The following is a 57,326-nucleotide window of genomic DNA, read 5'->3' on the forward strand; positions in this document are numbered from 1 at the left end:
TGGTGAACGCGTGATCGACACCGTCAAGAACGCCGAGGCGACGCCTGAGCAGGAGCAGCCCTACAAGGAGCTGGGCCTGAAGGACGACGAGTACGCGCGCATCAAGGAGATCCTCCAGAGGCGTCCGACCGACGCCGAACTGGCGATGTACTCGGTCATGTGGAGCGAGCACTGCTCGTACAAGTCGTCCAAGGTGCACCTCAAGTACTTCGGCGACACCACGACCGACGAGATGCGCAGCAAGATGCTCGCGGGCATCGGCGAGAACGCCGGCGTCGTCGACGTCGGGGACGGCTGGGCCGTCACGTTCAAGGTCGAGAGCCACAACCACCCGTCGTACGTCGAGCCCTACCAGGGCGCCGCGACCGGCGTGGGCGGGATCGTCAGGGACATCCTCGCGATGGGCGCACGGCCGCTCGCGGTCATGGACCCGCTGCGGTTCGGCAGGCCCGACGCCGAGGACACGAAACGGGTCCTCCCCGGCATCGTCGCGGGCGTCGGCGGCTACGGGAACTGCCTCGGCCTGCCGAACATCGGCGGCGAGGTCGTGTTCGACGAGTCCTACCAGGGAAACCCGCTGGTCAACGCTCTGTGCGTCGGTGCGATGCGCGTGGAGGACCTGCATCTCGCGCACGCGAGTGGTACCGGCAACAAGGTCATCCTCTACGGCGCGCGCACCGGACTCGACGGCATCGGCGGCGTTTCAGTGCTCGCGAGCGAGACGTTCGACGACTCCGCCGGCAAGCGCAAGAAGCTGCCGAGCGTGCAGGTCGGCGACCCGTTCACGGAGAAGGTGCTGATCGAGTGCTCGCTGGAGCTCTTCGAGAAGGGTCTCGTCGCGGGCATCCAGGACCTCGGCGGCGCGGGCCTGTCCTGCGCGACGAGCGAGCTGGCGTCCGCTGGTGACGGCGGCATGCACGTCTACCTGGACCGGGTCCCGCTCCGGGCGAAGAACATGTCCCCGGCGGAGATCCTCTCCAGCGAGTCCCAGGAACGCATGTGCGCGGTGGTCGAGCCGGCCAACGTCGAGGCGTTCCTGGCCGTCTGCGCGAAGTGGGACGTCATCGCCACCGAGATCGGCGAGGTGACCGAAGGCGACCGCCTGGTCATCACCTACCACGACGAGGTCGTCGTGGACGTGCCTCCGCGCACCGTCGCCCACGAGGGCCCGGTCTACGACAGGCCGATCCAGCGCCCCGCCGACCAGGACGAACTCCAGGCGAACACGCCGGACAGCCTGCCGAGGCCCGAGAACCTGCTGGAACTGATCAAGATCATGGCGGCCAGCCCCAACCTGGCCTCCAGGAAGTGGGTCACCCAGCAGTACGACCGGTACGTCCGCGGCGGCACGGTCCTCGCGCAGCCCAGCGACGGCGGCATGATCCGGATCGACGAGGAGACCGGCCGCGGTGTCGCTCTCTCGACGGACTGCAACGGCCGCTACACCAAGCTCGACCCGTACGAGGGCGCGAAGCTCGCGCTGGCCGAGGCGTACCGGAACGTGTCAGCGACCGGTGCGACGCCGGTGGCCGTCACGAACTGCCTCAACTTCGGCTCGCCGGAGGACCCGGCGGTCATGTGGCAGTTCGAGCAGGCCGTGAAGGGTCTCGCGGACGGCTGCGCGGAGCTGGGCATCCCGGTGACCGGCGGCAACGTCAGCTTCTACAACCAGACCGGCTCCACGGCGATCCTGCCGACGCCGGTCGTGGGCGTGCTGGGCGTGATCGACGACGTGCGGCGCCGCATCCCCACCGGGATCGGGGCCGAGGCCGGCGAGACGCTGCTGCTGCTCGGCGAGACGCGCGACGAGTTCGGCGGGTCGGAGTGGGCGCACCACGTCCACGGTCACCTGGGCGGACTGCCGCCGAAGGCCGACCTGAAGCGCGAGAAGCTGCTGAGCGAGATCCTCGTCGCGGGGTCCCGTGACGGCATGGTCTCCGCCGCGCACGACCTCTCCGAGGGCGGCCTGGCCCAGGCGCTGGTCGAGACGTGCCTGATCGGCGAGGTGGGTGCGCGGGTCTTCCTCGAAGGCGACCTGTTCACCGCGCTGTTCAGCGAGTCCGCGGGCCGCGTGCTGGTCGCCGTGCCGCGCACCGAGGAGCAGCGCTTCGTCGACATGTGCACCGCGCGCAGGCTGCCGTGGCGCAAGGTCGGTGTCGTCGACCCGGAGTCGAACGCCCTGGAGATCCAGGGCCTGGGCGAACTCCCGCTGGACGAGCTCCGCGAGGCCTGGGAGGGCACCCTCCCGGCCCTGTTCGGCTAGAGCACCGAGAAGTGGCCCCGTCGCCGACGGGGCCACTTCTCAGCTCGTGGCGATGCGCTGGAGCTGCTCGAACTGGCCGTTGAACAGGTTCTGGTCGCCGGGGAAGAGCCCGGCCGCCTGCCACTGCCAGATCGTGTGGAAGTCGAAGCCGACAGGCAGTGCGCCGAGCTTCGAGGTGTAGTGCGCGATCCACAGCGGGTTGGTGTCGCCGAACTTCACCGAGCCGCCGACGCACTTGTTCCACCAGCTCGTGGACGTGTAGATCGCCGGATAACGCTTGGTGCGCGCGAAGACCGTGTCGCTGAACTCCTTGACCCACGCCGTCATCGCGGTCTGGTTCATGTTGTAGCAAGTCTCGCCGTACGGGTTGTACTCCATGTCGAGCGCGGGCGGCAGCGTCCTGCCGTCGGGTGACCACCCGCCGCCGTTGTCGACGAAGAAGTTCGCCTGCTGCACGCCGTTCGCGCGGTCCGGCAGCGCGAAGTGGTAGGCGCCGCGGATCATGCCGATGTCGTAGGAACCGTTGTACTGCTGGGTGAACTTCGGGTTCCGGTAGTGGACGCCCTCGGTCGCCTTGACGTAGGAGAACCGGGCGCCTTTGTCCCAGGAGGACCTCCAGTCGACGTCGCCCTGGTGGCTGCTCACGTCCATGCCGGGCACTTTGCCGTCGGTGGGCGGGGACTCGTCCGCGCGAAGGATGCCCGCGCCTTCGTGTTTGAGGATCTGGGATCCCGCGGTGTGGTCCGCGGAGCCCTCGGGCAAGGGCGCCGCGGACGCGGGTGCCGGCGTCAGGCCGGCGACGATCGCCACGATGCTGATCAAGGTCCGCATGGAGTAGATCGTGCGACCATTTGTCGCAATTTGCTACCGGGGTCACCCGTCCAGGCGGGACAGCTCCTCGGCGGACAACTCCAGGTGGGTGGCCGCGGCCGAATCCGAGATGCTCGCCGGTCGAGAAGCACCCGGAATGGGGACTACCACTTCGGACTTCGCGAGCATCCACGCGAGACAGACCTGGTGGGCGCTCACGCCGTGCGCCTCGCCGACCTCCTTGAACGGACCGGCCAGCGCGCCCGCCTTGCCGATGCCGCCGAACGGGCTCCACGGCAGGAAGGCGATGCCGAGCTTGTCGCACAGCTCCAGCTCGGGCTCACTCGATCGGAACGACGGCGAGAACTGGTTCTGCACGGCCGCGAGCCGTCCGCCGAGGATCTCGTTGGCGAGCACGATCTCCTCGGGGTTGAAGTTCGAGACGCCCGCGTAGCGGATCTTGCCGTTGTCCAGCAGTTCCTTCAACGCACCGACCGACTCGGCGATCGGCGTCTTCGGGTCCGGCCGGTGGAACTGGTAGAGGAAGATCTGGTCCACCCCGAGCCGCTGCAACGACCCGTCGACGGCCTTGCGCAGGTACTCCGGGCGTCCGTCGAGCGCCCAGCCACCGCCCGGCACGCGCGTGTGCCCGCCCTTGGTCGCCACGAACACCTCTTCGGAACGGCCGCGCAGCCCTTCGGCGATGAGCGACTCGTTGTGGCCGAAGTCGGTGTCGTCGAGCGAGTAGGCGTCGGCGGTGTCGATGAACGTCACGCCCGCGTCCAGCGCGGCGTGAATGGTCTCGATCGCCTGCGCGCGCTCCGGCCTCCCCTCGATGGAGATGGGCATGCCGCCCAGGCCGATGGCGCTGACTTCCACTTCTCCGATGCGACGCGTCTGCATGTCCTCCACTCTGGACCCTGACGATTAAGCTGTCCAACGCAGAGAAGTGATCTCATTAAGTACCGCAGGTGATGAATTGTGGAACTCAGACAGCTTCAGTACTTCGTCGCGGTCGCCGAGGACTGCCACTTCACCAGGGCCGCGGGCCGGATGCACGTCACCCAGTCCGCGCTGTCGGCGTCGATCAGGGCGCTGGAGGTGGAGCTCGGCGCGCCGCTGTTCCTGCGCACCACCCGCCAGGTCGAGCTGACCCAGGCCGGACGCGCCCTGCTGCCCGAGGCCCGGCGGGCGCTGGGCTGTGTCGAGTCGGCCAGGGACGCCGTCGCCGCCGTCCAGGGGCTGCTGCGCGGCACGCTGGCCGTCGGCAGCCTCCAGTGCCTGCACGTGGTGCACCTGCCCGCGGTGCTGTCGCGGTTCCACGAGCTGCACCCCGGCGTGGAGATCAGGATGCGCCAGTCCGGTAACGCCGAACTGGTCGAGGACGTTCGCGCCGGCCGTCTCGACCTCGCGTTCGTCACGCGTCAGCCGAAGATCGCCGACGACCTGCGAGTGTCCACTTTGGCCAGTGAGCCGCTCGTGCTCGCGTGCGCGCCGGAAAGCCCGTTCGCCACCAGGGAGTCGGTAGGGCTGGAGGAGCTGGCAGGTCAGTCGTTCGTCGACTTCAACGCCGACTGGGGCACGCGCGACGAGGTCGACCGCGCGCTGGCCGCGGCCGGGGTCGAGCGGCACGTCGCCGTCGAGGTCAACGACGTGCACTCACTTCTTGACTTCGTCGGGTTCGGTCTCGGGGTCGCGCTCGTCCCCCAGTCCTTCGCCGGGAAGTCGGAACAGGTTCGCTTTCGCGGGATCCGCGGCGACGTAGCCGTCCCCTTCGCGGAAACGGTCGTCGTCACCGGACACACCGTCGGTGCTGCCGCCGGGGTGCTGCTGGACATGGTCTTCGAGGCGCGGAGTGGCCGGCTTCGGACTGCCGGATAGCTTCCAGCCCTTGTACTCGGTGCGCATCGCCGTGTCGGGCAACACGGTCAGCTCGCCCGTCTGCTTCCGCGGTGGCGGATCGGTGAGCGCGAGGAACGTGTCGACCGTCGTGGCGCGGAAGTCGACCTCGCCCTTGAACGTGGCCTCGGTGAACGCGACCCCGCCGTCGAACTTCGTCTCCGTGAGGTTGAGCCGCCCGTGGAAGGTGGCTCCGGAGAAGAGCGTCGGCTTGCGGATGTGCATGCGGGGCAACGTCGTGATGCCGTAGAACTGCGCCCGGCGCGCGGTGAACCTGTTGACCCGCCTGCCGTCGAGCTGGAAGTACTCCAGTGCGGCACCGGTCAGGTCGAGGTCGTAGAAGTCCTTCTTCTTGTTGCCCCACGAGAGCAGGTCGCGGATCAGGCGCTGCGCGGTCCGCCGCACCTGCTGCTCCTGCTGCTCCTCCCGCGTGAGGTCGTCGGGGAAGGTCGTGTCCGGATCAGCGGCGTTCAGGTCCCACGACGAGTGGGAGAACGGCCTGCGCAGGTAGGCGCACAGGACGTCGATGACGGTCTGCTTGTAGCGCGGGGTGGAGTTCGCCAGCCACACCAGCGAGTGCATCGCGCCCACCCGCACCTGGTCGGCCTCGTTGCCGAGCATCTCGACCGAGCGCGCGAACCGTTCGTCGGCGACCTTCTCGCTCTCCAGGTTGTGCTTGCGGTCGTTGAGCCACAACGCGTAGAGCGCGACGACGGCACCGCCCGCGACCCCCGCGGTCTTCACGATCTCGACCGGCGGCGCCTTCACCAGCCACAGCGCCACCCCTGTCGCCGCGGTCGTGAGGAGCGCGGCGAGCACCGCCACCAGCCATGCGACACGCACGTCAGTTCCTCCACGCTTCGGGAAGATCGGGTTGCACGGCGAACGTACAGCCGTCCGACTTCACGTCCGCCCACTCCGAGTTCGCGAACTTGGTCTCGCCGCCGAACTTCGTGTCCGTGAAGATGGCGAGCCCCTGCGCCTTGAACCTGCTGAACCAGGCCCTGCCCACGATCTCCGTGTGGTGCACGTGGAAGCGGCCGTTCATCGTGGCCTCGGTGACGTAGAAGTGGCCGTGGATCTTCATGTGGTGGAACGAGTTGGAGTCCTCGAAGTGGGCGACCCGCATGTAGAGATCGCCCAGCTGCCGGTAGGACAGGTCCATGAACTCGAGGTGCGCCTTGGTCAGGTTGAGGTCGTAGATCGGCGGGTTCTTCTCCTCCAGGCGCGGCAGCAGGTCCTCGATCAGCCGCTGCGAGGTGAGCCGGACCTCCAGCTCGATCTCCTCCGGGTCGTTGCGCGTCTTCTTGTACGGCTGACGCAGGTACGCGCAGAGGATGTCGAGCACGGTCTGCGTGTACTCGACCCTGGACTTCGCGAGGCCGGCGAGCGCGTGCATCGCGCCCACGCGCACCTGGGCCGTCTCGTGGCCGAGCAGCTCCACGGCGCGCGCGAACCGTTCGTCGGCCACTCGGGACCTGTCGTGCTCGATGCGCTGGCTCTCGAGCTCCTGGCGCGCCTCCTCGACCTTGCGGCGCCGGTCGTTCAGCCACAACGCGTAGAGGGCGACGATCGCGCCGCCGGCGAGACCACCGGTCTTGATCGCCTCGTGCTTGGGCGCGCCGGGGTCCAAGAGCAGGAGCACGCCCCCGACCAGCACAAACGCGCCGATGGACGCGAAAATGGTCGACAGCAGCAAACTTTTCCTCACGAGGTCGGCATTCTGCCAAGCGGCGGGTGCATGATGGGCGCGAACGGTACGAACGCGGGTGGGGTGAGCGGGTGGAGCGGCCGAACTGGGCCCCAGGGGACATCGACCTGGAGCGGCCTAGCGTCGCGCGCGTGTACGACTACTGGCTCGGCGGCGCCCACAACTTCGCCGCGGACAGGGCCGTCGCCCAGAAGACCCTGGAGACGATGCCCGAGATCCGTGACGTCGTCCTCAACCACCGCGCGTTCCTGCGCAGGGCCGTCCGCCACCTGCTCGGCCAGGGCGTCCGCCAGTTCCTCGACCTCGGTTCCGGCATCCCGACCGTCGGCAACGTGCACGAGATCGCGCAGGCCGCCGACCCCGAGGCCCGGATCGTCTACGTCGACCTCGACCCGGTCGCCGTCGCGCACAGCCGCTCGATTCTCGACAGCAACGGGCACGTGAGCGTGCTTCAGGCCGATGTCCGCGACTGGGCGGGCGTGCTGGCCTCGCCCGAGGTCGACAAGCAGCTCGACTTCGACGAGCCGGTCGCCGTGCTGATGATCGCGTTACTGCACTTCATGTCGGACGACGAGGACCCCTGGGGCATGATCGGCGGCTATCGCGACCGCCTGGCCCCCGGCAGCTTCCTCGCGCTCTCCCACGCCGGTTATGAGGCGAACGAGGAGACGGACTCCTCACGGGAGGCCCGCAAGATCTACAACCGCGACGTCACGCGCACGACGTTCCGGAACAAGGCCGAGCTCAGCCGCCTGTTCGACGGGTTCGCCCTGGTCGAGCCCGGCGTGGTCAGGGTGCCCGCCTGGCACCCGGAGTCACCGGCCGACATCGGGGAGTCCGGCAAGCGCTTCCCGGGCTTCGCCGCGCTGGGCCGGAAGGAGCAGAGATGACTCCGGACGGCGACCGGCCGTATGCTGCGCGTTCGTGGGGTTAGGGCCGAGAAGATGACCGATCGGGTTGACCACCGGGTGCGTGAGGACCGCTCTCCTTTGGACCCGGCCGTACTGGCCGGTGCCGAGTCGTTCGCGCGCAGCTGGGCCACGGCCGTGATCGGGTCGAGCTACGTCCCCATGACCAGGGCCGAGGTGGCGCAGCACCTCCAGGACCTCACCGAGCTGCTCGTCGAGGCGCTGTTCGCGAGCCCGTTCCGCACGGCACCCGGCTACGAGATCGGCTCACGGCTGGTCGACGCGCACTTCACCGGCACCGACACGCTGGGCCGCACCGTCCAGCTGCTCGGCGACGACCTGCTGGGCGAGCTGGGCTTCCCCGGCGACGAGCGGTTGCACTCCCGGCTGGCGGCCCTGCAGGGCGCGCTGGCCGCCGGATACGCCCGCGCGTTGCGGGAACGCACCCTCGCCGAGCAGGAGGCGATCAGGGCGGCCGTCCTGGACGCCCGCGACCAGGCGGAGGCGGCGCTGCGGGCCTCGGAGGCCCGGTTCCGCGCCATGTTCACCGAGGCCGCGATCGGCATCGGCATCGCGGCCATCGACGGCCGGATACTGGACGTCAACCAGGCCCTTCAGGACATGCTCGGGTTCAGCGTCGAGGAGATGCGCCAGTACAACGTGCGCGACCTCATGCACCCCGAGGACGCGGGCAGCGTGTGGCGGCTCTACGACCAGCTCATCGCGGGCGAGTGCGACCACTACCGGGCCGAGAAGCGCTTCCACCGGGCCGACGGCGAGCAGGTGTGGACGCACCTGACGTTGTCGCTGGTCCGCGACGACCACGGCGAGCCGCAGTACCAGGTCGCGATGATCGAGGACGTCACCGACCGCCACCTGCTGCAGAACCGGCTGCGCTACCAGGCGCTGCACGACCCGCTGACCGGCCTGCCGAACCGGGCGCTGTTCCTCGAACGCCTCGGGCGCGTGTTCAACAACCGCGCCAAGCACGTGCGCGCCGGCCTCTGCTACCTCGACCTGGACGGTTTCAAGGTCATCAACGACTCGCTGGGCCACGACATAGGGGATCAGCTGCTGGTCGAGGTCGGCCGCCGGCTCGACCACTCGGTGTCCGGCGAGGGCAAGCTGGTCGCGCGCATGGGCGGCGACGAGTTCGTGATCCTGGTCGAGGGCTCCTCCGGCGAGCAGGACATCGTCGACGTGGCGGGCCGCGTGCTGACCGAGCTGGAGGTGCCGATCCGCATCGCGGGCCACGAGCTCTCGGTGTCGGCGTCGATCGGCATCGTCGAACGGCAGCTGTCCGGCACGACGTCCGCGGACATGATGCGCGACGCGGACATCACGCTGTACTGGGCGAAAGCCGACGGCAAGGCGCGCTGGGCGCTGTACGACCCGGAGCGCAACGCCCGCGAGGTCGCCCGGTTCACGTTGTCCGCCACGATGCCGCGTGCCTTGGAACGCGGCGAGTTCTACGTCGAGTACCAGCCGCTGGTGCGCCTGGAGGACTCCACCGTCACCGGTGTCGAGGCCCTGGTCCGCTGGCAGCACCCGGAGTTCGGGCGGCTCGCGCCGGACCGGTTCATCGAGCTCGCCGAGGAGACCGGCCTGATCGTCCCCTTGGGACGGTGGGTGCTGCGCAGGGCGTGCGAGGAAGCTCGGCGCTGGCTGGAGGAGTTCGGCGACGCGGCCCCGTTCGTGTCGGTGAACCTGGCCGTGCGGCAGTCCCGCGACCCCGAGCTGGTGCGCGACGTCAAGCAGATCCTCGACGAGTGCGCGCTACCGCCGCACCACCTCCAGCTGGAGCTCACCGAGTCGGCGATCATGGGCACCGCCGACGAGCCGCTGGAGGCGCTGCGGGCGTTGTGCGACATGGGTGTGCGCATCGCGATCGACGACTTCGGCACCGGCTACTCGAACCTGGCCTACCTCAAGCACCTGCCCGTGCACGAGCTGAAGATCGCGGGCTCGTTCATGGAGGGGCTGCGGGCCGAGAACGAGGAAGACCCGGTCGACTCGCAGATCGTGGCGACGCTGGTGCAGCTCGCGCACGCACTCTCGTTGGGCGTCACGGCCGAGGGCGTGGAGACGCCCGCGCAGGCCGCTCGCCTGTTGCGCCTGGGATGTGACACGGGCCAGGGCTGGTTCTTCGCCCGCCCTGGCCCGCCGGAGAACATCGACAGTCTCCTGCGCGGAGACCTCTAGTTCGTCATCGCTTGCTCACGTTGTGCCCGGACACCTCGACCACCGGCTGCGCGCCGCCGAGGTCGGACGTCCGGTACTCGGCCCGGATCGTCTGCGTCTCACCGGGGAACAGCGTGATGTAGTTGTCGGACCAGTCGGCCGGCAGCACCTCGGGACCACCCTGGCCCTTGCGCAGTGACGCGCGCAGGAAGAACGCCACGGACGTGCCGGTGTTCTTGATGGTCACGCTGGTGGCCTGCTTGCCGTTCGTGCCCGGCGTCGTGGTGGTGGACACCGACACCTGGCCCGCCTTCAGGCTGCTCAACGACTTCAGGTCCGTGTACTGGGCCTGCGGCGTGTAGTACCAGTCGCCGCCGTTGTAGTTCAGCGTGTCCGCCTTGGTGGACAGCCAGTAGACGTTGCGGTCGACCTCGTTGCCGTTCGCGTCCTTCAGCAGCAACCGCACGAAGTACGCCGACGAGAGCCCGGAAGGCTGCGGGAGGTTGCCGACCCGTACGGAACCGTTGGCCTTGGCCGGAACCGGACGCGTCTCGTTCGCCTTCTGCGTGCCGTCGGAGTTGAAGACCGTCACCTGGAGACTGAGGCCCTGCTTGGCTTCCAGGCCCATGTTCACCACGGCGAGCGACTTGTCGTCGTAGGAGTACTGGGCGTGCAACGCCTTGTTCGCCGTCTTGGCACCGAAGTACGACCCCGCGGTCGCGAGGTTGTAGTTGTAGAGGTGCCAGAAGAGCTTGGGCCACGGGTCGTTCTGCATCCAGTAGATGACGCCCTGCGCCTGGTTCGCGCCGGTGTCGGAGAAGTCGCGGCCGAACGCCTCGAACTGCGCGCGGTTCGTCTCGTACTGCTGGAGCTGCGACTTCTTGACGAAGTCGTCCACGTTGGACGGCTTGCCGTAGCGGTTGTCGAGCGCGGTGCCCCAGAAGCCGATCTTGCTGAAGTTGCCGGACGGCGACAGGTGGTACTGCGACGCGTTGTAGTCCGTCAGTTTGTTGATCTCGGCTTGGCTCAGGAACTTCTTGAGCTCGTCCATCTCCGGGATCGCGAGGCCGGGGCCGATCTCGGACGCGAAGCCCGCCGAGCCGCCCTTCTGGTTGTTGTACCAGTAGACCGGCGGCTCCCACCAGTACGGGCCGTCCATCTTCATGCCCGAGTCACCGAGCTTCGGCGAGCTGCGCCGGGCGGCCGCCGTGATGATCGGCGTCTGCCAGTCGGCGCGCTTCAGCGCGTCCAGGTAGATCGTCTCGACGGCGGCCACCGGGGCCTCGTCCGAGCCGATCAGGAACGTGAACACGCTGGGGTGGTTGCGGATCCGCTTGGCCTCGCCCTCGGCGGACGCGCCCGCGACCCTCTTGTCCTCCGCCGAGAACCCGCCGGTGTTCTGCCACTTCGAGCAGCACTCCCAGCCGGTCATCAGCAGGATGCCGGCGCGGTCGGCCAGGTCGTAGATCTCGTCGTTCTCGGGCTTGCCCTCGAGCCGGATCGTGTTGAGACCCATGGACTTCGTCAGCTGGATCTCGTCGGCGATCTTCCGCACGTCGGTGCGCAGGAAGAGGTCCGACGCCCAGCCGCCGCCGCGGATCAGGATCGGCTTGCCGTTGATCTGGTACTGGACGTTGCCACTGATCATCTTCGAGGTGACCTCGCGGATGCCGAACGTCGTCTTCTGCTCGTCGGACTTCGCGCCGGACACCGTCGCCACAGCAGTCGCGTCGTACAGCGGCTGCGCGCCCATCTGGTACGGCCACCAGATCTGCGGGTTGGCGACGGTGAGCGGGAACGTGACGGTCTTGGTCTCGTTCGCGGCCAGGCTCACGTTCTGGCTGTAGTTCTGGCCCGCCGCGCTGCCGGCGACGGTCGTGGTGACCGCGCCGCCGGTGTTGTTGCGCGCGTCCACCTTCACGGTGACCGTGGCGCTGTTCAGGTTCGGCAACGGCAGGTCGGAGAGCACGTGCAGGCCGCGCAACGAGACCGCGCCGCTCTGCACGATGTCGACGTCGCGGAAGAGGCCCTGGTTGCGGTCCGGCGGGAGCTGGGCCCAGTCGATGAAGTGGATCACCAGGTCCTTGGCCGGGTCGGACGGCGACGCCTTGATGGCGAGCGCGTTGTCCCCCTTGCGCAGCAGGCTGGTGACGTTGAACTCGAACGTCGGGTACGCGCCGATGACGGTGTCGGTGCCGGCGACCTTCGTGCCGTTCAGCCACACCTCACCGCGGGAGATCACGCCGCCGTTGAGCTTGAGGAACGTGTTCACGCCCGGCTGCGGGTCGGCCTGGAAGACCTTGCGGTACCACCACGGCACCTTGAAGTCGTTGGCGTTGGCCTTCTTCAGGTTCTCCGAGTAGTTGACGTCCCCGTACCTGTTGTTCGCGATCAGGCCGGCCATCACGGTCGACCGCGCGGGCACGGTCAGCCAGCCGGCGTCCGAGTACGCCGGGCCGGAGATCACGCTGCCGGCCTGCGTCGCGGTGGCGCTGGTCTGCATGCGCCAGTCCGGGATGGTGGAGGTCTGTCCTGGGACGGCGGCCACCTTGAGCGCCGCTCCGGTGCCGGGCACGGGACCCGCGTTGGCTGAGGTACCTGGCACCAGCAGGGCCAGACCCACCGCCGCCACGACCAGAGTCGGTAGTGGTCGGTTGCGCAGCATATCGCTCCTCGACGCATCGGGGCGGCGGCGCTTCGGGGTATCGTAAAGAAGGTTTCCTTTTTGTGGGGTCGGCGGCAATGGACCTTATGGGTGACGCGGGACACGTCGTTCGCCACCCTCCGTGCCCGGTGATCCGATATTTTGGCCCGCATGCGTCGACTTGCCGTCCCGTTCCTGCTGGCAGCGGTCCTGACCGGGTGTTCTTCGACAGAACCGGGGAAGCCCTCCGCAGGGGATCAGACGGGCTCCGCGCCGACGACCGGAACTTCTGCCGGTTCCGCTCCGGTGAACAGGCCCAAGGCCGTCGACCTGAAGACCGTCGACCCGTGCTCCCTGATCACGCCGGAGCAGAAGACCGCTCTGGGTTTGAGCACCGTCAAAGCGGGTACCCCGCTGCCCGTGTACGGGGAGGGGAGCAAGCGGTGCAACCAGAGCTATGTGGACCGCAAGTACATCGGCGACATCCACACGCTCCTCAACGGCGGCGTGGACAGGCTGAAGAAGACGACGGGTGAGTCGAAGCTCACCGCGCTTCAGATCGCGGGATATCCCGCCTACCTGACGCAGCGGGAGTCACCGGGATCAGCCGGCGCCTGTGAGATCTACATCGACGCGAACGACGGCCAGTTGTTGCTGGTGGACGCGGTTGCGGGGTTCGCTGAGGACAGTGCGACGCTGGACGGCGCGTGCGAGCGGGCGAAGGCGCTGGCGGGGGCCGCGGGTGCCGTTCTCGCCACCAAGTGACAGTTGAGTAGAAGTACGCACCTTGTACCGGGAACCGGCCACTCGCGTAATGCATCAGAGCTAAAGTCGTCCCAAAAGCACACACGGCCCGATTTTCTGGGGGGCCGTTACTGAGGAGGGTGTGCCGTGTTTCTCGCGGATGGTGGTGGAGGCGCGTCGTCGCCGCCCGAGTTCGGGCAGCGCAAGCTGAAGGTGGACCCGTCAGCCATTCCACAGGCGAGGAAGGCCTTCGAGCAGGCGCTGGCGGAGTTCGAGGAGAAGATCGAGCGATCGGTCGAAAGTCTGCCCACCAAGCCGTGGGCCGGCGACCCGATCAGCAGCGAGACCTCGAAGGCGTTCAACGACCAGACCTCCGACAAAGCGCTCGCCGCGCTGACCTTCTACAAGAAGCAGCTCGTCGGCGTGATCGACCAGCTCAGGATGATCGAGGAGCAGTACCGCCAGGTCGAGGGCGACAACGCGGCCATGTGGGGCAAGCACCTGCGAGACCAGGACTGAGAGGGGGACTGACCGATGACTGACCACCGCTTCCAGGGGTACGGACACCCCGAGCTGTACAAGATGATCAACTCCGGTCCCGGCGTCTCCGCCTCCATCCCGGTGGAGCAGGGCTGGAAGACCATCGCCGCGACGCTCGCGCAGATCGACGCCGACCTGCACACCGGCCTGTCGAAGATGGGCGCGGACTGGGAGTCCGACGCCGCCGACGCCGCCCAGGGCGCGCTTTCGCCGCTGGCCGAGTGGGCGGGCTTCGCCGAGACCGGCGCCACGACCATGGAGAGCTCCGCGCGCCTGCAGGGCGAGTACATCGCCGACGCGCGCAAGAAGATGCCCGAGGTCGTCCCGATCACGACCGAGAAGCCGGGCTTCCTCGACATCGCGGCCGGCGCGCTGACCGGTCCCGCCGGCATGGCCCACGTGGTCGGCCAGCAGGTGGACCACGAGCGGCAGGAAGCCGCCGCGGACAACGCCGCCGCCAAGGCCGTCCAGGTCATGGAGGACTACCAGTCGGACAGCCGCTGGAACTCCTCGACGCTCGGTGACTTCCCGACGCCGCCGCAGGTCGTGATCGACACGCCGCCTCCCGGCGACACGGGCACCGGCAGCACGCGCGTCGGCTACTCCTCGACCGGCACGGGCGGGCCGTCCGGCACGAACACCGGCACGACCAACCCCTCGTGGACGCAGCCTCCGACGACGACGCAGCAGCAGGTCTCGACCGGCTGGACGCCGCCGCCCACCGACACCACGCACACGTCGTGGACGCAGCCTCCGGCGACGCCGCCTCCCACGCACACCCCGCCGCCCACGAACCTGCCGACCCCGACGCCGACCCCCACGCCGACGCCGGCCCCTGGCGGTCCGGTGTTCACGCGGCCTGGCACGAGCGGTCCTGGTGGCCCTGGCGGCTCCGGTGGCGTTCGCGGTGGTCAGCTCGGTGGCGGCAAGGCGTTCGGGCCGATGTCCGGCTCGCTCGGCGCGTCCGGCCAGCAGGGCGCGATGAAGCCCGGTGGAATGCCCGGCGGCATGTCCGGTCTGGGCTCCGGCCCTGACGGCGTGCGCGGCGGTGCCATGGGCTCCGGTGCGGGCGCGGGCAAGGCCGGTGCGGCCGGTGCCGGTGCCGGCGGTGGCGCGCACGGCCAGAAGGGCGAGGGCGAGGACGACATCGAGCACAAGGTCGCCGACTACCTGGTCGAGACCGACGACGTGTTCGGCGACGAGCGCATGGTCGCGCCGCCGGTCATCGGCGGCCTGTCAGAGTGAGCCTGTTCGGCGCTCCGGCGGAGAGAGAGCCGATCACTCTCTCCGCCGAGGAGTTCGACGTGCTGTGGGAACGCATGAACGTCGGCCCCATGCCGCTCGTGCTCAAAGTTCCCACCCCGGGTAAGACGCGGGACGAGCGCATCCAGCTCGAGAACCGCGTCTACCAGCAGTTGGACCACCGGCGCCTGGGCAACTCGCGCGGCCTCTCGTCCCAGTTGGACGGGTTGCTGCGGATGTTCGTGAAGCCCGAGCGGGAGGCGGACGGCCGCCTCTGGCTCGGCCACAGCCTGCGCGTCCTCGCCGTGGCGAACGGCGACTGGGGCGCCGTGGCGACGTTGCGGGACGACCAGCTGACGTTCCAGCCGTGGGAGGGCTCCGGGCTCGCCTCGGCGGTGCTGTCCGTGCTGCCGGCGCACCCGGCCGGGACCGGTCTGTCGGTGACGCTGCCGAGCGCCGACATCGAGAAGGCGATCGGGCAGACCGACGGCTCGCCGAAGTCGACGGAGGCCGCGTTCCGGGGCATCGGCCTGCGCGAGGACGACGCGAAGGCGCTGGTGAAGATGTTCACCGGGATCGTGCACACCGGGAACTTCGGCGCGTCGGCTCGCGACAAGTACGGCAAGCGCTGGCGGCCTGAACGCGTGATCGGGTTCTTCGACACCGAAGAGGGTCGCTACCTGCAACAACGCCGTGCCTCGCCCGGCCAGCCGCCGTGGAGCACGTTCACGCCGACCGACGCGCGCCGGATGCTGCACCAGGTGGACGAGCTGATCTCCGAGGCGGTTCGTTCCGCAGGGGCCTGATGTCTGGTTTGATCTGACCACCGCCGCCGTGGCCAAGACCCCTTGGAGACGGCGAAATGAGCATCGACAGACGGCAATTCCTGCTGGCTACAGGGGTTGCGGTAGTCGGGACGTCAGCGTTGACGGGGACTGCTTCCGCGCAGTCCTCAGCTTCGCTGTGGCAGGAGTTCGTTGCCAACCCGTACAACCACCCGCAGATCCCGAACATCTCGTTCGCCGGCTATCGCGCCGGTGAGAAGCCCGCCCGTCGCCCCGTTCTCGCGAACGTCCTGTTCTTCGGCGCGCGCCGAGACGGTTCGGCCGACGCGTCCGCGGCGATCAACAAGGCGATCGAGTTCGTCGGCAGGCTGGGCGGTGGCACCGTCCACGTGCCACCGGGCCGCTACCGGATCGACGACATCATCCGCATCGGCTACGACAACGTGGTGCTGCGTGGCGCGGGCAGCGCGAAGACGACGTTCTACGCGACCCGGTCGCTGGAGGAGATCGTCGGCATCAACCGCAGCCGCTACGGCTCGGAGAACTCGGCGTGGAGCTGGTCGGGCGGCCTGGTGTGGGTCTGCCACCGCGACCGCCACCAGCCGCTGGTGGACGCGATCAAGGCGAAGAAGTGGCCGTTCGAGGGCTGGACGGGCAACGAGCTGGAGCAGGGTTCGACGCTGACGGCCGTGACCGGTTCTGCGGCAAGGGGTTCGTTCGTCGTGACCGTCGAGAATGGACGTTCGTTGCGGCCCGGCCAGCGGGTGTTGTTGCGGCTGGACGACTCCGGGTACTCGCTGCCCAAGCACATGTGCGGCGACGTCCCCGGCACTCAGACCTACCGGTGGGACGACAAGGACAAGCTCCTGTCGTACTTCCCGTTCCTGTGGCCGGTGCGCGTGGAGTGGGTGCGCGGCAACAGGGTGAAGCTCGCGCAGCCGTTGCCGCTGGAGATCCGCCCGGAGTGGAAGGCACGCCTGACCACGATGGCGCCGGTCGTCACGGGTGCGGGCGTCGAGGGCATCAAGATCGAGATGTTCAAGGTGCCGACGCCGAAGCACCTGCAGGACAAGGGGTACAACGGTCTCGCGTTCCAGTGCGCGTGGGACTGCTGGGCCGACGACGTGCACGTCCAGGACGTCGACAACGGCTTCCTCCTGGTGTCCTCCAAGGGAATCTCACTGCTGAACACGCACGTGTCCGGCCGCGGCCACCACCACGCATACGCGGTGCGCGAGCAGTCCCACGACAATCTGACCGACGGGTTCGTGATCGAGGCGCCGTCCGAGCCCTCGCAGGCGGGCGCCGGCAACCACGGGCTGAACGTCGAAGGCCTGTCCTGCGGCAACGTCTGGACCCGCGGCCGCATGGACCACGACGTCTTCGACACCCACCGCGGCCTGCCGTTCGCCAACGTCCGCACCGAGATCACCATCAACAACGTCGGCGCGCACGGCGGCAGCGCGAACGCGGGCCCGTTGTACGGCGCCCGTTTCGCGCACTGGAACGTCACCGTCACCAACCAGCGCGCCGGCAACGTCCGCATCGACCAGGTGGCGCCGTGCAGTGCCACCGTCGCGATCTCCGAGGTCCGCGACTTCGGCCAGATCGACAAGCCGGACTTCACCGGCGAGCTGAACTCCCGCCTGGAGCTCTACGGGACGACCACTGTGACACCGCGCAACCTCTATGACGCACAACGAAAGTTGCGCCGTTCATGAGCTAGCCATCGCCACGGGCAGCGACCACACCACGTCGTGCAGGTCGGTGGGGAGCACGACACTCTCCACCGACCTCCCGATCCGCCGCGTCCAGCCCTCGTCGGTGAGTTCCAGCCGGTACGACGTGTGGACGTCCGGCAGGTCAGCGGGTGTCGTGTCGGACAGCAGCAGGTGCTGGCCGTAGGTGCGCCCGTCCCTGCTCAGGGTCTGAAGCACCTTCAGGAACTCCGGGCGTTCCCGCACGAGGCCGTGCACGCCGTCGACGCAGACCAGAAGTTCCGGCAACGGGCCGAGACCTGCCGCGCGGTAGTCCCAGATGTTCCGGTAGTTGCCGCTGTCGACCAGCTTCCGGAGGCGCTGTTCGTGGTCCTCCAACAGGTCCACGAGCCCGTGCCGCACGTGCGGTGCGCCGTCCAGGCCCGCGAACATCCCGTTGCCGTGGAAGTCGATGAAGACGACCTGAAGCTCGTCCGGTGAGTGGCGCAGCATCTGCCCGAGAACCAGTGCGCGGATGCCTTCCGCCCGTCGGTTCTCCGGCGCGGTCACCTCGCCGTGCGGGCCCATCCCGTCCTGGAGGTGCTTCGACTTCAGGTCGATCTCGACCCGCTGCCCGTACTCGTCCACACCCACCGAGACCCGGTACTGAAGCTTGACCGGCCGTGGCCGCCACACGTGTTTGTTCGGCACGTCGTGCAGCGCGAAGAAGTCCGGCGCGGGTTCCTCCTGGAGCATCGACCGCGGCAACGACTCCGCCACCTCGCCGAGGTTCGCGGGCGCAACGCAGTCGTCGATCAGCAGGTCCGTCACCTCGTGCGGACTGTCGAGCAGCAGCTGCATCCCGGACTTGCCGACGTCCTGCGCGATGGTCGCGAGTGCCGTGCCGAGCTCGGTCGCCTGGAGGTCCGCGAAACCGTTGACGCAGATGAGGAGTTGCGGCAGCACCTGGTCGAAGCCGCGGTGGTCGAAGATCGTCCAGGTGTTGCCGACGACGTCGAGCCTGCGTTCCGACTCGGCCAGCAGTGCCTCCGCGATCGGCGCGGGATCCCTTGCCGCGTCACGATGATGAGCCTGCACGTGCGGCGCCTGATCAAGCCCGGCGAACGCGTTCGTGTCGTGCGCGTCGATGAAGACCGTCCGGAACAGCTTGGGCGAGTGCGTGGTCATCAACCCCAGCACCAGACTCCGGAACGCGTCCGGTGCGGTGACGCTCAGATGCGATCCCGTGCGCCACTTCCCGTCGGCGAAGTGCGTCAGTTCCACGACCACCGGCCTGCCGTCCGAGCCGACGCCGATCGGAACCTTCCACCACCGGCCCTTCCAGGCGAGCGCCTTGGTGAAGTGTCGCAACCCGTGCAGCGCGAGGAAGTCCAGCACCTCGATCCGCAACGGCACCCGTTCCGGCAGCTCGTCCACCGCCCGCGCGGTGATGATCACCCGGACGTTCCACGAGGCCGCGGCGATCCACCGGACGGTGTCGGCGAGCCCGGGATCGATCGCGGTGCAGTGCTTCCAGTCGTCGACCAGCAGGGTGGCGCCGGGCTCGGCCCCGCGTTCGAACCAGGCCAGCAGGTTCTGCCGCCGCCGCTCGTCGCCGGGGTCGAAGCTCACCGCGACGCCCGCCACGTCACCCTTGCCGATGCGGTAGACGCCTTGCATCGCAGCGATTCGGGACGCGACGGCGTCAGGCGGGCCGATGAGGGCGAGGTGGTTCACGGGAGCGCGATCTGCGTGTGGAGGCGGTGAGGTACGGAGAGGCCGAAGCCTGGCCGATCCGGCACTCGGGCGGCCAGGCGGGCGTCGACGAGCGACGTGGCCGGGTCGTCCAGGCGGAACTCGACGGCGAAGGCCAGGCTGTTCCTGATGAACGGCGGCACCTGGTCCCACGAGCGGGCGGTCACGACGATGTGGCGTTGCGGGTCGAGCGGTTCGCCGGGGCCGTCAAGTAGCTGGTAGCGAACGACATCGTTGCCGAGGACCGCGGCGAGGGTGCGCAGCGTGGTGCTCTTGCCCGTGCCCGGTTTGCCGACGATGGCGCCGTGGCGGAGTTCGTCGGTGAACGCGGGGAACAGGACGTCGCGGCGTTGCTCCGACGGCTTGTCGAGCACGCCGATTCCGCCCGGTGGCAGCATTTCCAGTTGGAGGTCGACGTTGGTCCGGTGCAGTGGCGGCAGCACGAGGGCGTGCGCGGAAGGGCCGGAGCCGATCAGACCCCGCGGCAGGACCTCCGCCCACTCCTCCAGGTCGTACGGCGGGTTCGCGGACGGCCACTCGGGGAGCTGGAACGGCAGGGAGACCGGGAAGGCGTCGCCGGAACAGAGCACGTGGACGCCCAGCGCGCGGTCGGCGCGGAGGAGGGACTCCAGCACGTCCTGGTAGCCCGGGAACCGTTCGACCAGCACTTCGGCGCTGTCCACGCAGATCAGCAGGGCCGGGACGGGTTCGCCGGACCCTGCGAGCCGCCGGCGGCGGTCGAGTTCACCGGCGAGGCCGTCCTGGAACCGCTCGAACAGCTCGTTGTCGCTTTCCCCCGTCAGCGCGAACGACACGTGCGGCGCCGCGTCCAAGCCGTCGAACACACCGATGTTCTTCATGTCGAACAGACCGAGGTTCAGGTCCGTCGACGAGTGCGTGACCATGAGGCCCAGCAATGCGGCGAGGAGCCTCTGCTCACGAACAGCGGCAGGACCGAGGTAGGTGCCGTTCGGCCCGTGGGCGCCGATGTCCAGGTACACCGGCCAGCCGCGGTCGTTGGAACCGATGGCGGCCTTGAGATCGTGGCGCTGGTGCTTGTTGCCCAGATCGGGCTCGATGCCGTGCAACGCGAGGAAGTCCGTCGCCTCACCGTGCAGGTGCCGCCGCAACCGGTCCGGCAGAACCGCCCACTTCCGGGCCGTGACGACGACCTGCACGCCCCGCGCCGGCCCGAACGCGGCGATCCACTCGACGGTTCTGTCGAGTTCCGGGTCGAGGTCGAAGCACAGCGCCCAGTCGTCCACCAGCAGCACCGCGCCCGACGGCGCCCCGCGCTCGAACCAGTCCAGCAGGCTGCGGCAGCCCGACTGGTCCGCCGGGTCGAAGGTCGCCGAGACGGGCAACGGGTCCGCACCCCGCCCGATCCGGTAGACGGCCATGTCCGGCGCGGCCGCGAGAGCCGCCGTCAGCCGCTCCCTGGTCGCCTGCCCTGGACCGACCACGGCGAAGTTCCTGATCACGGCCCCAGATATACCAACAGCTCCGGGAACGCCGCTGCCCCTTCGCTAATGTGGGCGACGTGCCAGCCAAAGCCGTCGACCCCGCCGAGATGCGCGCCGCCGTCCAGGCCGTGCTCCCGTGGCTGCGCGGCGAGGCTGACCAGCCAGAACGTCCCGTGCTCGCCGCCGCCGTCCGGCTGAGCCTGCGCACCCTCGAGCAGATCGCGCCCGGCCGCAGCGTCGAGGTGCGCGTTCCCCCGTTCGCCGCCGTGCAGTGCGTCGAAGGGCCGCGCCACACCCGCGGCACGCCCCCGAACGTCGTGGAGACCGACCCCCGCACGTGGCTGGAGCTGGCCACCGGCGGCCTGGCGTGGGCCGACGCGCTGGACGGCGCTCGGGTCACCGCGTCGGGGACCCGAGCCGACATCTCACCTCTGCTGCCGGTCGTGAAGTTCTAGAACCAAGACCCGATCGTCTTGACCGCGCCGCCGACGCCGTCCACGACGTCGCGTCCGAGCTCCACCGCGTTGCCCACCGTGTCGACCACGACGTCACCGACATCGCTCGCGACCTCGCCGACCGTGTCCACCGCGTGCCCGGCCGCGTCACCCCAGCGGCCGTTCGAGACGTCGTCCACGACCTGACCGCCACCGCGCCAGATGTCCTCGCCCATGTCGAGGACCTCCTTGCCGGTGTTGACACCCCAGTCGATGACGGGGCCCGCCACCGGCAGGTCCGAACCGGGCACCTCGACGGGCACCGGCGAGTCCTGCCAGCGCTGCTCGGTGACGTCGCCGCCGTGACCGGTGGCGATCTTGGCCAGGTTGTTCAGCGACTCGGAATCCTTGTCGTAGTACGCGGAGTGCGCGTGCCCGATCCAGTCCTCGCCAGAGGTGCCGAACTGCGTCGCGCCGAACGACGAGTCGTACGGACCGGTCGACGACCCGTCCTTGGTGAACCAGTCGCCACTGGTCCCCTGGATCACCGGGTCGTGCTCGGTACCGCCGACGTAGACGTGCCCGGCACCCGGTCCGAGCTGGTTCACGTTGGACGCACCGACGCCCGGCGAGCCGACGAACGCGATGTCGTCCGCCTTCAGGCCGTTGTCCATGGCGGAGTAGCCGACGACCGTGCTGCCGTAGCTGTGACCGATCACCGTGACGTGTGCGTTGGGGTTGGCGACGCGGTAGCCCTCGACGTCCGCGGCGAGGATCCGACCGCCCTCGATGGCCTGCGCCGGGTCGTTGACCTGGCCGAGCGCGGCAGCGGGAGCGTCGTAGCCGAGCCACTGGATCGCGGCACCGTCCGGCCCCATGGCCTCGCTGAGGTTCGCAGCCTGCGCCTGGCTGAACCCGGTGAGGTCGGAGGTCGTGCCAGGAACGGCAACGGCGAGGTGCTTGGCGGTGTCGGGGTTGCCGAACGCGATGGCCATCGTGCCCTCTTTGTTGCCGGGCCCGTCCGGACTCCAGTGCAGGAGGTAGGCGTTCTTGCCGATATCTCCTGCCTGGCCGTTGGCTTCTTCCATCCGGATCGCGGCGTTCTTCGAGTTCTCGGCGCGACGCGCGGCCTCGTCGTGCTGCGCCATCAGCTGGGAGCCCTGAGGGTCGTTGCGCAGCGCGCGTTCGGCCTCCGGCGTGCCAGGCGTGACGCCCAGTTCACGGGCACGCGCTTCGAGCTGTGCCTTCAGCTCGGCTTCCTGTCGCCCGAACCGATCGACGTCATCCGCGATGCGTTTGCGGTTCGCGTCGTCCAGCACGTCGGCGGGGAGCCCGCGGAGCTGGCCGAGCTCCTGGAACTTGGAGTTCTTGAGCGCTTCCTGCTGGTCCTTGCTCAGTGACTTCCACCAGTCGGCGACGGCCTTCGGGTCGGAGCCCGGCGGCGGCACCGGCGGCAGAGCACCGCCCGCACCACCGCGTTGGGCGGCGCGATCCCAGCCGCAGTCCGTGCGTGCCGACTCCTCGAAGCCCGGCGGGATCTTGGTGAGCGCGCTCGCGTAGGAGCGCAAGACGTTGTTGTAGCCCGATTTCACCTTGTCCAGGTGCTCGTTGACCTGGTTGGCGAGCTGGCGGGTCTGCTCGGCGTCCATGCCGGGAGGACGGCCGCGCCACACGCCGATCGCCTGGTCCGCGGCACCACGCATCTGGCCGTAGGCACGGGAAGCGGCCTGCACGATGTCGACGCCCGCGCCGAGTCGTTCGGCGGCAGCCTTGGCCGCGGTCGCGGAGAGCTGGGCGCGCGCGGTGAACTTCGTGGCGGCCTCGCCGGTCCAGTTGCTCACGGCGGTCTTGCCACCGTTGGCGACGGACTCTCCAGCGCGACCGACCGCGCTGATCGCGCCGGTGATCGGGTCTGCGGCGGCGGCGATCCGGCCGACATCGCCGGACGCGAGCCTGCCGTACAGGCTCTCGGGATCCGTGTAGCTCACTGACCGCCCCCAAGTCCCGAGAAGAGCTTCTTCAGCGCTGCCGCGTGGTCCTCGTCGGTGCGCTGGTAGGCCTCGGCGTTCGACACGAGACCCTCTGCCGCGTCGGTGAACCACGAGGAACCGCGCTGGAGGTCCTGGGAGTGCGTGCCGACGAACTTCGACAGCGCGTCCGCGAACTCCGCGGCGGCGTCGACCTCCCCGAACGCGCCCGCGTCGAGCTGGAGCATCGAGATCATCTCCGCTGCCTCGCGCACCGCGTCGGAGCCGTTGCCGAACTCCTTGGACGCGTTGCGCAGCAGCTCTGGCTCAACGCCGAACATCGCCACCCCCTGTTGGTCACCGATCAATGCGACGCAGATACATGATGGCCGGTTCCCCACTCACCCGTAGACCGTTTCGGGCACGATGTCGTTCATGGTGCAGACAGGGTGGACGGCCCAGCGGTGGACCGCTGTGTTCATCGAGCAGGCGGAGTTGTTCCGCAAGGCAGTGGCGGAGGCGGATCCGGCGGCCGAGGTGCCGACACGTCCGGGATGGACCGTGCAGGACCTGGTCATCCACGTCGGCCGGTTCCTGGAGACCTCCACCGAGTACCTGCGCACCGGCAGTCGCAACCCGATCAAGCCGACGCCTCCGCGGAGCGGGCTGGCCCCGCTCGAGTACCTCGACCTCCAGCTCGTCGGCGCGAGCGAGATCCTGGCTGCCGTGCCGGGAAATCGGCCGGTGTGGACGTTCTCGCCGGCCGCACCCGACCTCGCGTGGGTGTGGCACCGCCGGATCGCCCATGAGACGGTCCTGCGCCGGTTCGACGCTCAGACGGTCGTCCGGCAGGTCACCGCCACGGATGCGGACCTCTGCGTCGACGGCATCGACGAGGTGCTGACCACGATCGTCGCGGCGAAGCTCGACGGCGACTCCCCGCACGAGGTGACGGGCACCGCCGTGGTGCGGTCGACTGACGTGCCGGAGTCGTGGTTGATCTCCCTCACCGCTGGGGAGGTGCCGGAGACCCGTGCCGCGGCCCCTGGGGAAGAGGGCGACGCGCAGGTGACCGGCGAGGCCGAACTCGTCTACTTCTGGCTCTGGAATCGGATGAACCTCAAGGAGATGGCCGGAGACCAGCGCGTGCTGGACGTTCTTCGAGTTGGGCGGGGGCACTGATGCGCAAGCTCGCGATCGCGGTGCTCGCCTGTCTGCTGCTGACCGGTTGTGCGGCGAACTGGCAGGCACAGGAAGTGCGATACAAGATCGTCTCGCAGGAGAGCCAGTCCTCGTCCGAGTTCTTCAAGCTGGAACTGGTGGGTGACGCGCCCAAGGGCGCGCTGAAGCCCGAGGACCTGAAGAACAGGTCTCTGCTGACGTTCCGGGCCGAAGGCGCGCAGGTCGGCGATGAGCTGCTGTGCGTGGTCGAGCAGAAGAAGGGCAGCGCGGTCGGGGACTCGAACGTCGTGACGAGCCTGCAGAGCTGCAAGAAGGCCTGATGCGCAAGATCGGCGTGGTGCTTGTGGGCTGCCTCGTGCTGGCCGGCTGCGGCGCCTCGGAGTGGCGGCAGCAGGTGCGGTACGAGGTCACCAAGATCTTCGAGCGTCCCTTTCCGGGGAACCCGGAGAACGCCAACGTGCGGCTGGAACTGGTCGGCGACCCGCCGGACGACGTGCTGGAACCGCTGACGCTGACGCCCGCGGTCGTCGGCTACCGGACGTTGCGCGGCGACTACGAGGTGGGCGACCGGTTCCTCTGCTGGGCCGAGCAGAAGTCCGAGGGCCACGCCCGGACGATGACGATCAGGACCGACGTGTCCTCGTGTGAGAAGGCCTGATGCGCAAGATCGCTGTCATCGTTCTCGCGAGCTGCCTCGTGCTCACCGGGTGCGCGGGCGACTGGCAGGCCGAGGTCAGGCTGAAGGTGACCAAGATCGAGGAGGAACCGGCACAGCCGACCTTCCCCGGCCGCACGGATGTGTGGCTCGACCCGATCGGTGAGTTGCCCGACGGCGCGTTCGACCGGGAGAACTTCGTCGGCAAGATCGTCCAACCCGAGGAGATCGACGGCGACGTGAAGGCTGGTGACGAGGTCGTCTGCATCGCGAAGCAACGAACTGTCGGCGCGCTGCAGACCAACACCGTCCAGACCGAGCTGTTCCGGTGCAGGAGAGCGTGATGCGGAAGGTCATCGTGGCGTGCGCCGCCTGTCTCGTGCTGGCCGGGTGCTCCTCCGAGTGGCAGGGCGAGATCGACTTCAGGGTCGCGGAGTTCTACGACCACCGGCTTCCCGACGGCGCGACCGAGAAACGGGTGAGGCTCGAGCCTGTCGGCTCACTGCCGGAGGACGCGGAGGAGAAGGACATCAAGGGCATGTCGGTCCTGGAGACAGACATCGCCGGCACGGTCGGGGTGGACGACGGCGTGGTCTGCGTCGCACGGCACGAGTCGGGCGAGACGAAGCTCAGCCAGTGCGAGAAGGCTTGATGCGCAAGATCATCGCGGCGCTCGCGGCCTGCCTCGTCCTGGCCGGCTGCGGGCTCGGCCGCTGGGAAGGCGAGATCCGCTTCAAGGTCACCAGCATCAACAACTGCTACGCCGGCTACAGCGACGTCATCTGCGCGACCCGCATCTACCTCGACCTCGCGGGCGCTCTGCCCGCCGGCGCACCCGGCAAGACCTCCTTCAAGGGCGCCTTCGCGGAGCCGGACGACTTCGAGGACGAGTCGAAGGTGCGCGACGAGGTGGCGGTGGGCGACGAGATCATCTGTGTCGGCCAGGAACAGTCCGAGGGCTTCGAGTACCTCAACGGGATCCCGCTGCAGCTCTCGAAGTGCCGGATCGCATGAGTTTCATCACCTCACCAGGGGTCTGGAGGGGGTAGTTGGCCCCCTGCTCCACTTACACTCGGGTTGCAGCCAGCCCCATCGTGAGGGAGCCAATTCGGTGGTCGACGACCATTCCCAGTCCGAACAGGAACCCCGTGAGGAGTGTGGCGTCTTCGGCGTCTGGGCTCCCGGTGAAGACGTCTCGAAGATGACCTACTACGGGCTCTACGCCCTGCAGCACCGCGGCCAGGAGGCGGCGGGCATCTCGGTCGGAGACGGGGCGCAGGTCGTCGTCTTCAAGGACCTCGGACTCGTCAGCCAGGTGTTCGACGAGCAGGTCCTGCAGAGCCTGAAGGGCCACGTGGCCGTCGGGCACTGCCGTTACTCCACCACCGGGTCCACGACCTGGGAGAACGCGCAGCCCACGTTCCGCACCACCGCCGCCGGCTCGGGTCTGAGCCTCGGTCACAACGGCAACCTGGTGAACACCGCCGAGCTGCTGGAGAAGGCCAAGAGCCTCGGCATCGTCGAGCGCAACGGCGCCACCACCGACTCGGACATCCTCTGCGGCCTGCTCGCCCACGCGGCGGCCGACAAGGGCATCGAGCAGGCCGCGCTGGAGCTGCTGCCGACGGTCAAGGGCGCGTACTGCCTGACGTTCTCCGACGAGTCCACCCTCTACGCGGCGCGCGACCCGCACGGCGTCCGCCCGCTGGTGCTCGGCCGGTTGGAACGCGGCTGGGTCGTGGCGAGCGAGACCGCGGCGCTCGACATCGTCGGCGCGAGCTTCGTGCGCGAGGTCGAGCCCGGTGAGCTGATCGCGATCGACGGTGACGGCCTGCGGTCGACCCGGTTCGCGACGCCCGAGCCCAAGGGCTGCGTCTTCGAGTACGTCTACCTGGCGCGGCCGGACACGACGATCTCCGGGCGCGGCGTCCACGCGACGCGCGTCGAGATCGGCCGCCGCCTCGCCAAGGAGCACCCGGTCGAGGCCGACCTGGTGATCCCGGTGCCGGAGTCCGGCACGCCGGCCGCCATCGGCTACGCGCAGGCCAGCGGCATCCCGTACGGGTCCGGCCTGGTCAAGAACGCCTACGTCGGCCGGACGTTCATCCAGCCGTCGCAGACCATCCGCCAGCTCGGCATCCGGTTGAAGCTGAACCCGTTGCGCGACGTCATCCGCGGCAAGCGGCTGGTCGTCGTGGACGACTCGATCGTGCGCGGCAACACCCAGCGCGCACTCGTCCGCATGCTGCGCGAGGCCGGTGCGCTCGAAGTGCACGTGCGGATCGCGTCCCCGCCCGTCAAGTGGCCGTGCTTCTACGGCATCGACTTCGCCTCACGCGCGGAGCTCATCGCGAACGGCCTCGACGACGACGGCATCCGCCGCTCGGTCGGCGCGGACTCGCTCGGGTACGTGTCGCTGGAGCAGCTCGTCGCGGCGACCGAGCAGCCCAAGTCGCGGCTGTGCTCGGCGTGCTTCGACGGCGAGTACCCGATCGAACTGCCGCAGGACGCGCTCATCGGCAAGCACCTGCTCGAGGGCCTCAAGGGCGTGTCGGGCTCGGCCGCTCCCGTCCTGGCGAGCGGCTATGGTGCCGAAGACGCCCTGCGTCGTCCCTGAGCACCCAGATCCAAGTGGAAGAAGTTGACGTGACCGACAGCGCCAAGGCCACCTACGCCGCCGCCGGAGTCAGTATCGCCGCAGGTGACGAGGCGGTGGAGAAGCTCAAGCCGTGGGCGGCCAAGGCGCATCGGCCCGAGGTGCTCGGTGGCATCGGTGGCTTCGCCGGCCTGTTCCAGCTCAAGCTCGACCGCTGGAAGGAGCCGATTCTCGCGTCCTCCACGGACGGTGTCGGCACCAAGATCGCGATCGCGCAGGCGCTCGACAAGCACGACACCATCGGCGTCGACCTCGTCGCCATGATCGTGGACGACCTGGTCGTGTGCGGCGCCGAGCCGTTGTTCGTGCAGGACTACATCGCGGTCGGCAAGGTTGTTCCGGACCGGATCGCGTCGCTGGTCAAGGGCATCGCCGAAGGCTGTGTCCAGGCCGGTTGCGCGCTGCTCGGCGGCGAGACCGCGGAGCACCCCGGCCTGATGGGCGACGACGACTACGACATCTCCGGCACCGGCGTCGGCGTGGTCGAGCACTCGAAGCTGCTCGGTCCCGACCGGGTCCGCGACGGCGACGTCGTGATCGCGATGGGCTCGTCCGGCCTGCACTCCAACGGCTACTCGCTCGCCCGGCACGTGCTGCTGGAGATCGCGCGCATGCCGCTCGAGGGCCACGTCGAGGAGTTCGGCCGCACCCTCGGCGAGGAGATGCTGGAGCCGACCAAGATCTACGCCAAGGACTGCCTCGCGCTGATCGCCGAGACCGAGGTCCGCGGGTTCTCCCACGTCACCGGTGGTGGCCTGGCCGCGAACCTGGCCCGCGTGCTGCCGGAGGGCCTGCACGCGACGCTGGACCGCGGCACCTGGACGCCCGCGCCCGTCTTCCAGCTCATCGCCCAGCGCGGCCGCGTCGAGCGCGAGGAGATGGAGAAGGCGTTCAACATGGGCGTCGGCATGGTCGCTGTCGTCGCGCCCGAGGACGTCGACCGCGCGCTGGCCGTGCTCACCGCCCGCCACGTCCCGGCGTGGGTGCTCGGCGAGATCACCAAGTCCGCCGAGGGCGGCGCCGCGCTCGTCGGCGACCACCCGCGATTCTGAGGCAACCTCCCGAGGCGGTCGTCGCGTACTAAGCGGCGACCGAGGAGGGGCACTTGGACCGCGACCGCGAGTTCGGGGAATTCGTCGACGCACGTGCGCTCGTCATGCGCCGCACGGCATACCTGCTGTGCGGCGACTGGCACCGCGCCGAGGACATCGTCCAGACCGCGCTGATCAAGATGTACGTGGCCTGGTCGCGCGTGCGCAAGGACAGCGCCGACGCCTACGCCCGCAAAGTGCTGGTGCGCACGGCCATCGATGAGGGCCGCCGCGGGTTCTTCCAGCGTGAACGGTCCGTTGACGCCGTGCCCGAACACCCGGTGACCGACGACTCGGCGGACTTCGACCTGCGGCTGGCACTCGACGCGTTGCCGCCAGGGCAACGTGCTGTCGTCGTGCTGCGGTACTGGGAGGACCTCAGCGTCACCGAGACCGCCCGCATCCTCGGCAGGACGGAGGGCACGGTGAAGAGCCAGGCGGCCAAAGGGCTCGCGTCGTTGCGCGACCTGCTGGAGGACGAGCCGAAGCTGCGGATCCACCGCTCCGAGGTCATCCGCAGGGGCAAGACCAAGCTGGCCCGCAGGCGGACCGCCATCGCGACGGCGGTGGCCTTCGTGGTGCTGGCGGGTGTGGGCACGGCCGGCTATCTGGCGTTGCCACGGCCGACCGGCACTGCGGGGATGTCCTCCGCGGACTCCGGGGTGAATCCAGCGGCCGACCGCAACGCCCAGCTCACCGAGTTGCTTCGGAAGAACTACCAGCTGCCGGCCGGCATCACCGCCGAGGACGTCCCCGAGATCAACGCCAAGGCGTTCGTGTTCTTCACTCGCACCAACACCAACACGCCCGACAACCTGCGGCGGGCGGTGGCCAGGCTGCGAGACGCACAGGGCGTCGGCGGTGTCGCGATCACGATCGGGCCCGCTCCCGCCGGCGGCCTCGGCACGTGCGAGGAGGACAGGTACTGCTGGCACGAGGAACGCAACGGCATCAAGCTCCGTACCACCCAGTTCCCGATCCCCGCCAAGAATCCCGGCGATCCTGAGCGGCTGCGGATGACCGTCAGCGCCATCTACCCCGACGGCACCGTCGTCAGCGTTCACAGCGACAACATGGGCGCTTTCGACGACGGCACCTGGGGCGACCCCGGGATTGCCGGGAGCCCGCAGCGGCCGAACATCGTGCTCGACCGCGAGGAGCTGATAAAGATCGCGACATTGCCGGGCCTCACCTTCTAACCTTGAGGCATGAACGACGTGACCGTGACGAGGACGCTGGTGGTGCCGGCGTCCGAGCTGCGCGAACGTTTTTCCAGGTCAGGTGGGCCGGGCGGGCAGGGAGTGAACACGGCGGACAGCCGTGTGGAGCTCTCGTTCGACCTGGCTGCCTCGCCGTCGATCCCCGATCACCTCAAGCGCCGGATGCTCGACCGCCTGGAAACCCGGCTGATCGACGGCGTGCTCACGATCGCCGCGTCCGAGCACCGCGCGCAGCTGCAGAACCGCGCCGCCGCGCGCGAACGCCTCGCCGCGATCCTGCGCAGTGCCGCCGCTCCGCCACCGCCGGTGCGCAGGCCGACGAAGCCCACCAGGGGTTCGCAGGAACGCCGCATCGCCTCGAAGAAGCGCCGTGCGGACACCAAGCGCGGCCGGGGCCGTTCAGGCTCCTGGGACTAGCGCGTAGATCCGTTCTGGCCGGCCGGTTCCGCCATAACGCAGCCGGACCTCGGCCCGTCCTGTCGACACGAAGTGCTCCAGGTACCGGCGCGCGCTGACCCTCGCGACGCCCGTGGAGGAAGCACATTCCGACGCTGACAGCCCATCCGGACGCGACCGCAGCGCGTTGTCCACGAGCCGCGCGGTCTCTGGCGTCAAACCCTTGGGCAGCAACGGTTTCGAGGTGGGACGGGCACCGAAGACCTGGTCCACGTCCGCCTGCCCGGCCGAGTCGAGCCGGTGCAGCTTGTCCCGCAACGACGCGAAGTGCGCGAGCTGGTCGCGCAGGGCCGAGTAGTCGAACGGCTTGATCAGGTAGTGCAGCACGCCACCGCGCATCGCACTGCGCACGGTCTCGACGTCGGTCGCCGCCGTGATCACGATGACGTCCACGTCCTCGTTGGCGCGCAACGACTTCAGCACCTCCAGCCCGCTCTGGTCGGGCAGGTAGATGTCGAGCAGCACGAGGTCCGGCTTCAGCGAGGCGGCCAGCCGCAACGCGTCCCCGCCGGTGTGCGCGACCCCGGCGACCTCGAACCCGTCGGTGCGCGCGACATAGCCGCTGTGCACCTTGGCCACCATGAAGTCGTCGTCGACGACCAGCACCCGGATCACCAGGGCAGCCTTGCCGTGAACACCGAACCGGACACGCTCACCGAACCGCCGCGCCGCAGGCACGCCCGCCTGATCAGCGCGAGCCCGATGCCACGTTCGCCGTGCGATGCCGCCTTGGTCGTGAACCCGTGCCGGAACACCTCTTCCGCGAGTTCCGGCGCCACACCGGGACCGGAGTCGCGCACCACGACCTGGACCTCGTCGTCCAACTGCATCACACCCACCTCGATCCACTTCCCCGCGCCGTTCGTGTTCAGCGAACTCAGCGCGTCCAACGCGTTGTCGACGAGATTTCCCAGCACCATCACCAGATCCGCCGACAACGCCTCGTCGACCCTGCCCAGCACGCTGTCCGGTCCCATCCGCAGCGCCGTGCCGCGTTCGGCCGCGAGCGACGCCTTGGCGATCAGCAGCGCCGCCACGGCGGGGTCGCCGATCGACTCGCCGACCTCGGCCCGCCACTGGTCCTGCGCCGAGCTGATCTGGTGAATGTAGTTGGTGACCTCGTCGTACTCCTTGAGCGCGATCAGCCCGGCGATGGTGTGCAGCCGGTTCGCGAACTCGTGCGCCTGCGCCCGCAGCGTGTCCGTCGCGTGCTGGGAGGCGTCGAGTTCGTGTTGCAGCGCAAGGAGTTCCGTGCGGTCTCGCAACGTCACGACCGCGCCCTCGCCGCCCTCGATCGGCATGCGGTTCAGCGTCAGCACCACGCCCTGCCGCAGCACCAGCTGGTCGACGCCGGTCGCACGGCCGGTCAGCACGTCGCGCAGCCGGTCGTTGAGCTCCAGCTCCTCGACCGAGCGGCCGACGGCGTCCTCCGGCAACGCCAGCAGGTCGCTCGCGTGGTCGTTGACCAGCGTGATCCGGTTCTGCCCGTCGAGACCGACGACGCCCTCGCGGATGCCGTGCAGCAACGCCTCGCGGTTCTCGACCAGCGCGGTGATCTCGTGCGGCTCCAGCCCGAGCGTCTGGTTCTTCACCCTGCGGGCCAGCAGCAACGAGCCGGTGACGCCGATGAGCAACGCGATCGCCAGGTAGCGCAGCACGTCGACGGGCTGCGCCAGCGCGCCGGCGAAGATCCCCGGGTCCTCGGCGCCCGCGATCACCATGCCGTTGACCCGGCGGCTGGTCGGGTCGAACACCGGCACGTGCGCCTCGATCGAGTCGCCGACGGTGCCCGTCCAGGACCGGCCCTCCAGCGCGGTGGTGCGGGTGTCCAGAGTGGACCCGATCTGGGACGGGTCCGGAGAGGCGATCACGAGCCGGTTCTCGTTGAGGATCAGCACGTAGGAGGCGCCGGACAGGCTGCGGGCCGTCTCGGCGGGCGCGGACAGCAGGCGCCAGTTGCCCATCTCCTCCTGGACCAGCGAGTTCGCGGCGACGGTCTCGGCGACCGACAGCATCCGGCGTTCCTCGTTGGAGCGAAAGTTGCTGCCCGTCTGGACGACAGTCAGCGCGCCCACCGCGCACAGTAGCAACGTGACGACTACGAGTTGCCATGCGAGAAGTTGACTGGCCAGGGAACGGCGCCGGCGCATGAAACCTCCCGTGACCAGAAAGACCGAAAGAAACCTTAGAAGCGCAAGAGCGACATCAAGGTTTACACGAGAGCAACATGTCCAACCACGCGGATGAGAGGCGGGGATCACAGTGTCGGTGAAGGTGTGGGTGGCGGTGGCGACGGCGTTGCTCGCCGTCCTGCTCGTGCCGCCGCTGCTGACGCCGGGTGCGGACAGCGGCGAGACGAGCCAGGTGCGGGCGCTGCGGGTGCTGGTGCCGAACGCGCCGGGCGGCGGTTACGACATCACGGCCCGTACGGCGGCGAAGGCCATGGAGGACGCTGACCTGCTGCGCAACGCCGAGGTGTTCAACCTCCCCGGCGCCGGCGGCACGGTCGGGCTCGGGCGCACGGTCGGTGAGCGCGGCAACGGCAAGCTGATCATGTCGATGGGCCTGGGCGTCGTGGGCGCGGTGTACACGAACAAGTCGCCGAACTCGCTGCTCGACACCACCCCGATCGCGAAGCTGATCGAGGAACCGGACATCGTCGTGGTCGCGAAGGACTCGCCGTACACGTCGATGCAACAACTCGTCGACGCGTGGAAGGCCAATCCCGGCACGGTGACGGTCGGCGGCGGCTCGGCTCCCGGCGGCCCCGACCACCTGGCGCCGATGCTGATCGCGAAGGCCGTCGGGCTGCAGCCCAAGACCGTCAACTACATCCCGTTCGACGGCGGTGGCGAGCTGCTGGCCAGCGTTCTGGGCGGCAAGGTCGCGTTCGGCGTCTCCGGCGTCGGCGAGTACCGCGACCAGATCCAGGCCGGCACGTTGCGGGTGCTCGCGGTGACGAGCAAGGACCGCATCCAGGGCATCGACGCGCCGACGTTGCAGCAGTCCGGTGTGGACGTCGAGTTCACGAACTGGCGCGGCATCGTCGCGCCGCCGGGCATCTCGGCGACCGACAAGGCGAAGCTGGTCGAGGTGTTCCAGAACCTCCAGAAGACGCCGCAGTGGAAGGAAGCGTTGCAGCGCAACGGCTGGACGGACGCCTTCGCGCCGGGAGACGAGTTCAGGACCTTCCTGGAGAACGAGAACAAGCGGGTGGCAACGGTGCTCAAGGACTTGGGGCTGGCATGACGACCGAGACGCTGCCGGAGCGGAAGAACTGGCTCCGCGAACACTCCGAGCTGGGCATCTGCGCCCTGCTGGTCGTGCTCGGCGTGCTGGTGCTCACCGACGCGATGAGCATCCCCACGGACTTCGCCCAGCGCGGCCCCGTCGGCCCGAAGGCGGTGCCGATCCTGGTCGGCTCGCTGCTGCTGATCGTCGCCGCGCTGCTGGCGCGCGACGTGCTGCGCGGCGGCAAGGGCGAGGCGGAGGCCGGCGAGGACGTCGACCTGTCCGCACCCGCCGACTGGCGCACGGTTCTCCTGCTGTGCGGTGCCTTCCTCGCGAACGCCGCGCTGATCGGCGTGGTCGGGTTCCCGATCTCCGGCGCGATCCTGTTCTGGGGCGCGGCCTACGCGCTCGGCAGCCGCAACCTGGTGCGCGACCCGTTGATCGCGGCCGGTCTGTCGATCTTCACCTTCGTCGTGTTCAACAACCTGCTCGGTGTCCCGCTCCCCGGTGGCCCGTTGATGGAGGTGTTCTAGGTGGAACAACTGCTCGACGGCTTCGCGACCGCGCTGACGCCGACACATCTGCTGCTCGCCGCGGTCGGCGTGCTCCTGGGCACCGCGATCGGCGTCCTGCCGGGCATCGGCCCGGCCATGGCGGTGGCCCTGCTGCTGCCCGTCACCTACGGCATGGAGCCGACCGGCGCGTTCATCATGTTCGCGGGCATCTACTACGGCGGCATGTTCGGCGGTTCGACCACGTCGATCCTGCTCAACACGCCAGGGGAGAGCGCCGCGGTCGTGGCGGCGTTCGAAGGCAATCCGATGGCCCGCAAGGGACGTGGTGCGCAAGCGCTTGCCGCCGCCGCCATCGGCCACTTCACCGGCGGCATCATCGGCACGATCCTGATCGTCCTGCTGGCGCCGTTCGTGGCCAAGCACGCCGTAGACATCGGCGCGCCCGACCTGTTCGCGGTCATGGTGCTGGCGTTCATCGCCGTCACCTCGGTGCTCGGTGCCTCCCGGATCCGCGGGTTCGCGTCGTTGCTCATCGGCCTGACGCTCGGCCTGGTCGGCCTCGACGAGATGACCGGCCAGCAGCGCCTGACGTTCGGCTCGCTGCACCTCGCCGACGGCATCGACATCGTCGTGGTCGCGGTGGCGTTGTTCGCGGTCGGCGAGGCCCTGTGGGTCGCCGCCCACCTGCGCCGCAAGCCGTTCGAACCGATTCCGGTCGGCCGTCCGTGGCTGTCGAAGGCGGACCTGAAGCGCACCTGGAAGCCGTGGCTGCGCGGCCCGGTGATCGGGTTCCCGTTCGGCGCGATCCCGGCCGGCGGCGCGGAGATCCCGACGTTCCTGTCGTACGTGACGGAGAAGCGGCTCTCCAAGCACAAGGACGAGTTCGGCAAGGGCGCCATCGAAGGCGTGGCGGGCCCGGAGTCCACGGCTTCGGCTTCCGCCGCGGGCACTCTCGTCACGATGCTGACGCTGGGTCTGCCGACCACGGCGGTCGCGGCGGTCATGCTCGCGGCGTTCCAGCAGTACGGCATCCAGCCAGGCCCGCTGCTGTTCCAGCGCGAGTCAGGGCTGGTGTGGGCGCTGATCGCGTCGTTGTTCATCGGCCTGACCCTGCTGCTGGTGCTGAACCTGCCGCTGGCGCCGCTGTGGGCGAAGCTGCTGCGCATTCCCCGGCCGTACCTCTACGCGGGCATCCTGTTCTTCGCCTCGGTCGGCGCCTACGCGGTCAACGCGGACATCTTCGACCTGCTGCTGATGTTCGTGATCGGCCTGCTGGGCTTCGGCATGCGCCGCTATGGGCTGCCGGTGTTGCCCGCGATCATCGGCGTGATCCTCGGCCCGGCCGCGGAACAGCAGATGCGCCGCTCGCTGCAACTCTCCGACGGCTCGCTGACCGGCCTGGTCAACAGCCCGATGGCGGTCATCGTCTACGTGATCATCGTGGTGATCCTGTTCTTCCCGCTGCTCAAGCGGTTCCTGCCGAAGCCGCCTGCCGCGGCGGAACCGGAACGCGAGAAGGTCGACGCCTAAAAGATCATCGAAGTTTTCGGGGAGATCCGCCTCGATCCGCGCACGTACCTCTCGCAAGGCCCACCGCCTTCGGGAAGGAAGTGCACGATGAGGAATCTCCTCCTGCTGGTCCTGACCATGATCGGCCTGGCCGCGGGTGTGCAGAGCGCACCCGCGGCCAGTGCCGCTCCCGCACCCATGACGCCGTGGTCGAGGTGCCAGAACGGGCAGCCCGCCACGTACACCGCGACCAAGTGGGTGCACGGCTCGACGTACCTGACGGCCGCGCCCATCGCGCTCGAACCGGGTGACGTCGTCCACCTCAGCGCCACTGGCACGATCAACACCGGTGGCTGGTCCGGCAGCCACGGCCCGGCCGGCTCGAACACGATCACCTGGTTCGGCAGCTGGCCGCACCAGGGCGGCCGCGCGTACTCCCTCTACGGGCGATTCGCCTCCAACGGCGTCAAGTTCCTGGCCGCCAACACGGGCTGCACGGACCCGGCCGGGTACTACGCCGGCGGCCACGACCGCATCGACCTCGGCATCAACGACGAGAACCTGTCCGACAACACCGGCGGCTTCACCGTCACCATGCGCGTCTACCGCAACCTGGTGAAGGACGGCGGCTTCGAACGGCAGCCGAACCGCGGCGTCTCCGCACCGTGGAACGTCGAGGGCCCTGACGGCAAGGGCGTCGACATCCGCCTCGGCTACGCCAACTCCGGCGGCAACAACGCGTTCATCCGCACCGGTTCCCGCAACTGGAACGCGCTCACCCAGAACGTCTCGCTGAAGCCGTACACCTGGTACCGGATGCGGGTCTTCCTGCGCACCAGCCCGGTGTTCGGCGCGGGCTACCTCGGTGTGCGCGGCGCGTTCAACGGTCTGGTCGAGCGGCCGTACGGCGTCGTGAACGGCTACCAGGAACACACCATCGACTTCAGCACCGGCGAGAACGGCACGGTGACGGTCTTCCTCGGCTACTGGGCTCCCGGCACGGACTCATGGGTCCAAATGGATGATTTCGCGATCTATCCGGCCTGATCAGAGCTCTGCGCCCTGGGCCACCCGGCCCAGGGCGCGTAATGCCGCCACCACAGGGAGAGATGGTGTCGATGATGGCCGACGAGGATCTGGTCAACCGGCTCCGGGCAGACGAGGGCGCTGCCCGGCATGAGCTGTTCGTGCGGTGCCAGGCCAAACTGCGCCCGTACTTCCGCCACCGCCTGCGCGGCCAGCACCACCACGACGTCGACGACCTCGTGAGCGAGGTCCTCGTCCGTGCGCTGGAAGGGATTCGCCAGGGGCACGAGCCGAAAGTGCTCGACGCGTGGCTGACCGGTATCGCGTGGAATCTGCTCAAGGACCGCTACGAGGAGTTCGACCGGCGCGACGACCGCGACGTGCCGGACCTCGCGCACGACGTGGACATCGCCGAGCTGATGGGCCGCACCGAGCTGCTGACCGTGCTGACGGCGGCGCTCGACGGCCTGAAACCCGCGCTGCGCGACGTGATGACCGCGCACGTGCGGCTCACGTTGCAACGGGACCACCTGGTGGTCGGTGGTGAGCTGGCCACCGCGCTGGACATCCCGAGGAGCCAGGCCGACCGGCAGTTGAAACGTGCTCGCGAGGCCACCTACGAAGCCATCGCCTCCTACGTGCTGACCCGCGTAGGCCGCAGGCACTGCACCGCACTGGACGCGCTGGCCACCGGCACGTTCGACCCGAAGACGTCCGCCGCCGTGATCAAGCACGCGACGGGGTGCACGGCCTGCGAGACGCATCTGAAGGAAGCTCGTGACTTCAGCCGCTGGGCGCTCGGTCCCGGCCTGGTGGGACTGGTCGACGACGAGGAGAACAAGCGCACGCTCGTCGCCTTCTTCAGCCGTGGCAGCGATTTCGCGGTGGGACGGACGAGCGTGCTCGGCACCATCACGACTCGCGTCGCGGCCGTGCCCGGCGTGGACACGGTCGTGCGGCTGGCGCAGGAGAACCCCGTCGTGGCCAGGGTGGTGGCCGGCGGCGTCGGACTGGTGGCGGCGGCGGTGATCGCGCTGCTCGCGGCGAGCGACGACACCCCGCGTGACGAGATCGCCCTGCCCGCGCCGACCGGAACCTCCTCCCGCACAACGACTTCCACCACCGGTCCAGCCGTCCTGACTTCGAGGACGAGCGGGCCGGCCGCGCCTGCCACGACCGCTCCGCCGGGCGCGCCACTCGTCGCCGTCACCACCGCGGTGGCGAAGACGCCGACGTCCACGCGCACGACCGAGGCGGAGCCGAACCCCGGTTCCACCACGACTTCCGCGGCCTCGCCGCCTCCTCCTCCTCCTCCTCCTCCGCCACCTCCGCCTCCGCCCGCCAAGTGGGCGTTCGCGCGGATCGACCAGAACACCGCGCCGATCGGTCAGGAGACCGCCGTCCAGCCCGCGTGGCAGTGGGGCACGACGAGCTCCGTCACCGTGGTCCGCGAGAGCACAGGCGTGTACCGGGTGCGCATGCCCGGAGCGGCCTCGCCGTCCGCGCTCGCGCACGTCACGGTCGCGTACTACCAGCTGCCGAACCCGGTCGGCTGCGTCGTCCGGGACAACCGTTCCGAGGGCGCGGACCAGGTGGTGCTGGTGGCGTGCCACGAACGCGCTGCCGCACAGGACCTGCGCTTCACGGTCCTGCTCGCCGAACCGGACGGCCGGTCCGTCGTCCGGCCCGGCGACCAGGTCCGCGTGCTGGGGCCGGGCCGCTACGAGGCCGACGTCGCAGGACCGTTGCGGGGCAACGGCTACGCGCAGATCACCCCGTACTCCCCTGAGCACGTCCGCTGTCAGCCGGGCGGCGTCAGGGCCACCGCGACCGGCGTGACGATCGGCGTGCACTGCACGGGGGAGAGCCGGTTCGCCCTGACGTACGCGGAGAACGGGCCGCTGGCCGGCTCGGTCGGCGCGTACGCCCAGACCGCCGGCACCTCCACGGATCTGCGCATCGACCCGGCCAGGTCGTACAACAGCACGGGCGGCGCGATGACGTTGCAGCGCTGGGGTCCCGGCCAGTACGTCGTGCTGATGAAGGGCGTCGGGATGCAGGGTGGCACGGTGCAGGCCGGCGCCACCGAGACCGGCTACTGCCACGCCATGAACTGGTCGTCCTTTCCCGCGCCGATCAACGACGTGTGGGTGACCGTGCAGTGCGTGAACGATGCCGGGACGGTCGCCGATCTGCCGTTCGGCGTGGCGGTGCTGCGTCCTCCGCTCGCTCCCGGCGAACAGGTGGGACCGTTGCGGCCCAAGGATCCCGGCGTGCACGGCCCCGGCGACCAATGGGGCTACGTGCAGGTGCAGTGGCCGTCCACGCCAGTCGGCGTGCCGACGCAGATGCATCCGTACTGGCAGTGGTCCACGTGGGCGGGCAGGCTCGGCGACAACGACTCGTGGTGGTCGCGCAAGGTCACCGTGACCAGGGAGGGCATCGGCCGCTACCTGGTGCGGATGCCGGGAATTGGCTCCTCCCAGGCGGTTCCGCACGTCACCGCGTACTCGCCCAACGCCGACGGCTGCGTCGTGCGCGACCACCGCGTCGACGGGATCGACGGCCTGGTCGGCGTCAACTGCTACGGCGTCACCGCGCTGCCGAAGGACGTGCCGTTCCACCTGTTCCTCGGCGTGCCGAAGTCGGGTTCGGTGACGTCGGACCAGGCGACGAGGACCGGCACCGGCACGTACGAGGTGACGGTTCCGGGAGCGGAGGCGGGTTTCGCGAAGGTGACCCCGCTCGGCGACGGCCCGGCGCGATGCGGTCACGACGGTGGTGTCGCGACCGGTGAGCAGGTCCGGTTCCGGGTGATCTGCGACCGCGACACCCGCTGGCGGCTCGGCCACGTCCAGGGCACCGGCCTGCACCAGGACACCTCCGCGCCCGCCGCGTACCTGACGGCCACCGGTGCCGGGCAGGTCGTCCGCTCGTTCGGCGAGGTGCCCGAGATCGTCCGCACCTCGGCAGGGCGGTACCAGGTGAAGTACCGGACGCTCGGCAATCCTGTCGTCTGGCCGGCGGACGCCGTGCAGGTGACGACGCTCGGGTCGGCGCGGACGTGCACGGCGGTCGGGTTGAACTCGTACAGCGCGCCCGCTCGCAACGTCTGGCTGAACGTGCACTGCTTCGACCAGGCGGGACTTCCGGCGGACTCGGACTTCGGGGTGGCCTACGTGCGCAGACCCTGACGGTCGAACGGAAGAGGCCGCGGGCGTGGTGCCCGCGGCCGCTTCGTTTCCTCAGTACCTCAGCAGGTAGGACCACGACTGGGCCGTGTCGTGCCGGCCGCCGGCCGCGCACCGGCCGTTGGGGCCGCCGGTGGGGGTGAAGAAGAGCACGCTGCAGTTCGCGCACGAACGCCAGCCGCGCTGGTGCCGCTCGCTCGGGAACTGCGGCTCGAAGTCCACCAGGTAGTACCAGGACTTGCCGATGGCGTAGCTGGAGATCCGGTGTCCGTTGAGGTCGCCGGCGCAGCGCCCCGCCGTGGCGCCGGACCACCACAGGCACTGGCAGGTCGCGCACGACCGCCAGTCGTTCTGTCCGGAGCCGCCGTCGGACTGCACCTTCACCCGGTAGACGAAGCTGCCGTCCTTCGTGTGGTGGCCACCGGCCGGACACGGGATCACGTACGGCGTGTTCGGCCACCACAGCGACTGGCACTTGGCGCAGGCGGTCCAGCCCGCCTGCGCCGCGAGAGCGGTACCCGGTGTGGCGAGCTGGGTGGCGGCGGTGGCCACGGCGAGCGTGGCCGCCGCACCGATGGCCTGTCGTCGGTTGATCATGGGGAGACCCCTTTCCGTTGCGGTTCACCGGGTAGGTGGCGCGACGGGAGGAGATCTCCCCGATTTCGGCCGAGGTCTTTCAGCCGTGAGTGGGGAAGCCGAGGTTCACACCGTGCTGCTGCGGCCACCGAGCCGTGACCGCCTTGGCGCGCGTGTAGAACTTCACGCCCTCAGCGCCGTGCACGTGCGTGTCGCCGAACAGCGAGTCCTTCCAGCCACCGAACGAGTAGTAGGCCATCGGCACGGGGATCGGCACGTTGATGCCGACCATGCCGACGTGCACGCGCCGCTGGTACTCGCGGGCGGCGAGGCCGTCACCGGTGTAGATGGCGGTGCCGTTTCCGTACTGGTTGGCGTTCACCAGTTCCAGGGCGTCCTCGAACGTGTCGGTGCGCACGACCGTGAGCACCGGGCCGAAGATCTCGTCGGTGTAGATGGTCATGTCACGGGTGACGTGGTCGAACAACGTCGGCGCGAGCCAGAAACCATCCGAATGTCCCTCAGGCGCATAGCCGCGGCCGTCCACGACCAGCGACGCGCCGGCCGCCTCGCCCGCGTCCACATAGGACCGGACGCGGTCCCGGTGGACGCCGGTGACCAGCGGCCCCATCTGAGCGGCGGGATCGGTGCCCGGCAGCACCGACGGGTGCAGGTCACGGGTCCGCGAGGCGATCTTCGACACCAGCTCGTCGCCCGTCTCGCCCACCGCCACGACCACCGAGATCGCCATGCAACGCTCGCCGGCAGAGCCGTAACCGGCGGAAACAGCGGCGTCGGCGGCCACGTCGAGGTCGGCGTCGGGCAGCACGACCATGTGGTTCTTGGCGCCGCCCAGGGCCTGCACGCGCTTGCCGGCCGCGGTGCCGCGGGAGTAGACGTGCCGCGCGATCGGGGTCGAGCCGACGAACGACGCGGCGGCGACGTCCGGGTGGTCGAGCAGCGCGTTGACCGCGAAGGCGTCGCCCTGCAGGACGTTCAGCACGCCGTCGGGTAGCCCAGCCTCCTTGAACAGCTCGGCCAGCCTCAAAGAAGCCGACGGGTCGCGCTCGGAAGGCTTGAGGATGAACGTGTTCCCGGTCGCGATGGCGATGGGGAACATCCACATCGGCACCATCACGGGGAAGTTGAAAGGCGTGATGCCCGCGACGACACCCAGCGGCTGCCGGAACGAGTACGCGTCGACCCCACGCGAGACCTGCTCGGAGTGTTCGCCCTTGAGCAGTTGCGGGATGCCGCACGCGAACTCGACGACCTCAAGGCCGCGCTGCACCTCCCCGGCCGCGTCGGACAGCACCTTGCCGTGCTCGGACGTGATGATCGCGGCGAGCTCGTCGCGGTGCGTGTGCAGCAGGTGGCGGTACTCGAAGAGGATGCGCGACCGCGTCGACAACGACGACTCCGACCAGGACTGCGCTGCCTTCAGCGAAGAAGCGACAGCGAGGTCGACGTCGGCCTGCTCGGCCAGCACGACCTGCGTGGCAACGGAGCCCGTCGCCGGGTTGAAGACGTCGGACTTGCGAGACGACACCCCCGTGGTGCGGGCGCCGTCGATCCAGTGGGGGATGGTGCTCAACGCGTGCCTCCGTGTCTATTGGTCGCGGCTTTGCCGCTCCGGCGACTTCGCCTTGAAGTCGGCCGTCCGGCGCGAAGTCGCAGGGGGAGCTGTCGTGCCGCGGACTACGAGCGAGGGATTGAGGAGATGGCGCACGGGTTCGGTGCGTTCTTCACGAACACGCTGCAGAAGCGCGTCAGCGGCCAACCGGCCGAACTCGGCACGGGGCTGGTCGATCGTGGTCAGCGACACGTGGCGCAACGCGGCCAGCGAAGTGTTGTCGTACCCCACGACGGACACGTCCTGAGGCACGCGCAGCCCGGCGTCCTCCAACGCGGAGATCGCGCCGACGGCGTTGAAGTCGTTGCAGGACAAGATGGCTGTGGGCAGGGCGTCATCGGCGATCAACGAACGGATCGCGCGCGCCCCAGCCGCATCGGTGTACTCGGACGACACGACCTGAGGCACGAGCCCGTGGGCTTCCATGGCGGCGACGTACCCGCGCCGGCGAGGTCCGGCCTGTGTCCCCTCACCGCCGTCTAAATGCGCAATGCGCTTGTGGCCCAAGGACACCAGGTGCTCGACGGCCAATCGCGCGCCCTGCTCGCCGTCGTCGTTCACGGTATCCACAGTGGACACACGAGAAGACCGGGCGACCAGGACGACAGGAAGTTGTTCGGCGGCCTTGCCGATGGCTGTCGCCGGCACGACCGGCGACAGCAGGATCAGTCCGGCGGGGCGGAAGGACAGCAGTGACTCCAGTGCGCGGCGCTCACGAGCGGGTGAGCGGCCACCGGTGTTGATGATGATGTCGAAGCCCTGCTCGCGCGCGACCTCGTCGATGCCGTCGACGACCTCCGCGAAGAACGCGTTGTGCAGGTCGGACACCATCACGCCGAGAACTGTCGACGTGCGTGAGGCCAGTGACCGCGCCATGGCGTGCGGGGAGTACCCCAGTTCCTCGGCGGCCTTCAGAACAGCGGTGCGTCGCAGCTCGCTCACCTTGGGTGAACCGCGCATCACCAGTGACACCAGTGCGCGGGACACGCCCGCCCGCAGAGCGACGTCTTCCATCGTCGGCCTGACCACCTGGAACCACCTCCCCTCACGTCACGGACTGGAAACCCACCCTTGACACCCGTGTGACGGAAGCTACAGCATTAGAGCGCTCCAACCAATAGAGCGCTCTAACACATCACGTCGATGAACAGGGGAAACCTGCGATGCGGATCGGAGTAGCAGGTGTCGGCAGGATCGGCACCATGCATGCGACCAACCTCGCCGCACTGGATCGAGTCGACGAGGTGCTTCTCTTCGACCCGGTGCCCGGCAGGGCAGCGCAGGCGTCGGCCGAGCTCGCCGGGACCAAGGCGGTCGACGACCTCGACACGCTCCTGGGCAACGTCGACGGCGTACTGCTCGCCACCCCGACGAACACCCACCCCGAGATGCTCCGCGCGGCCATCGCGAAGGGCGTTCCCACGCTGTGCGAGAAGCCGATCGCGAGCGACGTCGCCGAGATGGCCGCGCTGATCGCGGACGTCGAGAAGTCCGGCGTCGAGGTGCTCGTCGGCTTCCAGCGCCGGTTCGACCCGGCCATCTACGAGCTCAACCGCCGCATCCGCGCGGGTGAGGTCGGCGACATCTACCTGGTCAGGGCCGTAGGCAACGACGCGAACCCGCCGGACTTCTCCTACCTGCCCGCCTCCGGGGGCATCTTCCGCGACCTGCTGATCCACGACCTGGACTGCGTGCCGTGGCTGGTCGGGCAGCCGGTCGTCGAGGTCTACGCGAGCGGCTCGGTCCTGGTGCACCAGGCGTTCGCGGACGCCGACGACGTGGACAACGCGGTCGTGATGCTGAAGTTCGAGGGCGGCGCGCACGCCACGCTGGCCGGCGGACGGCACGACCCGGTCGGCTACGACCACCGCATCGAGGTGCTGGGCAGCAAGGACTCCCTGGTCGCGGGCGTCGACGCGCGCACCCCGCTGAACTCGCTGGAGCCTGGCGGTCACGTGGCCGGACCGGACGCCTACCCCGGCTTCCCGGAGCGTTTCCACCGCGCGTACGTCAACGAGATGAACCTGTTCACGCAGGTCATCAAGGGCGAGGTCGCGAACCCGTCGCCGGCGCGAGAGAGTTTGATCAGCCTCCGCCTGGCTGAAGCTTGTGAGCAGTCGCGCCGCAGCGGCGCACCGGTGAGGATCGAGGGGAACTAGGCATGGCGAAGATCGCTGGGGCACCGATCTCCTGGGGTGTGTGCGAGGTGCCGGGCTGGGGCAACGTGCTCCCGTCCGACACGGTCCTCGCCGAGATGCACTCCCTGGGCCTCACCGCCACCGAACTCGGCCCGCCCGACTACCTGCCGGCCGACCCCGAAGCGTTGAAAACCCTCCTGAGCAGCCACGACCTCACCCTGGTCGGTGGCTTCCTCGCGGTCACCCTGCACACGAACGTCCAGTCCACTCTGGACGAAGCAGACCGGGTGGCCGCGATCCTGAAGGCCGGTGGCGCCGAGGTGCTCGTGCTCGCCGCCGCGACCGGGCTGGACGGCTACGACGAGACGCCGAAGCTCACCGACGACGAGTGGAACACCCTCGTCGCCACCTGCGCGAAGATCCGTGAGATCGCCGCCGCGCACGGCCTCAAAACCGTGCTGCACCCGCACGTGGGCACCCACGTCGAGCGGGAGGCGGAGGTCGACAGGTTCCTCGCGGACTCCGATCTCCAGCTCTGCCTGGACACCGGCCACCTCCTCATCGGTGGCACGGACCCGGTCGAGCTGGCGCGCCGCTACCCGGACCGGATCGGTCACGTGCACCTCAAGGACGTGCGTGACGAGATCGCGGCGAAGGTGCGCAGCGGCGAACTCAGTTACACCGATGCCGTGGAACAGGGCATCTACGTGCCGCTCGGGGACGGCGACGTGGACGTGGAAGCGCTGGTGAAGCTCGTTCAAGAGGCGGGCTACACCGGTTGGTTCGTGCTTGAGCAGGACACCCAGCTCAAGGACGGAAGTCCAGTGGACAAGCCACTGAAGGACACCGGGCGCAGCCTCGCGCACCTCAGCAAGATCCTCTGAAGGGACTGGAGACGATGAAGTCTCGTCTGGTCATCCGTGCGGGCGTCGCCCTCGCCGGTGTTGCTCTACTGGCCGCGTGCAGCGGCCCCACGGGAACGAACTCCCAGACCACGCAGAACAACAGCACGCCGGCAACGGGTGATCTCAAGGTCGCCGTCATCACGCACGGCACCGCGGGTGACGCGTTCTGGAGCGTCGTGAAGGTCGGCGCCGAGGACGCGGGCAAGCAGCTCGGCGTCGGCGTCACCTACAACTCCGACGGCGACCCCGGCGCCCAGGCCAAGCTGATCGACAACGCCGTGTCGCAGAAGGTCGGCGGCATCGTGGTGTCGATGGCGAACCCGGACGCGCTCAAGACGTCGATCGAGAACGCGGTGAAGGCCGGCATCCCGGTCATCACGATCAACTCCGGCAGCGCGAAGAGCGCGGAGTTCGGTGCCATGGCGCACGTCGGCCAGGAGGAGTCGATCGCCGGTGAGGAAGCCGGCAAGAAGCTCAAGGCCGCCGGCAAGACCAAGCTGCTCTGCGTGATCCACGAGGCCGGCAACACGGGCCTCAACCAGCGCTGCGACGGTGCCCGCACCGGCTTCGGCGGCCCGGTGGAGAACCTCCAGGTCGACATCTCCAACCCGACCGACATCGAGGCCCGCATCAAGGCCAAGCTCCAGTCCGACACCGCGGTCGACGGCGTGCTGGCGCTCAACCCGCAGGTCGCCGTGAACGCGGCCTCCGCGATCAAGGGCGCGGGCTCGAAGGCGCAGGTCGCGACGTTCGACCTGAACGCCGACGTGGTCACCTCGATCAAGGCCGGCGAGGTGCTGTTCGCCGTCGACCAGCAGCAGTACCAGCAGGGCTACCTGCCGATCGTGATGCTGAAGCTGTTCAAGGACAACGCCAACACCCTCGGTGGCGGCAAGCCCGTCCTCACCGGTCCCGGCTTCGTCGACAAGTCCAATGTGGACAAGGTCGCGGAGTACGCCAAGAACGGCAAGAGGTAAGGAGGAGGCGGGGAGATGACCGTGACGGCCACAGCTCCACCGGCTGCAGACGAACGGCTGAGCAAACCCAGGGCGATGGATCAGCTGATCAAACGCCCGGAGATCGGCGCCATGCTCGGCGCACTGCTCGTGTTCCTGTTCTTCTCCGTGGTCACCGAGCAGTTCCTGAGCGTGGGTGGTGCGGCCACCTGGCTGGACGACGCCTCCATGCTCGGCATCATGGCGGTCGCGGTGGCGATGCTGATGATCGGTGGCGAGTTCGACCTGTCCGCCGGCGTCATGACCGCGTCCACCGCGCTCGTCACGGCTCTCCTCGCCACCCAGCTGGGACTCAACGTCTGGCTGTCGCTACTGGTGTCGCTCGCCTTCGCACTGGTGGTGGGCGCGCTGAACGGCTGGCTCGTGATGCGCACGGGCCTGCCGAGCTTCATCGTGACGCTGGGCAGTTTCCTGGCGTTGCAGGGCCTCAACCTCGGCATCACGCGTCTGGTGACGGGCAGCGTGCAGGTGTCGGGCATGCGGGAGACGGCCGGCTACGAGTCGGCCGGGTTCCTGTTCGCCTCGACGTTCCAGATCGCCGGCGTGAGCTTCTACGTGTCGATCATCTGGTGGGTCCTGTTCACGGTCGTCGCGTCGACCGTGTTGATGCGCACCAAGTTCGGCAACTGGATCTTCGCGATCGGCGGTGCCGCGCAGAGTTCGCGCGCGGTCGGCGTGCCGGTCATGCGGTCGAAGATCCTGCTGTTCATGACGACGGCGTTCGCCGCGTGGCTCGTGGGTTCGATCAACATCCTGCGGTACGCGAGCGTGCAGGCGAACCAGGGCATCGGCCTGGAGTTCCAGTACATCATCGCGGCGGTGATCGGCGGGTGCCTGCTCACCGGTGGCTTCGGTTCCGCGGTGGGTGCGGCGATCGGCGCGCTGATCTTCGGCATGGCCCGGCAGGGCATCGTCTACGCCGGCTGGAACAGCGACTGGTTCCAGCTGTTCCTCGGCGTGATGCTGCTGGCCGCCGTGCTGGTGAACAACATGCTGCGCCGCCGAGCGGAAAGGGTCAGGCGATGACGCCACTCATCGAGACCGAGAACATCGGCAAGACCTACGGCAGCGTCATCGCGCTCAGCGATGTGTCCACTGTGGTCAACGCGGGTGAGGTCACCTGCGTGCTCGGCGACAACGGCGCCGGCAAGTCGACCCTGATCAAGATCCTGGCCGGTGTCCATCAGCACGACCAGGGCTCGTTCAAGGTCGAGGGCGAGGAGATCCGCTTCTCGTCGCCCCGCGAGGCGCTGGACCACGGCATCGCGACCGTGTACCAGGACCTCGCGGTGGTGCCGCTGATGTCGGTGTGGCGCAACTTCTTCCTGGGCTCGGAGCCGACGACGAAGTTCGGTTTCCTGGACCGCAAGAAGGGCAAGGAGATCACCAAGAAGGCGTTGTCCGACATGGGCATCGACCTTCGGGACGTCGAACAGCCGGTCGGCACGCTGTCCGGTGGTGAACGGCAGTGCGTCGCCATCGCCCGCGCGGTGCACTTCGGTGCCAAGGTGCTGATCCTGGACGAGCCGACGGCCGCGTTGGGCGTCAAGCAGGCCGGTGTGGTGCTCAAGTACGTGGCCCAGGCACGTGATCGTGGCCTCGGCGTCGTGCTGATCACCCACAACCCGCACCACGCCTACCCGGTCGCCAACCGGTTCCTGCTGCTCAAGCGCGGTCGCGCGTTGGGCAGCTACGAGAAGGACGAGATCGACATCAACGAGCTGACGCGGCAGATGGCCGGCGGTGCCGAACTCGAAGCGCTGGAGCACGAGCTGCGGGGTGTCGAGGCGTGACGTCGCTCGAAGTGCTGACCGTGGGCCGGGTCGGGGTGGATCTGTACCCGGAGCAGTCCGGGGTGCCGCTGGCCCAGGTCAGCACCTTCGCCAAGTCGCTCGGCGGGACCGCGACCAACGTCGCGGTCGCCGCCGCGCGGCTCGGCCGTCGTGCCGGTGTGCTCACCAAGGTCGGCCCGGACGGCTTCGGCACCTACGTTCGCGAGGCGCTGGAAGGGTTCGGGGTGTCGTCGAAGTACGTCGGCACCTCGCCGGACCTGCTGACACCGGTGGTGTTCTGCGAGCTCAACCCGCCCGCGGACCCGCCGCTGCTGTTCTACCGGCTGCCGATCGCGCCGGACCTGACCATCGGCGAGGACGACGTGCCGTGGTCGCTCACGCGCGAAGTCCCGCTGCTGTGGGTCACCGGCACCGGGGTTTCCGCCGAGCCTGCTCGCACGTCGCAGCGGATGATGCTGGCGAACCGGGCTCGCAGCGGGCACACCGTGCTGGACCTGGACTACCGGCCGATGTTCTGGCCGGACGTCGAGACCGCGCGCGCCGAGATCAGCTGGATGCTCGACCACGTGACCGTCGCCGTGGGCAACCGGACCGAGTGCGAGATCGCGGTCGGCACGTCCGATCCCGATCTCGCGGCTGACCGGCTGCTGGCGCGCGGAATCTCGTTGGCGCTGGTCAAGAAGGGTGCCGAGGGCGTTCTCGTGGCCACGCCAGAAGGTCGCTGGACGGTCGAGCCGAACCCGGTCGAGGTCGTCTGCGGGCTCGGCGCTGGTGACGCGTTCGGCGGCTCGGTGGTGCACGGCCTGCTGTCGGGCTGGGACCCGGTGAAGATCGCCCGCTACGCCAACGCGGCCGGCGCGATCGTCGCCTCCCGGCTGGCCTGCGCCGACGCGATGCCCGACCAGAAAGAGATCGAGGAACTGCTGTGATCACCGATGGCCAGTGGCGCGAACTGCTGTGGCGGCGGGCCGAGGATCCCGGCTCGATCAGGCGGGCCTACCAGGCGCGCAAGCGGCGCAACTCGTTGCTGAACGGCAAGTCCACGCTGTTCCTGGTCGCGGCGGACCACCCGGCGCGCGGTGCTCTCGGCGTCGGCGGCGACCCGCTGGCGATGGCCGACCGGCGCTCGTTGCTGGCCCGGTTGCTGACAGCGCTGGCGAATCCCGAGGTCGACGGTGTGCTCGGCACGCCGGACGTGATCGAGGATCTCCTTCTGCTGGACGGCCTGAACGACCGCGTGGTCATCGGTTCGATGAACCGCGGTGGCCTCGCCGGCGCGGACTGGGAGATCGACGACAGGTTCACCGCGTACGACGCGTCGTCCATCGCGACGTTCGGGCTCGACGGCGGCAAGATGCTGCTGCGCCTGGTCGACTCGGACCCCGGCACGATCCCGACGCTGGAAGGCTGCGCGCGGGCCGTCACCGAACTCGCCGAGCACGGCCTGATGGCCATGGTCGAACCGCTGCCGTACAAGCGTGATCACAACGACAAACTGGTGCTGCAGAAGGACTCCGCAGCGCTCTCTCGTGCTTCCGCCGTCGCTGCGGGACTGGGCGCGACCTCCGCCTACACCTGGTTGAAGCTGCCCGCGCCGGAGGAACCGGAGATCGTGCTGGACACCACCGCGTTGCCCGCGCTGGTGCTCGGCGGTGTGCCGTCCGCGAACCCCCAGGACGACCTCGCGTCGTGGGGCCGATCGCTGGGCCACCCGACCGTGCGCGGCCTGGTCGTCGGCCGGGCGTTGCTCTACCCGCCGGACGGCGATGTCGCCGCCGCCGTGGCCGCCGCCGCCGAAATCCTCCGTACCGCGAAGGGGATCACGGAATGACCCTGCACCGTCCACACGGGACTCTCTCGACCTCGACCGACGTCATCCACCTGACGCCGGAGGACGCGGGCTGGACGTACACCGGTCTGCGCGTGCTGCGGATCGAGGCCGGCTGGGTGCGCACGATCGAGACCGGCGAGTTCGAGGCGTTCGTGCTGCCGCTCGCCGGGTCGCTGACGGTCGAGGTCGACGACGAGCGCTACGAGCTGCAGGGCCGTGACTCGGTCTTCACCCGCGTCACGGACTTCGCGTACGTGCCGCGCGACGCCTCGGTCAAACTGTCCTCTGTGGACGGCTGCGAGATCGCACTACCGATGGCGCGCTGCGAGAACCGACTGACGCCGAAGTACGGCCCGGCCGACGGCGTTCCCGTCGAGGTGCGCGGCTCCGGCAACGCCACCCGTCAGGTCACGAACTTCGGCGTGCCGGGCGTGTGGGACCACGCGGACAAGCTCAACGCGTGCGAGCTGATCACCCCGGACGGCAACTGGTCCTCGTACCCGCCGCACAAGCACGACGAGTCCGAGCCGTGCGAGGTGAACAACGAGGAGATCTACTACTTCCGCATCGCCGACCGGGACCAGGTCACCCCGTCCCGCACCGGCTTCGGCTTCCACCGCACGTACACCGACGACGGCACGATCGACGAGGACGTGACGGTGCGGGACGGCGACGTCTTCCTGATCCCGCGCGGCTACCACGGTCCGTGCGTCGCGGCGCCCGGATATCCCATGTACTACCTGAACGTTCTGGCCGGTCCTGGCGACGAGCGTTCGATGGCGTTCTGCGACGACCCGGCGCACACCTGGATCCGGGACAGCTGGGCGACCCAGGAGCTCGATTCCCGTTGTCCCGTAACGACTGCCGAGGGGCGGGTCAAGTGAAGCTCACGACCGCGCAGGCACTGGTCCGCTGGATGCTGGCCCAGCGCACCGAACTCTTCGACGGCACGCAGGCACCGCTGTTCCCCGGCGTGTTCGCGATCTTCGGCCACGGCAACGTCCTCGGCCTGGGCAACGCCCTGGAGGAGGTCCGCGACCGCATCCCGGTGTGGCGCGGCCACAACGAGCAGGGCATGGCCCTCGCCGCCGTCGGCATCGGCAAGGCCACCCACCGCCGCCAGGTGGGCGTCGCGACGTCGTCGATCGGCCCCGGCGCCCTGAACATGGTCACCGCGGCCGGCGTTGCCCACGCCAACCGCCTGCCTCTCCTGCTGCTGCCCGGCGACACCTTCACCGGCCGCGCCCCGGATCCCGTTCTCCAGCAGGTCGAGCACTTCCACGACCCGACCGCCACGGTCAACGACGCGTTCCGCGCGGTCAGCCGCTACTTCGACCGGATCACCCGCCCCGAACAGCTGCTCTCCACGTTGCCGCAGGTGGCGCGCGTCCTGACCGACCCGGCCGACTGCGGCCCGGTCACCCTGGCGCTGCCGCAGGACGTCCAGGCCGAGTCCTACGACTTCCCCGACGCGCTGTTCGCTCCCGTCGTGCACCGCCCGCTGCGCCAACGCCCCGACCTGCTCGCGCTGGCCGAGGCGGCGTCGGCGATCCGCAAAGCCTCCCGTCCGCTGCTGGTCCTGGGCGGCGGCGTCCGCTACTCGGGCGCGGCGGGCCGGGCTCTGCGCTTCGCCGAACAGCACAACATCCCCGTCGTCGAGACCACCGCCGGCCGGACGCTGATCCCGCACGAGCACCCGCTGCACGCCGGTCCGCTGGGCATCACCGGTTCGACCTCGGCCAACGTCCTGGCGGGCGAGGCCGACCTGGTCATCGCCGTGGGCACCCGCCTGCAGGACTTCACCACCGCGTCCTGGACCGTCTTCTCCCCGGACGCCCACCTGCTCTCCCTGAACGCGGCCCGCTTCGACGCCGTGAAGCACGGCTCGTTCGCCCTGGTCGCCGACGCCGACGAGGGTCTGCGCGAACTCACCGACGTCCTGGGCTCCTGGCAGGCCCCGGCGGACTGGGCAGGCCGCGCCCAGACCGAACGCGCGAAGTGGGACGCCCACATCACCTCGCTGCGCACGCCGTCCACCGCTCTCCCGACGTACGCCCAGGTGGTCGGCGTCGTGAACGACGTCAGCGAGCCCACCGACTACGTCATGACGGCGTCCGGTGGTCTCCCCGGCGAACTGATCGGCGGCTGGCGCGCCACCGGCGAGTCCACAATGGACGTCGAGTACGGCTTCTCCTGCATGGGTTACGAACTGGCAGGGGCCTGGGGTGCCGCGATCGCCCACACCCAGGGCGTCGTCACCACGCTGCTCGGCGACGGCTCGTACCTGATGCTGAACTCCGAGCTCTTCTCGGCGGCTTTCGCGGGCCACGGTTTCGTGGCCGTCGTCTGCGACAACGACGGCTATGCCGTGATCCACCGCCTGCAGACGGGCCAGGGCGGCGCGGGCTTCAACAACTTCTACGCCGACTGCACGACCGGCCACTCCGAACCCCCGCGCACCGACTTCGCCGCGCACGCCTCGGCGATGGGCTGCGCGGTCTTCCCGGTCGACTCACTGGCCGATCTGGAAGGCGCTTACCGCAAGGCCCGTGAGGTCGCGGTCGCCGAGAAACGCCCTGCCGTCGTCGTGATCCGCACGCACCCGTCGTCGTGGACCGAGGCCGGAGCCTGGTGGGAGGTCGGCGTGCCGGAGGTCTCACACCGGTCCGAGATCGCTCAGGCCCGCGAAGAAGTGCTGGAAGGCAAGTCCAAACAGGTCCGTTATCTGAGCTGAACTCCAACAGCGGATACCGCTGGGCGCGTGCCGTCACGAGGATGACTCTCCGTGAGCAAGCGGATGTTCAGGCTCGGCGCGTTCGCCCTGGTAGCACTCGGCGTCGTCCTGGTGGTGCCGCAGACCGCTCCACGATCGGCGGCGCTGCTGCTCCTCGGCGGGGTGCTGATCGTCGCGGGTGGTGCGCTGGGCTGGTATCAGGTCAGGGACGGCCAGGTCGTCGACCGGTACCGCCGCGCCGTCGAGCACCTCGGCAGTGACCAGGCCGAGGTCAGGCTCGGCGGGCTGCACGCGCTGGAGGAGATCGCGAAGGACTCGCCGAGGGGTCGGCAGCTCGTGGACGACACCCTCGGGGACTTCCTGCGCGAGCGATCTCCCTGGACGGCCGCGGACCCGTCGTCGGCCCCTGGCAAGGGGTCGGACGTCGAGACGGCTCTGGCGATCCTCACCCGGCGGCCCGGCGCGCAGATCGACCTGTCCCACGTCGATCTGCGCGGCGCCGACCTGGGCAAGCAGGTGCTCGCGGGAGCGGTGATCCGCCGGTCGAACCTCGCCGGCGCCCGATTGATCGGAACGTGCCTGGACAGCTCCGTCCTCGACGCCACGGATCTTCGTGACGCGGATCTGCGAGGGGCCTCCCTGCGTGAGGCGTCGCTGCGGGTCGCCTGCCTCGAAGGTGCCGACCTCCGCGCCGCCGACCTGACGGACGCGGACCTGCGCGGCGCCGACATGCGAGCCGTCAACCTGGACAAGGCCGTCCTGACCGGGGCTCGCGTCAACCGCGGGACGCTGTGGCCGCCTGACTTCACGCCCGCCCGTGTCTCTGCGTCGCTGTTCAGTGACTGAGATGGCTCACATCCGGGAACAACACGCCAGGCACGCTCCCTTGAACGATTCGTAGCCCTACGAAACGTGCCAAGGGAGCTTCCCGTGAGCTTGCTGTTCTCCCCGCTGACCCTGCGCTCGGTCACCCTGCCCAACCGCATCGCGGTCAGCCCGATGTGCCAGTACTCGGTGACGAAGGAGGACGGCGTCCCGACCGAGTGGCACCTCGTCCACCTGGGCTCCCGCGCCGTCGGCGGCGCCGGGCTGGTCATCGCCGAGGCCACCGCCGTCGAGCCGCGCGGCCGGATCTCGCCGCAGGACGTCGGCATCTGGAACGACGAGCAGGTCGAGGCCTGGAAGCGGATCACCGCGTTCATCAAGGAGCACGGCTCGGTGCCCGGCATCCAGCTCGCTCACGCCGGCCGCAAGGCGATCGGTGACTGGGTGCCGGTGGCGCCCACCACCGAGCCGTTCCCCGGCGGTAACACGCCGGAGAAGCTCGACAACCACACTGGGATCGTGAAGGCCTTCGTCGATGGCGCGCTCAGGGCGATCGAGGCCGGCTTCGAGGTCCTGGAGATCCACGCCGCCCACGGCTACCTGCTGCACGAGTTCTACTCGCCGCTGACGAACGAGGGCAGCATCGAGGAACGCATCGCCCCGGCCGTCGAGGTCACGGCGGCGGTGCGTGCGGCGGTCGGCCCAGAGGTGCCGGTGATCGTGAGGATCAGCGGCTCCGACTGGGTCGACAACGGCTGGACCGCCGACGACAGCGTTGTGCTGGCAACGGCGCTCAAGGCCGCGGGTGCGGACCTGATCGACGTGTCCAGCGGCGGCAACACCGCGCAGGCGGACATCCCGATCGGGCCCGGCTACCAGGTGCCGCTCGCCGAAGCGGTGCGACGCAAGGCAGACGTGCCCACGGGTACGGTCGGCCTGATCACCGAAGCGAAGCAGGCCGAACAGATTCTGACGGACGGTTCCGCCGACCTGGTCCTGCTCGCACGCGAACTGCTCCGCGACCCGTACTGGCCGCTGCACGCGGCACAGCAGCTGGGTGTGGAGATCCACGCGCCGAAGCAGTACGCCAGGGCGTTCTGAAAGAGCCCTCAGAGTTCAAGGGCTGGGCGCCGGAGAACCGGCAACCCAACCCTTGAACTCCGAAGGCTGAATTCAGCGACGGTAGTCGTCGTAGTCGTCGTACGGGTCGTCGTGTGGCTCATCGCCACCACTACTCCCGTTCGGCGACCTTTCATCAGTCGACAGCTCGCGCTGCAACGCAGCGAAGTCGGTCTCATGAGAGCTGTATTTGAGCTCCCTGGCGACCTTCGTCTGCTTGGCCTTAGCTCGGCCGCGCCCCATGGCTCGACCCCCTCGCACAGGGACGGGGGCGGCCGGGGGAACGGCGGCCCCACTCGTCTCGACAACTGATTCCTGGTAACTACCGTACCGTGCCGATGGGGTTCCTCGCGACGCGGTAGGCGTGACACGTACCGCCAAATCTCGCGGCCCCCCTCGCGTGGAAGGATGCACACGTGCCCAGACCGTTCGTCGCCTACCTACGGGTGTACGAACCGTTATCGGTATTGGACGCACCGCTAGCTGCCAAGGTCGAAAAAGCCCTGGAAGCGGGCCCTGTCCCCCGGTCGGAGGTAGGTGACCGGGAACGGGAGCTGTGGTTGCGATCACAGTTGGGACAAAAGCTCCTCCCGGGCGAGTCCTTCGACGTGATGACGATCAGTCCGGCGGAGGTTCCGACCTCCGAAGCGGCCCGTGTCGGCCCGGGACCACTCGTCTGCCCGCTTGATCTCAGGGCAAGGTCCGCAGCCGCTCTGGTGGGCTTCCTGGCCACCGCGCCGCCGATCCTTCAGGACGCGGCCCTCGGCCTCTCGCCGGAAACGGTCCGGGCGCGCGCGTCCTCCGTGATGGCCGAACTCTCCGCGGGCGCGGTCCACGTGATCTCCACGACCTGGACGGTCCCGCTGCCGTGGTTCGCCCTCGTCGACCCCGCCCAGCGCCGCGTGGTGCTGGCCAGCGCCCAGGACGACCCGGAACGGCAGGTGTCTTGGCGCGTGGCCATGGCCGACGCCCGGCGACGGGTCGCGCGGGCGCTCAAGGTCGTGAAGGGCTCACTGGGCGAGGACGGGCCCGCCAAGATCCTCTCCGACACCGGCCGCTGGCTGGAGCACTTCCACCCGCACTCGGCCGTCGAGCTCGACTACGGCGGCCTGGTGCAGCTGCTGGAGGACAAGGACCTGCTGGAGGACACCTCCGCGGCCGACGTGAACGCGATCGTGGACGCCCTCGAAGCGGAGGACGCCGAGGAGGTCGCGTTGCGCTACGAGACGCTGCGCGAGTTCTGGGGCGAGCTGGCCCGCAGAGAACGCCACGGCTGAATCAGCACGCAGTGTTAGTTCACGAGTAACCAGTTCATGAATGGCGTACGCCACGGAGGGAGCGCTGGCCGCGCAATACGGCGACGCTTGCGAGTGCCGCCACGGCCGCCAGCAGCATCGCCGCAGGCCACGCCACGTGCACCGCGACAAAGCTCGCCACGAACGGTGTCACCGCCGCGCTCAGGTAGTTCGCCGAGTTCTGCATGGCGATCGCGGTGGCGCTGCGGCCTTCCGGAGCGAGCTCGCCGGCCTCGGTGACCGCCAGGCCGTTCCAGCACAGCGCGAACAGGCTGGTCGGCACGAGGACCGCGATCAGCAGCGGCAACGGCGCCTGGTCCAGCGCCGCGACCAGCACGAACCCGCAAGCGGTGAGCACAGAGACGATCTTCAGTGGCCCGATCCGGCTGCGCACCCGGTCCGACCACACGCCGACCGCCAGCCGTCCGGCTCCGCCGAGCAGCTGGGCGACGGCGAAGATGGCCGCGGCCGCCGTCACGCTCATGCCGCGGTGCCCGTGCAGCAGCGGGACCAGCAGGGCCGTGGCGGTGAACTGGGGCACGACCAGCAGTCCGCTGGCCAGCGACAGCCGCAGCAGCTTCGGATCTTTGAGCACCAGCCCGTGCTCCGTGCTCGCCCGGATCGCGCCAGGCGGTTCCCTGACCAGCAGAGCCACCGCCAGCGCGACGAACGCCGTTACGCCGGCGAGCACGACGAACGCCGTGGGGATGCCGGCCGAGATCGCGATTCCCGGCAGGACGGCCGCGGTGAGGGCCGCGCCGAGCGGGGTCGCCGTCTGCCGGACGCCCATGGCGAGGCCGCGGGACTCCCGGCTGAACCACGACATCACCGCCCGGCCGCTGGCCGCGTTGACGCTGGCCCCGAACAGCCCGGCGCCGAGCAGCGCGAGACCGGCGATCCAGGCGTTGCCCAGCGCCACGGAGAGCAGACACGCGGCGGCGCCCACGCCACCGATGGTCATCACGAGGCGTTCGCCGCGTCGGTCCGCGACGACTCCCCACGGCACGAGGGCGATCATCGTGCCGAGGTTGACCGCGCCGAGAAGCAGCCCGATCTGGGGCAGCGCCAGCGAGAAGTGCTGCTGGAGTTGTGGGCTGATCGCGGGCAGTCCGAGGAACACGGCCGCGTTCGTGCCCTGAGCCAACGCCCCCACAGACAGCACGACCCAGCGGTACCCCATGGGGGCACGCTAGGTCGGCTGCTCAGAAAGTGGAAAGCTCTTCTTACCTCTTGGGACGGTGATGCCCGCGCTCGGCAGCCAGCAGCTCGTCCACCGATGCACTCCCGCGCTGGTAGCGCGCAGCGATCTCGGCGTTGAGCCGGTCCACGACCACCTGAACCTCGCGCCGGCGCACCGACACGGACGCCTCTTCCGAGATGAGCGTCTCCAGCACGTCGCCGAGGCGATCGTCGGCCAACGAGCTCACGTCGGAGAGGTCCACGTCGGAGATGAGCGCCTCGACGTGCCGTTGATGCGCATCAGCACGTGACGGCTCATGGGTCTGATAGCGACCCAGACCGGTCGCGGGACCCACGGCGTTCGTGGAGAGGATGGTGGCCAGCTGCTCGACCACGGCCGAGCCACCGGAGCTGCGGCGTTCCTGCTCCGCACGCACGATGTCGATGCGCGCGTGCAACAGCCGCCGCAGGTAGGACAGATCTGTCTCTTCCTGCGCGGCCTCGTCG

The 57,326-nt window shown here is 69.1% G+C and carries 54 protein-coding genes and 1 pseudogene (2 of these 55 only partly in view); 38 read left to right on the forward strand and 17 right to left on the reverse strand.

What is annotated here, in order from left to right; translation table 11 throughout:
• Both purQ and purL read left to right on the forward strand, forming a co-directional pair.
• On the forward strand, positions 1-14 hold the 3' end of the coding sequence (purQ, locus tag BM417_RS19570; RefSeq protein ID WP_093595727.1) for a phosphoribosylformylglycinamidine synthase subunit PurQ. Its footprint begins 658 nt before the window's first position; only the last 14 of its 672 coding nucleotides appear in the window; its start codon lies beyond the left edge, outside the window; it ends in the stop codon at positions 12-14.
• On the forward strand, positions 11-2,263 hold the full coding sequence (purL, locus tag BM417_RS19575) for a phosphoribosylformylglycinamidine synthase subunit PurL (RefSeq protein ID WP_093595729.1): 2,253 nt from the start codon (positions 11-13) through the stop codon (positions 2,261-2,263). The genes purQ and purL overlap by 4 nt, the downstream gene beginning before the upstream one ends.
• Before the next feature lie 39 nt (positions 2,264-2,302).
• Here purL and BM417_RS19580 read toward each other — a convergent pair whose 3' ends face one another.
• Both BM417_RS19580 and BM417_RS19585 read right to left on the reverse strand, forming a co-directional pair.
• Entirely contained in the window at positions 2,303-3,094 is a 792-nt protein-coding gene (locus tag BM417_RS19580; RefSeq protein WP_093595732.1) for a lysozyme, read from the reverse strand.
• Between the two features lie 42 nt (positions 3,095-3,136).
• Positions 3,137-3,976, reverse strand: coding sequence for an aldo/keto reductase (locus tag BM417_RS19585; protein ID WP_093596287.1), 840 nt, complete (start codon positions 3,974-3,976; stop codon positions 3,137-3,139).
• A gap of 78 nt (positions 3,977-4,054) precedes the next feature.
• Between BM417_RS19585 and BM417_RS49880 the strand changes: the two genes are divergently transcribed.
• The gene (locus BM417_RS49880) at positions 4,055-4,954 is read left to right on the forward strand and encodes a LysR family transcriptional regulator (RefSeq protein WP_093595735.1); all 900 of its coding nucleotides are present in this window, start codon (positions 4,055-4,057) and stop codon (positions 4,952-4,954) included.
• A 117-nt stretch (positions 4,955-5,071) separates the two neighbouring features.
• Here the strand turns inward: BM417_RS49880 and BM417_RS50300 are convergent.
• Both BM417_RS50300 and BM417_RS19600 read right to left on the reverse strand, forming a co-directional pair.
• Positions 5,072-5,593, reverse strand: a pseudogene (locus BM417_RS50300) (pentapeptide repeat-containing protein); the annotation flags it as partial.
• Positions 5,594-5,816: 223 nt separating this feature from the next.
• The gene (locus tag BM417_RS19600; protein WP_093595741.1) at positions 5,817-6,683 is read right to left on the reverse strand and encodes a hypothetical protein; all 867 of its coding nucleotides are present in this window, start codon (positions 6,681-6,683) and stop codon (positions 5,817-5,819) included.
• 71 nt (positions 6,684-6,754) lie between these two features.
• Here BM417_RS19600 and BM417_RS19605 point away from each other — a divergent pair, with 71 nt between their 5' ends.
• Positions 6,755-7,573 (forward strand): SAM-dependent methyltransferase, encoded by an 819-nt coding sequence (locus BM417_RS19605; protein WP_093595743.1) that lies wholly within the window; start codon positions 6,755-6,757, stop codon positions 7,571-7,573.
• A gap of 54 nt (positions 7,574-7,627) precedes the next feature.
• Positions 7,628-9,793: a putative bifunctional diguanylate cyclase/phosphodiesterase gene (locus BM417_RS19610; RefSeq protein ID WP_177320491.1), complete on the forward strand. Its 2,166-nt coding sequence runs from the start codon at positions 7,628-7,630 to the stop codon at positions 9,791-9,793.
• Between the two features lie 4 nt (positions 9,794-9,797).
• On the opposite strand, the gene BM417_RS19615 is transcribed toward BM417_RS19610, so the two are convergent.
• On the reverse strand, positions 9,798-12,437 hold the full coding sequence (locus BM417_RS19615) for a glycoside hydrolase family 2 protein (protein WP_093595746.1): 2,640 nt from the start codon (positions 12,435-12,437) through the stop codon (positions 9,798-9,800).
• A 150-nt stretch (positions 12,438-12,587) separates the two neighbouring features.
• Between BM417_RS19615 and BM417_RS19620 the strand changes: the two genes are divergently transcribed.
• The 5 genes from BM417_RS19620 to BM417_RS19640 all read left to right on the forward strand — a co-directional run bounded on the left by BM417_RS19620 (position 12,588) and on the right by BM417_RS19640 (position 17,448).
• Positions 12,588-13,181: a DUF3558 domain-containing protein gene (locus tag BM417_RS19620; protein WP_093595749.1), complete on the forward strand. Its 594-nt coding sequence runs from the start codon at positions 12,588-12,590 to the stop codon at positions 13,179-13,181.
• Between the two features lie 126 nt (positions 13,182-13,307).
• Positions 13,308-13,679 carry a WXG100 family type VII secretion target gene (locus tag BM417_RS19625; protein WP_093595752.1) on the forward strand — a complete coding sequence of 124 codons (372 nt, stop codon included), beginning with the start codon at positions 13,308-13,310 and terminating at the stop codon, positions 13,677-13,679.
• A 15-nt stretch (positions 13,680-13,694) separates the two neighbouring features.
• On the forward strand, positions 13,695-14,945 hold the full coding sequence (locus tag BM417_RS19630; protein WP_093595755.1) for a PPE domain-containing protein: 1,251 nt from the start codon (positions 13,695-13,697) through the stop codon (positions 14,943-14,945).
• Complete coding sequence (locus tag BM417_RS19635) at positions 14,942-15,748, forward strand: ESX secretion-associated protein EspG (RefSeq protein ID WP_093595758.1); 807 nt, start codon at positions 14,942-14,944, stop codon at positions 15,746-15,748. Before BM417_RS19630 ends, BM417_RS19635 begins: the two co-directional genes overlap by 4 nt.
• Before the next feature lie 119 nt (positions 15,749-15,867).
• Positions 15,868-17,448, forward strand: a complete 1,581-nt coding sequence (locus BM417_RS19640) for a glycosyl hydrolase family 28-related protein (RefSeq protein WP_218164506.1) — start codon at positions 15,868-15,870, stop codon at positions 17,446-17,448.
• On the opposite strand, the gene BM417_RS19645 is transcribed toward BM417_RS19640, so the two are convergent.
• Both BM417_RS19645 and BM417_RS19650 read right to left on the reverse strand, forming a co-directional pair.
• Positions 17,443-19,161 carry a hypothetical protein gene (locus tag BM417_RS19645; protein ID WP_093595764.1) on the reverse strand — a complete coding sequence of 573 codons (1,719 nt, stop codon included), beginning with the start codon at positions 19,159-19,161 and terminating at the stop codon, positions 17,443-17,445. The two genes, BM417_RS19640 and BM417_RS19645, sit on opposite strands and share 6 nt — an antisense overlap.
• Positions 19,158-20,660, reverse strand: a complete 1,503-nt coding sequence (locus tag BM417_RS19650; RefSeq protein WP_093595767.1) for a type VII secretion protein EccC — start codon at positions 20,658-20,660, stop codon at positions 19,158-19,160. The genes BM417_RS19645 and BM417_RS19650 overlap by 4 nt, the downstream gene beginning before the upstream one ends.
• Before the next feature lie 89 nt (positions 20,661-20,749).
• On the opposite strand from BM417_RS19650, the gene BM417_RS19655 reads away from it, so the two are divergent.
• Positions 20,750-21,097 carry a sterol carrier family protein gene (locus tag BM417_RS19655; protein WP_407656161.1) on the forward strand — a complete coding sequence of 116 codons (348 nt, stop codon included), beginning with the start codon at positions 20,750-20,752 and terminating at the stop codon, positions 21,095-21,097.
• Here the strand turns inward: BM417_RS19655 and BM417_RS19660 are convergent.
• Positions 21,094-23,064, reverse strand: coding sequence for an alpha/beta hydrolase (locus BM417_RS19660; protein WP_093595770.1), 1,971 nt, complete (start codon positions 23,062-23,064; stop codon positions 21,094-21,096). The two genes, BM417_RS19655 and BM417_RS19660, sit on opposite strands and share 4 nt — an antisense overlap.
• A complete protein-coding gene (locus tag BM417_RS19665) occupies positions 23,061-23,384 on the reverse strand; it encodes a DUF2563 family protein (protein ID WP_093596295.1) in 324 nt (107 codons plus the stop codon). Before BM417_RS19665 ends, BM417_RS19660 begins: the two co-directional genes overlap by 4 nt.
• Positions 23,385-23,478: 94 nt before the next feature.
• Between BM417_RS19665 and BM417_RS19670 the strand changes: the two genes are divergently transcribed.
• The 10 genes from BM417_RS19670 (at position 23,479) to arfB (ending at position 30,264) form a co-directional block, all read left to right on the forward strand.
• Positions 23,479-24,225: a maleylpyruvate isomerase N-terminal domain-containing protein gene (locus BM417_RS19670; RefSeq protein ID WP_245822008.1), complete on the forward strand. Its 747-nt coding sequence runs from the start codon at positions 23,479-23,481 to the stop codon at positions 24,223-24,225.
• Positions 24,225-24,545, forward strand: a complete 321-nt coding sequence (locus BM417_RS19675) for a hypothetical protein (RefSeq protein WP_093595772.1) — start codon at positions 24,225-24,227, stop codon at positions 24,543-24,545. The genes BM417_RS19670 and BM417_RS19675 overlap by 1 nt, the downstream gene beginning before the upstream one ends.
• Entirely contained in the window at positions 24,545-24,883 is a 339-nt protein-coding gene (locus tag BM417_RS19680; RefSeq protein WP_093595775.1) for a hypothetical protein, read from the forward strand. The genes BM417_RS19675 and BM417_RS19680 overlap by 1 nt, the downstream gene beginning before the upstream one ends.
• Positions 24,883-25,224, forward strand: coding sequence for a hypothetical protein (locus tag BM417_RS19685; protein WP_093595778.1), 342 nt, complete (start codon positions 24,883-24,885; stop codon positions 25,222-25,224). The genes BM417_RS19680 and BM417_RS19685 overlap by 1 nt, the downstream gene beginning before the upstream one ends.
• Complete coding sequence (locus tag BM417_RS19690) at positions 25,224-25,532, forward strand: hypothetical protein (RefSeq protein WP_143138712.1); 309 nt, start codon at positions 25,224-25,226, stop codon at positions 25,530-25,532. Before BM417_RS19685 ends, BM417_RS19690 begins: the two co-directional genes overlap by 1 nt.
• Entirely contained in the window at positions 25,532-25,894 is a 363-nt protein-coding gene (locus BM417_RS19695) for a hypothetical protein (RefSeq protein ID WP_093595784.1), read from the forward strand. The genes BM417_RS19690 and BM417_RS19695 overlap by 1 nt, the downstream gene beginning before the upstream one ends.
• 97 nt (positions 25,895-25,991) lie before the next feature.
• On the forward strand, positions 25,992-27,497 hold the full coding sequence (gene purF / locus BM417_RS19700) for an amidophosphoribosyltransferase (protein ID WP_093595787.1): 1,506 nt from the start codon (positions 25,992-25,994) through the stop codon (positions 27,495-27,497).
• A 29-nt stretch (positions 27,498-27,526) separates the two neighbouring features.
• Complete coding sequence (purM, locus tag BM417_RS19705; protein WP_093596301.1) at positions 27,527-28,588, forward strand: phosphoribosylformylglycinamidine cyclo-ligase; 1,062 nt, start codon at positions 27,527-27,529, stop codon at positions 28,586-28,588.
• A 53-nt stretch (positions 28,589-28,641) separates the two neighbouring features.
• Positions 28,642-29,826 (forward strand): SigE family RNA polymerase sigma factor, encoded by a 1,185-nt coding sequence (locus tag BM417_RS19710; protein WP_093595789.1) that lies wholly within the window; start codon positions 28,642-28,644, stop codon positions 29,824-29,826.
• Between the two features lie 9 nt (positions 29,827-29,835).
• Entirely contained in the window at positions 29,836-30,264 is a 429-nt protein-coding gene (arfB, locus tag BM417_RS19715) for an alternative ribosome rescue aminoacyl-tRNA hydrolase ArfB (RefSeq protein ID WP_093595792.1), read from the forward strand.
• On the opposite strand, the gene BM417_RS19720 is transcribed toward arfB, so the two are convergent.
• Together BM417_RS19720 and BM417_RS19725 are read right to left on the reverse strand one after the other, a co-directional pair.
• Complete coding sequence (locus BM417_RS19720; protein ID WP_093596304.1) at positions 30,247-30,918, reverse strand: response regulator; 672 nt, start codon at positions 30,916-30,918, stop codon at positions 30,247-30,249. The genes arfB and BM417_RS19720 overlap by 18 nt on opposite strands.
• On the reverse strand, positions 30,915-32,453 hold the full coding sequence (locus tag BM417_RS19725; protein ID WP_093595795.1) for an ATP-binding protein: 1,539 nt from the start codon (positions 32,451-32,453) through the stop codon (positions 30,915-30,917). The genes BM417_RS19720 and BM417_RS19725 overlap by 4 nt, the downstream gene beginning before the upstream one ends.
• Positions 32,454-32,583: 130 nt before the next feature.
• Here BM417_RS19725 and BM417_RS19730 point away from each other — a divergent pair, with 130 nt between their 5' ends.
• The 5 genes from BM417_RS19730 to BM417_RS19750 all read left to right on the forward strand — a co-directional run bounded on the left by BM417_RS19730 (position 32,584) and on the right by BM417_RS19750 (position 39,778).
• Positions 32,584-33,552: a Bug family tripartite tricarboxylate transporter substrate binding protein gene (locus tag BM417_RS19730; protein ID WP_093596306.1), complete on the forward strand. Its 969-nt coding sequence runs from the start codon at positions 32,584-32,586 to the stop codon at positions 33,550-33,552.
• Positions 33,549-34,067: a tripartite tricarboxylate transporter TctB family protein gene (locus tag BM417_RS19735; RefSeq protein WP_093595798.1), complete on the forward strand. Its 519-nt coding sequence runs from the start codon at positions 33,549-33,551 to the stop codon at positions 34,065-34,067. Before BM417_RS19730 ends, BM417_RS19735 begins: the two co-directional genes overlap by 4 nt.
• Complete coding sequence (locus tag BM417_RS19740; RefSeq protein WP_093595801.1) at positions 34,068-35,579, forward strand: tripartite tricarboxylate transporter permease; 1,512 nt, start codon at positions 34,068-34,070, stop codon at positions 35,577-35,579.
• Between the two features lie 87 nt (positions 35,580-35,666).
• Complete coding sequence (locus BM417_RS19745; RefSeq protein WP_093595804.1) at positions 35,667-36,605, forward strand: hypothetical protein; 939 nt, start codon at positions 35,667-35,669, stop codon at positions 36,603-36,605.
• Positions 36,606-36,676: 71 nt separating this feature from the next.
• On the forward strand, positions 36,677-39,778 hold the full coding sequence (locus BM417_RS19750; RefSeq protein WP_218164507.1) for an RNA polymerase sigma factor: 3,102 nt from the start codon (positions 36,677-36,679) through the stop codon (positions 39,776-39,778).
• Between the two features lie 51 nt (positions 39,779-39,829).
• Here BM417_RS19750 and BM417_RS19755 read toward each other — a convergent pair whose 3' ends face one another.
• From BM417_RS19755 to BM417_RS19765, 3 genes are all read right to left on the reverse strand, one after another.
• Positions 39,830-40,372, reverse strand: a complete 543-nt coding sequence (locus BM417_RS19755; RefSeq protein WP_093595810.1) for a hypothetical protein — start codon at positions 40,370-40,372, stop codon at positions 39,830-39,832.
• Between the two features lie 79 nt (positions 40,373-40,451).
• Positions 40,452-41,945 (reverse strand): CoA-acylating methylmalonate-semialdehyde dehydrogenase, encoded by a 1,494-nt coding sequence (locus BM417_RS19760; protein ID WP_093595813.1) that lies wholly within the window; start codon positions 41,943-41,945, stop codon positions 40,452-40,454.
• A 15-nt stretch (positions 41,946-41,960) separates the two neighbouring features.
• Positions 41,961-43,013, reverse strand: a complete 1,053-nt coding sequence (locus BM417_RS19765) for a LacI family DNA-binding transcriptional regulator (protein ID WP_093595816.1) — start codon at positions 43,011-43,013, stop codon at positions 41,961-41,963.
• Positions 43,014-43,147: 134 nt separating this feature from the next.
• Here BM417_RS19765 and BM417_RS19770 point away from each other — a divergent pair, with 134 nt between their 5' ends.
• From BM417_RS19770 to BM417_RS19820, 11 genes are all read left to right on the forward strand, one after another.
• The gene (locus BM417_RS19770; protein ID WP_093595818.1) at positions 43,148-44,143 is read left to right on the forward strand and encodes a Gfo/Idh/MocA family protein; all 996 of its coding nucleotides are present in this window, start codon (positions 43,148-43,150) and stop codon (positions 44,141-44,143) included.
• Between the two features lie 2 nt (positions 44,144-44,145).
• Complete coding sequence (locus tag BM417_RS19775) at positions 44,146-45,006, forward strand: TIM barrel protein (protein ID WP_093595821.1); 861 nt, start codon at positions 44,146-44,148, stop codon at positions 45,004-45,006.
• A 14-nt stretch (positions 45,007-45,020) separates the two neighbouring features.
• Complete coding sequence (locus BM417_RS19780; protein ID WP_093595824.1) at positions 45,021-46,004, forward strand: sugar ABC transporter substrate-binding protein; 984 nt, start codon at positions 45,021-45,023, stop codon at positions 46,002-46,004.
• Positions 46,005-46,079: 75 nt separating this feature from the next.
• Positions 46,080-47,069 (forward strand): ABC transporter permease, encoded by a 990-nt coding sequence (locus tag BM417_RS19785; protein ID WP_245822010.1) that lies wholly within the window; start codon positions 46,080-46,082, stop codon positions 47,067-47,069.
• Positions 47,066-47,836 carry an ATP-binding cassette domain-containing protein gene (locus BM417_RS19790; protein ID WP_093595830.1) on the forward strand — a complete coding sequence of 257 codons (771 nt, stop codon included), beginning with the start codon at positions 47,066-47,068 and terminating at the stop codon, positions 47,834-47,836. Before BM417_RS19785 ends, BM417_RS19790 begins: the two co-directional genes overlap by 4 nt.
• Positions 47,833-48,765, forward strand: a complete 933-nt coding sequence (iolC, locus tag BM417_RS19795; protein ID WP_093595832.1) for a 5-dehydro-2-deoxygluconokinase — start codon at positions 47,833-47,835, stop codon at positions 48,763-48,765. The genes BM417_RS19790 and iolC overlap by 4 nt, the downstream gene beginning before the upstream one ends.
• Positions 48,762-49,667 carry a Cgl0159 family (beta/alpha)8-fold protein gene (locus BM417_RS19800; RefSeq protein ID WP_093595835.1) on the forward strand — a complete coding sequence of 302 codons (906 nt, stop codon included), beginning with the start codon at positions 48,762-48,764 and terminating at the stop codon, positions 49,665-49,667. Before iolC ends, BM417_RS19800 begins: the two co-directional genes overlap by 4 nt.
• Positions 49,664-50,551: a 5-deoxy-glucuronate isomerase gene (iolB, locus tag BM417_RS19805; protein ID WP_093595838.1), complete on the forward strand. Its 888-nt coding sequence runs from the start codon at positions 49,664-49,666 to the stop codon at positions 50,549-50,551. The genes BM417_RS19800 and iolB overlap by 4 nt, the downstream gene beginning before the upstream one ends.
• A complete protein-coding gene (gene iolD, locus BM417_RS19810; RefSeq protein ID WP_093595841.1) occupies positions 50,548-52,401 on the forward strand; it encodes a 3D-(3,5/4)-trihydroxycyclohexane-1,2-dione acylhydrolase (decyclizing) in 1,854 nt (617 codons plus the stop codon). The genes iolB and iolD overlap by 4 nt, the downstream gene beginning before the upstream one ends.
• 51 nt (positions 52,402-52,452) lie before the next feature.
• Positions 52,453-53,247, forward strand: coding sequence for a pentapeptide repeat-containing protein (locus BM417_RS19815; RefSeq protein ID WP_143138713.1), 795 nt, complete (start codon positions 52,453-52,455; stop codon positions 53,245-53,247).
• 84 nt (positions 53,248-53,331) lie between these two features.
• On the forward strand, positions 53,332-54,327 hold the full coding sequence (locus tag BM417_RS19820) for an NADH:flavin oxidoreductase/NADH oxidase (protein WP_093595847.1): 996 nt from the start codon (positions 53,332-53,334) through the stop codon (positions 54,325-54,327).
• A 72-nt stretch (positions 54,328-54,399) separates the two neighbouring features.
• Here the strand turns inward: BM417_RS19820 and BM417_RS19825 are convergent, their stop codons facing one another.
• Positions 54,400-54,588 carry a DUF3073 domain-containing protein gene (locus BM417_RS19825; RefSeq protein WP_030477845.1) on the reverse strand — a complete coding sequence of 63 codons (189 nt, stop codon included), beginning with the start codon at positions 54,586-54,588 and terminating at the stop codon, positions 54,400-54,402.
• 173 nt (positions 54,589-54,761) lie between these two features.
• Here BM417_RS19825 and BM417_RS19830 point away from each other — a divergent pair, with 173 nt between their 5' ends.
• On the forward strand, positions 54,762-55,622 hold the full coding sequence (locus BM417_RS19830; RefSeq protein ID WP_093595850.1) for a hypothetical protein: 861 nt from the start codon (positions 54,762-54,764) through the stop codon (positions 55,620-55,622).
• 34 nt (positions 55,623-55,656) lie between these two features.
• Here BM417_RS19830 and BM417_RS19835 read toward each other — a convergent pair whose 3' ends face one another.
• Positions 55,657-56,820, reverse strand: a complete 1,164-nt coding sequence (locus BM417_RS19835) for an MFS transporter (protein ID WP_093595853.1) — start codon at positions 56,818-56,820, stop codon at positions 55,657-55,659.
• A 43-nt stretch (positions 56,821-56,863) separates the two neighbouring features.
• Positions 56,864-57,326: the 3' portion of an RsiG family protein gene (locus tag BM417_RS19840; RefSeq protein ID WP_093595856.1), read on the reverse strand. Its footprint extends 107 nt past the window's final position; only the last 463 of its 570 coding nucleotides appear in the window; the start codon falls outside the window, past its right edge; the stop codon is at positions 56,864-56,866.

This window comes from Lentzea waywayandensis (assembly GCF_900115955.1).
In the GTDB taxonomy this organism is placed as follows: domain Bacteria; phylum Actinomycetota; class Actinomycetes; order Mycobacteriales; family Pseudonocardiaceae; genus Lentzea; species Lentzea waywayandensis.

Bases quoted from the DNA above. Each gene is read 5' to 3' on its own strand.
- BM417_RS19750 (WP_218164507.1), top strand. From the start codon at position 36,677: ATGATGGCCGACGAGGATCTGGTCAACCGGCTCCGGGCAGACGAGGGC.
- BM417_RS19670 (WP_245822008.1), top strand. From the start codon at position 23,479: ATGGTGCAGACAGGGTGGACGGCCCAGCGGTGGACCGCTGTGTTCATC.
- BM417_RS19615 (WP_093595746.1), bottom strand. From the start codon at position 12,437: ATGCTGCGCAACCGACCACTACCGACTCTGGTCGTGGCGGCGGTGGGT.
- BM417_RS19735 (WP_093595798.1), top strand. From the start codon at position 33,549: ATGACGACCGAGACGCTGCCGGAGCGGAAGAACTGGCTCCGCGAACAC.
- BM417_RS19835 (WP_093595853.1), bottom strand. From the start codon at position 56,820: ATGGGGTACCGCTGGGTCGTGCTGTCTGTGGGGGCGTTGGCTCAGGGC.
- BM417_RS19585 (WP_093596287.1), bottom strand. From the start codon at position 3,976: ATGCAGACGCGTCGCATCGGAGAAGTGGAAGTCAGCGCCATCGGCCTG.
- BM417_RS19665 (WP_093596295.1), bottom strand. From the start codon at position 23,384: ATGTTCGGCGTTGAGCCAGAGCTGCTGCGCAACGCGTCCAAGGAGTTC.
- BM417_RS19755 (WP_093595810.1), bottom strand. From the start codon at position 40,372: ATGATCAACCGACGACAGGCCATCGGTGCGGCGGCCACGCTCGCCGTG.
- BM417_RS19725 (WP_093595795.1), bottom strand. From the start codon at position 32,453: ATGCGCCGGCGCCGTTCCCTGGCCAGTCAACTTCTCGCATGGCAACTC.
- BM417_RS19785 (WP_245822010.1), top strand. From the start codon at position 46,080: ATGGATCAGCTGATCAAACGCCCGGAGATCGGCGCCATGCTCGGCGCA.
- BM417_RS19695 (WP_093595784.1), top strand. From the start codon at position 25,532: ATGCGCAAGATCATCGCGGCGCTCGCGGCCTGCCTCGTCCTGGCCGGC.
- BM417_RS19745 (WP_093595804.1), top strand. From the start codon at position 35,667: ATGAGGAATCTCCTCCTGCTGGTCCTGACCATGATCGGCCTGGCCGCG.
- BM417_RS19675 (WP_093595772.1), top strand. From the start codon at position 24,225: ATGCGCAAGCTCGCGATCGCGGTGCTCGCCTGTCTGCTGCTGACCGGT.
- BM417_RS19630 (WP_093595755.1), top strand. From the start codon at position 13,695: ATGACTGACCACCGCTTCCAGGGGTACGGACACCCCGAGCTGTACAAG.
- arfB (WP_093595792.1), top strand. From the start codon at position 29,836: ATGAACGACGTGACCGTGACGAGGACGCTGGTGGTGCCGGCGTCCGAG.
- BM417_RS19825 (WP_030477845.1), bottom strand. From the start codon at position 54,588: ATGGGGCGCGGCCGAGCTAAGGCCAAGCAGACGAAGGTCGCCAGGGAG.
- BM417_RS19580 (WP_093595732.1), bottom strand. From the start codon at position 3,094: ATGCGGACCTTGATCAGCATCGTGGCGATCGTCGCCGGCCTGACGCCG.
- BM417_RS19620 (WP_093595749.1), top strand. From the start codon at position 12,588: ATGCGTCGACTTGCCGTCCCGTTCCTGCTGGCAGCGGTCCTGACCGGG.
- BM417_RS19680 (WP_093595775.1), top strand. From the start codon at position 24,545: ATGCGCAAGATCGGCGTGGTGCTTGTGGGCTGCCTCGTGCTGGCCGGC.
- BM417_RS19690 (WP_143138712.1), top strand. From the start codon at position 25,224: ATGCGGAAGGTCATCGTGGCGTGCGCCGCCTGTCTCGTGCTGGCCGGG.
- BM417_RS19610 (WP_177320491.1), top strand. From the start codon at position 7,628: ATGACCGATCGGGTTGACCACCGGGTGCGTGAGGACCGCTCTCCTTTG.
- BM417_RS19775 (WP_093595821.1), top strand. From the start codon at position 44,146: ATGGCGAAGATCGCTGGGGCACCGATCTCCTGGGGTGTGTGCGAGGTG.
- BM417_RS19770 (WP_093595818.1), top strand. From the start codon at position 43,148: ATGCGGATCGGAGTAGCAGGTGTCGGCAGGATCGGCACCATGCATGCG.
- iolB (WP_093595838.1), top strand. From the start codon at position 49,664: ATGACCCTGCACCGTCCACACGGGACTCTCTCGACCTCGACCGACGTC.
- BM417_RS19780 (WP_093595824.1), top strand. From the start codon at position 45,021: ATGAAGTCTCGTCTGGTCATCCGTGCGGGCGTCGCCCTCGCCGGTGTT.
- BM417_RS19655 (WP_407656161.1), top strand. From the start codon at position 20,750: ATGCGCGCCGCCGTCCAGGCCGTGCTCCCGTGGCTGCGCGGCGAGGCT.
- BM417_RS19790 (WP_093595830.1), top strand. From the start codon at position 47,066: ATGACGCCACTCATCGAGACCGAGAACATCGGCAAGACCTACGGCAGC.
- BM417_RS19685 (WP_093595778.1), top strand. From the start codon at position 24,883: ATGCGCAAGATCGCTGTCATCGTTCTCGCGAGCTGCCTCGTGCTCACC.